Source organism: Paenibacillus sp. 7523-1 (assembly GCF_002276415.1).
Classification (GTDB): Bacteria; Bacillota; Bacilli; order Paenibacillales; family Paenibacillaceae; genus Paenibacillus; species Paenibacillus illinoisensis_A.
Window position 1 is genome coordinate 57,672 of record NZ_NPBR01000019.1, and the last position, 57,671, is coordinate 115,342.

Here is a 57,671-nt window from a genome sequence, read left to right on the forward strand (position 1 = left end):
GAAGGCGAGCCCGGATCGCGTGTCCGCGCCCTGCCCGATCTACGATCAGTGCGGCGGGTGCCAGATCCAGCATATGAGCTATGCCGGACAGCTTGCGTGGAAGCGCCAGCTGGTAGTGGATAATTTGCAGCGGATCGGGAAGTTGAACGTGATGGTGGAGGATGCAGACGCTCAGGGTGATAAAGAGAACCAGAATAGACTGGCTGAAGAGAATGTGGATCAGGCAGCTGAACCAGCTATTTCCGAAGAACAAGGGAACGGCAGCAATCGTATTCGTCTTCGGCTGGAAGGTGTCATGAACGAAGAAGCTGCTGCGCAAGGTATTCGTGTGCTGCCTACCATGGGTATGGACGAGCCGTGGCGTTATCGGAACAAGGCACAGGTGCCAATCGGCGTGACCGAAGGCGGCTTGGTGGGTGGATTTTATGCCAAAGGAAGCCATCGGATCATTGATATGGAGACCTGCCTTATTCAGCATGAGCACAACGACGAAGTGGTAGCCAAGGTGAAGGAGATCGGCAGTCATCTGGGAATCAGCGCATACAACGAAGAGACAGGCCGCGGCTTGCTGCGTCATGTGGTCGTGAAGAAGGCGTTCCGCACAGGTGAGATGATGCTCGTCCTGGTCACCAATGGCCGGGATATTCCGCATAAGGATGAATGGATTGGCAGTATTCGTGAAGCGATCCCGCATGTGGCGAGCATCTGTCAGAACGTGAACAAGAAACAGACCAACGTCATCTTCGGAGATGAAACCCGCGTCCTGTGGGGCCGTGATGTGATCTACGATTATATCGGAGATGTGCAGTTTGCCATATCTCCGCGTTCATTCTATCAGGTGAATCCGGTGCAGACGGAAGTGCTGTACGGGAAGACGGTGGAGTACGCTGGGCTGAGCGGCAAAGAGACGGTCATTGATGCCTACTGCGGCATCGGTACGATCTCTCTCTTCCTCGCGCAGCATGCGGATCAGGTGTACGGGGTGGAGATCGTGCCTGAAGCCATCGAAGACGCTCGCAGCAATGCGATGCTGAACGAGATGAAGAACGTGAAGTTCGAAGTTGGTGCCTCCGAAGACGTCATCCCGCGCTGGAAAGAGCAAGGCATCGAAGCAGACGTCATCGTTGTCGATCCGCCGCGCAAGGGCTGCGACCCACGTTTGCTGGATACGATTCTGGAGATGAAGCCGGAGCGCGTGGTGTACGTGAGCTGTAACCCAAGCACTTTAGCACGCGACCTGCGTGTACTGGAGGATGGCGGTTATAGGACGGTTGAGGTAACGCCTGTGGACATGTTCCCGCATACGGTGCATGTGGAGTCGGTGGCGATGTTGGTTAAAGGCTAAACATAAAAAGAAGGGGTTCGAGAATTCATATATGATTCTCGAACCCCTTCTTGTCTTTGTTTTAATACCATTCATTAATTTGTGAGTAATTCTGGAGTGAGGCGGTAATTAATATACGTGCACACCCGTACCAAGCACAGATTTGTTTTGTACGGAATTACCGGACAGATATACCTTTTGCAGATTAGGCAGCTGGCTTAGGGTCTCGATATTGGAAATGGCATTGTTCTCGAGATGAAGCTCTTCTATGGCCTGCCAGTTACTCATAAATTCGAGAGAAGCCAAATTGCTGTCTTGCAGAGTGAAGGAACGCAGAGCGGACAGTTTGGCAAAGTAAGGCATCATGCGGTCAATTTCATTAACAGAGGTGTTGTTTATGCTGAAATACGGCTGCTCTAAGGTCAAATGTTCAAGCACGCTGTTCTCTGGGGCGGCCGTTTGTTCAAAGTTCAGCCTACACTCGGAGCACATCAGAGATTTGACCTGCTTCAAACGAAATAAAGCATCGCTCTCCTTATATAGTGACGAGTCGTAAATGCTTAGGGCCTCTAAGCTGGACAAGCCGTCCAGTGCGCCAAGTCCGGTTACTTCACTGACCTCCGAGAGAGAGAGTTGCTTAAGTTTCGGAAATTTCCCCAGCGCCGCCAAATTCAACTCTCCACTTCCGCCACGGAGCGTCAGGCTGGTTGCGTCAGGCGCCTTCAGCCCGGGGAGAAAGGAGCTCGGAATTTCCACTCGCTCTACTTTAGGCAGTGTCAGGACTTCTGCATTCTCGTAGTAGCCGGACAACGTTAATTCCCGCAAAGAGGATAGGCTATTGATGGGCTTTACTGAACTAAGTTGACTTAGAGAAGCCAGACGTAATTTCGTGATGGAAGCCTTGCCGGTCAGATGCTCCAGACTGGAGAAGTTTACATTTTCAATATCTAACGTTTGTAGAGCAGGCATATTTTGCACAAAGTCGATGGATTTTACGTTGGTTAAATAAGAAAGCCGGAGCTCCTGAAGCTGAGTTAAGGCGTACAGCGGCTGCAGGTCTGTGGCTTCACTGTAATTAATGGACAGGGAAGTCAGCCCGGTCATGGACGACAACCATCCCAGTTCATTGATATAGGTGAGCGACAGGGACTTGAGCGGCAGTTTGTTCAACAAAGAAAGATCCGTTACCGATTCATCCACATAGGTAATGGATAACGAGTTCAGATTAGGGAATTCCAGCAGTAGGGCCAATTCCTGATTGCTGCGAACCTGAGTGGAAAGCTCCGTAACTTTGGACTTGTCACCAAAGAAGTCCGAAAACGTGCTGAAAGATTCGTTAAAAGCACCTCCATAGCTTTTTAATCCGGACATATGAGCAAACGTGGTTTGGTTCGACTGGGAAATTTCGTAGGTATTCGTCAGGTCCAATGCCGTTAGTCCCTTAAAAGCTTCAAAATCTCGCTGATCAATCTGCTGGCTATTCAGTTTCTTGTCCTGCGTAACATAAGTAATCTTCTCAGCCTGTTCATCGCTGAAGGGGTCGGAGAGGCTATATGTAAACTTCCACTGATCATTCTCCGAATGCTCTACGGTTAAATAGCGAATGCGAGCCAATTCCTCCTCTGTCGGCAGGGCAGACCCTTTATCGAAGATATCCCGCAAAAAGGAGAGCAGAACCTCGCTTTCAGGCATCTTCCGCACAGGCAGATTGGCTTCTGCTTGGGGATGAGTGGAGCTGACGCTGTAATAAAAATAAGTGCCGATGGCCCCGGTCAGGAGCAGCATCAATATCAGCAGCAGCCTTACAGAGACGTTCAGCGTCGGTGCTGTTTTTGGGGGCGTTCCGTGGTAATGATTAATGGTCTGGTCTACGTGATAGACAGGATTTTGCTTCAATAAAAGCTCTGTTTCACAATAGGGACACTTTAAAATCTCACCCTCTTTGTATTCAATTCTTCCGTTGCAATTGGGACAGTTTAACGGGATAAAAGCCACGAATGTCCCCTCCTTCATTATGATGGTCATAAGATCATGCTGAACGGGCAGCTAATTGCATTATACCTTGTGAATTTACGTTTGATGAGAGAAAGAAGTTTCGCATAGCGAAGGAGCAGGGAAACCCTGCTCCTCTTTGATCTTTTTAAAATGCGCCTGGTTATGGGCATGATTACATAAGTCATTAAGCGATTGAAGTAATCGGATGTTTAACTTGCACAGGGTAGAGAAGATCACCAGGGGTTCTTACAAATAAGCCATCATTGGTGAGGGTACTTTTCAGAACGAGATGTTCTGTTGCACCTGGTGTGAAATGGAATGTTATTGTCTCCGTATCCTCATCTGCAATCTGATGTAAAATATCGATCATATGGAATTCGTTTAAACCAATAACATCGAAGAGGTCAATATGATTGTCTTCCTTCTGATAAACCACGATGACATTTTTATTTTCCAAGTAATAAATATCGTTACTGAACACATTCAGGCAATAAAACATGAGTATGCCTTGAGTCTGGGCGGTTCCGAAATGTTGCGAAACAGGTAGCCTTTCGGATGCAAGTTTAAGAATAAGGCGTAAATCCTCCGCGTTAGTAACATCGAGTTTCCGAAGGTTCGCAGGCTCGGGTGACTTTTTTGCCTTATAATCCATTGAAAAAAGATGTTCTTCCACCGGTTTAAACCCAAACTTGGGGTAAAAATCAAGCACTGATTCATTGGCAAAAAGGTACATGAGATCGTACTTGTTGTTGTATTCCTCTAAAATCTTGTTCATTAAACGAGTGGAAAGTCCTCTCCCTCGATAATCGGGATGTGTCATCACCGTGCCGATTTGAATTGCTTTTTTCTTCTCCCCGTGAATGATGAGTTCAAGGATGTTAACAGAAGCGTTGGCAATAACCTGGTCTCCATCTACAAATGAAAAAGGTATGTATCCTTCTCCCCAAAACCCTTGTTGGTACCAATTTTCAAATTTTATATCAAAAGTGTTAGCAGCAAGTTCGAAGAAACTCTTTCGAAGGACTTCATTGTTTTTATAATCCTTCTTAAATATAAATTCTTGCATTCTATGTTCCCCCCCTAATGCTCAAAAGTGACTGTCTGTATATTATTGGTATTATCTAGTAAATAACTTGATATATCAAGCATCGAATTCACGGAAACGATTGACTGTGGATTTTATGTATTTGATAGAGAATTATCCATGATATTGAACATAAACAATTTCGTGACGAGTAATGAATCACCGTTTCAGCTTTTATAGCTTCTCGAGTCTATCTGCGTGGCCTGATCAGCGGAAAAAAGAGCATGACCATACCCTTATCAGACTTGATATAGTCCTGAAATAATCTAGGATTCACCTTTAATTTGGAGTAAGAATTCTCTTCCATGAAGTGGTATTATCTGGTGAGAAAGGAGGCTGGTTACAATAAATTATGTAAGCGCTTTACATGGTTTATAAAAAAATTTGGTATGGGGGGAAGGCTTCGAATGAGGAAATCATTTAAGCAGGTCGTTTCCGGGTTACTCGCAGTGGCTCTGATTCTTCCGGGCGGCTTGACGGCTCAGGCAGTAAGTGCAGCAGATCCAGCAGCATCGAATTCACAGATTGTCTATCAGGAGACATTCCAGAATGGTAAGGGCAAAGCAACTCAATCCGGCGGTGCCCAGCTGGAAGCTGTCACAGGCAAGTCGTTTGAGGGCAATGATGATGGAGCAGCGCTAAAAGTCAGTAACCGATCCAATAACTATGATGGCGTGGATATTGCATTCACCGATCTTGGTTTGACCGATGGCCAAGAGTATTCTGTAACCGCTTCCGTTTATGTCGATACTGATGCTAACCCACCTGCAGACGGGAAAGCCGTTCTGGAAATTGTAAGCAATAAGGGCGTTGATGGATCTGAGGCATACACTGGAATTAGCTCTGCTGACTTTATAGCCGGCCAAGGCATTACGCTAAGCGCTGATCTCTCCGTTAACAGTGTGGACAAGACAGCTCTGCGAATCAAGTCTGATGAAGCAGGTAAGGGTGTCTCATTCTATATTGGAGATATCACGATTACCCAGGCAGCAGCACCTGTCGAACCCACGGTAGTCCTTAACCAAAGTTTTGAGGACGGCAGTACTGGTGGTTGGGGCAAGCTGGGTTGGGGGTCGAACGGTGATACTGCGGTCGTTGACGACGTAGCTTCCGAAGGTATGAAGTCTCTGAAGTTCTTCAATCGGGCCGATGAGAAAGCCGTTCCTGCCCTCGTACTTACAGGCAAGATGAAATCCGACCGTAAGTACGATATCTCCCTCAAGGTTAGACTCGGTTCTGGTGAAGGCCAGTTCCATCTGGCTTCCAAGATCGATTCTGAAATCCTAGCGGATGATCAGAAGTATCCTTGGATTATAGGGAATAAAATTGTAACCGCTTCCGATTGGACTTTATTTGAAACTAAAGGCTACGAAGTGCCATCTAAAACGAATGAGGTCATCATCTATGTTGAACCATCAAACAATACGTTAAAATCCGATATTTACATTGATGAAGTCATCATCACCGATGTGACCCCTGGTGAAACCGCACCAGAGATTGTGGATAAAACAGGAATCACTGCAGACTTTGAGAGCGGTCTGGATGGATTCAAAGCACGCAACGGCCGTGAAACAGTAGACCTCTCCCAAGACGATAATCATACACCTAACGGCAAGCAAAGCTTGCGTGTAACGACTACGGCACAATATGATGCAGCGTTGGTTGATGCTACAGGCAAAATGGCGAAGAATCACGAATATGAGCTGTCTGCTTGGGTGAAAATGGCACCAGGCGAAGCGTCTACAACACTTCGTATTAGTGTTCAATACGCGGAGAGTGGCTATGCGAACGTTTCACAAAATGCAACCGTTACAGATCAAGAGTGGGTACACCTAACAGGGAAGTATACACTCACGACGACTCCAAGCGTACTCAATGCGTATATTGAAACGGCAAATGACGATGGTGGGAACCGTACCTTCTTTCTGGATGATTTTGCTCTGAAATATGTGGGTCCTGTAACTGCAGCACCTCCGATTCAAGAAAACCTTCCTGATCTGAAGGAGGTTTACAAGGATCATTTCCTGATCGGTAACATTGTTAATCCGGCGACCTTTGACGAGACCCGGCTCAAGCTGCTGACGAAGCATCACAATGTCGTCACGTTTGAGAATGATATGAAGCCGGATTATGCATACAACACGGACCGACAATTTGATTTCACGGCAGAAGATGCCCTTGTCCAAAGAGTACAGGATGCAGGCCTTGATCTGCACGGTCACGTGCTTGTATGGCATGCACAGTCTCCTACATGGCTGCATACGGCAGAAAACGGCGAACCTTTGAGCCGTGAAGAAGCTCTGACGAACCTGAGAACACATGTTAAAACGGTCGTTGAACATTTTGGTGACCAGGTCATTTCCTGGGACGTTGTCAACGAAGCCATGAACGATAACCCGGCTAATCCGCAAGACTGGAAGAATGCTTTGCGTAATTCCGGCTGGTTACAGGCTATCGGCCCTGACTATCTTGAGCAGGCATTCCTTGCAGCCAAAGAAGTCATTGACGAGAATGGCTGGGATATCAAGCTTTACTACAATGATTACAACGATGACAACCAGAATAAATCTACAGCGATCTACAGCATGGTGAAAGAGATCAATGAGAATTACGCCGCAGATCACCCTGGTGAGAAACTGATTGATGGCATCGGCATGCAAGCCCACTATAATTTGGGCACGAGATTGGACAATGTGAAGATGTCACTCGAACGTTTTATTTCCTTGGGTGTAGAAGTTAGTGTCACCGAATTGGACATTATGGCAGGTACCAACTCTGCAATCACTGAAAAAGAAGCGATGCAGCAGGCTTATTTGTATGCCTCATTGATGGATCTCTATAAGAAGAACAGCGAGCATATTCCGCGTGTGACTTTCTGGGGATTGAATGACAGCACGAGCTGGAGAGCCGAGCAGAATCCAACCTTGTTCGACAAGGATTTTCAAGCCAAAGAGGCGTTCTACGGGGTCGTTGATCCGGAGAAGTACCTGGCAGAACATCCACCCGAAGAGCTTGATTACAAGAAATCAACTGCCCTCTATGGGACACCATCCATTGATGGTTCTGTAGACAGCATATGGAGCAAAGCTCCTGAATTGAAACTGGATACGAAGCAAATGGCGTGGTCCGGCGCGACAGGAACGTCAAGAGTACTGTGGGATGACGACAATCTCTATGTGCTCGTTCAAGTCAGAGACGATCAACTGAACAAGACCAATCCAAATGTATGGGAGCAGGATTCCGTCGAGGTATTTGTCGATGAAAATAACGGCAAAACGTCCAGCTTCCAGGATGATGATGGACAGTACAGAGTGAACTTCGAGAACCTTGCTACCTTTAATCCTGCGGAAATCGCAGCAGGTTTCGAATCCAAAGTCTCTGTTTCCGGTACCAACTACACGGTCGAGATGAAAATTCCATTCAAAAAGGTGAAGCCTGCGAATAATGCCAAGATCGGCTTCGATGCGCAGATTAATGATGCCAAAGACGGAAACAGAATCAGCGTAAACGCATGGAATGATGCATCCGGTCAAGGTTACCAGGATACGTCTGTATTCGGTGAGTTGACGCTCACGGGCAAACCTTCTTCAGGAGGAAACGACGGTGGCGGAAACAACGGTGGAGGCAACAACAGCGGGGGGAACAATGGTGGAAGCAGTGGTGGATCAAATTCCGGGACTACTCCGCAGCCGCAACCACAGCTTCCAGGCAGCGACTCGGCAATTGTGCCAGTAGTTAAAGTCGAAAATGGAACAGCCACAGCAACCATTTCAAGCGACAGCCTGAATAAAGCGATTGAACAGGCTTCCCCAGGTGCAAATGGCAAGAAACAGGTTACCATCGAAGTACCGAAACAGGCGAATGCCCAATCCTATGTGGTGCAGCTGCCAACTTCAAATCTGCAGAGCAATAATAATGTTGAGTTTGTACTTAAGACAGACCATGTAGCACTTCAAATTCCGTCCAACATGCTGTCTAATATTACGGAACAAGCGGACCAAGTCTCTATTCAGATTAGCAAAGTCTTGGCAGATCGCTTGAACGCAGAAGTCCGCGCCAAAGTGGGCAGCCGTCCGTTGATCGACCTTAGCATCAAAGCTGGGGACCGCGTGCTGGCCTGGAATAATCCAGCGGCGCCTGTAACGGTATCTGTACCGTACACACCTGCTGGCCAAGAACTTGCCAATGAACATCAACTGGTGATCCTGAATATTGACAGTCAAGGAAAGGCAGCAGTTGTACCGAACGGACGATACGATGCTAAAACCGGATCGGTTGTGTTCAAGACAACGGAATTCAGCACGTATGCCGTAGCCTACGTAACCAAGTCTTTTGCCGATGTACAGCATGTCCTGTGGGCAAAAGAAGCCATTGAAGCAATGGCAGCACGCGATATTATTAAAGGCATTTCGGATGAGAGCTTCGCTCCTGCAGCTTCCATCACGAGAGCTGACTTTATCACCCTACTGGTGAGAGCCCTTGAATTGAAGGGACCAAGCACGAATACGGCAGCCTTCAGCGATGTACAGCCTACTGCTTATTATGCACAGGCCGTGGCCATTGCCAAGGAGCTGGGGATCGCCTCTGGATTTGAAGACAACACGTTCAAACCAGGCAGCAGCATTTCCCGTCAAGACATGATGGTTCTTACAGTGAAAGCTCTAAAAGCAGCTGGTAAGGCATCTGCCGGCAGCGGGAATCTGGCTCCTTATTCCGATACTGCAAGCATTTCCGCTTACGCGGTGGATAGTGTAACTTCCCTCGTAGAAAGCGGAATCGTTAACGGAAAAGGTGGCAAAATCGCACCAACTGAATCATTGACACGCGCTGAAGCAGCGGTGATTCTGTCCCGGATCTGGAACATGTAAGTGATTGAAAAGGACATTTTGATATAACGAGGCCACTCATAGAAGCTGCTGTCTGTACTTTACAGACGGCAGCTTTTTTCAAATCCCATGGCCCTCTCGATCATGATTGTAATATAGATCGTTAACCAACCGTTTCCATGTGCAGCTCAGAAAAAATCATTCGTTTAGGCGATTGTATGATAGGAGGGAGCCGCTACTCTATGCTGAATATTGTCGATCCAGCACATAGACATCATAAATTTTACTTTTTTCCACTTTGCAATAAAGATGGAATCTGATAGGATAAGTTTATAAATACGATGGTTTTAGTGAGGATTAAAAGGAGGCCGCCTTGCCATGCAAGAACTAACACATCTGGATCAACTTGAGGCTGAAGCGATATACATTATCAGAGAAGTAGCAGCGGAGTGCGAGAAACCGGTCATGTTATATTCCATCGGCAAGGACAGCTCGGTCATGCTGCACTTGGCCCTAAAGGCTTTCTACCCGGAGAAGCCGCCGTTCCCATTCATGCATATCGATACAACCTGGAAGTTTAAGGAAATGATCGAGTTCCGCGACCGAAAGGCGAAGGAATTTGGTATCGAGATGATCGTTCACTCTAATGAAGAGGCTATTCAACAAGGAATTAACCCCTTCGACCATGGTTCCGCATATACCGACATTATGAAAACCACAGCCCTGAAACAGGGATTGGACAAATACGGATTCACGGTTGCGTTCGGTGGCGGAAGACGTGATGAGGAGAAGTCGCGTGCGAAGGAGCGGATTTTCTCGTTCCGGAACAAGAACCACTCGTGGGACCCGAAGAACCAACGTCCGGAGATGTGGAAGCTATTCAACACGCGAATCAACAAGGGAGAGAGCATTCGAGTCTTTCCGCTGTCCAACTGGACTGAGAAGGATATCTGGCAATACATTCGTCGGGAGAACATCGATATCGTTCCGCTGTACTCCGCGGACGTAAGACCGATCGTTAATCGTGACGGGCATATCATCATGGTGGATGACGAGCGGATGAAGCTTGAGCCTGGCGAGAAGATAGAAATGAAGAAGATTCGCTTCCGCACGTTGGGTTGTTACCCGCTAACGGGCGGAGTCGAGTCCGATGCCGTTACGCTGGATGAGATCATTGAGGAGACATTGGGTGCGTTATCCTCCGAACGGACCAGTCGGGTTATCGATCAAGAAGCAGCGGGAAGCATGGAACGACGCAAACGGGAGGGCTATTTCTAACATGAAGAGTCTACTAAAATTCATTACCTGCGGAAGTGTGGATGATGGCAAGTCCACGCTGATCGGACATATGCTCTATGAAGCCAAGCTGCTGTTCGCCGATCAAGAACGCGCGCTTGAGCTCGATAGTCGATTGGGAAGCCGAGGCGGCAAGATCGACTACTCGTTGCTCCTCGATGGTTTGCTGGCCGAACGCGAACAAGGGATTACCATTGATGTGGCATATCGTTATTTTACGACGTCTCATCGTTCCTTCATCGTGGCGGACACACCGGGACACGAAGAGTATACGCGCAACATGGCTGTAGGTGCTTCTTTTGCCGATCTAGCCATCATTCTGGTGGACGCTACCAAAGGCATCATTACCCAGACCAAACGCCATGCCCGGATCTGCGCCCTGATGGGGATCAAACATCTCGTATTGGCTGTGAACAAGATGGATCTGGTTGGCTTCGATCAAGGGACATTCGAGGCGATTAAGGAAGAGTTCATCCAAACGACGGCCGAATTCCAAATCAAGAGCATTCAGGTCATTCCCGTGTCCGCTACGGAAGGGGACAACATCACAACCCAGTCGCCGAATGCTCCTTGGTACGAAGGGTTAGCTTTATTGCCGTATTTGGAAAATATAGATGTTCATACTACCGATGATACGAAGCCTTTCATGATGCCGGTTCAGCGTGTAAGCAGACCGGACCATACGTTCCGTGGGTTCCAGGGCCAGATCGAGGCTGGGAAGATTTCGGTCGGAGACGAACTCATGACTCTGCCAAGTCGGGAGAAAGCAAAGGTTAAGCGGATTTTGGTGACGGACCAAGTTCAGGATTCGGCTTATGCTGGCCAACCGGTTACGATACAACTGGACCGTGAAGTTGATGTCTCGCGGGGCTGCGTGCTCACGACGGACAATCAAGTCCAAGAAGCTGACAGCTTCTCTTCTACGATCCTGTGGATGGACGATTCCGTCCTGACTCCGGGCAAGCATTATTGGGTTAAGGTCGGAACGAAGACTCTTCCAGGCACTGTAACGGCGATTACCCATAAAATTGACATTAACACGGGACATACTGTTCCGGCGGATCAAATTGTTAAGAACGAATTGGCCAAGTGTGAATTCACGCTGTCGGATCAGATCGTTTTCGATTCCTTTGAACACAATAAGAGCATCGGAGGTTTCATCCTCATTGATCGTGTCACCAACATGACGTCCGCTTGCGGAGTCATCGATCAGGCGCTGAAGGGAGACAGCCGATTTGCCACGCTGGATACGGGGATCACGAGAGAGGTGCGCGCCCAGCAGAAAGGACAATCTCCGCTCACGGTCTGGTTTGCTGGCTCGGATACGGTAGCTCTCGCCAAGGAAGTGGAGAAGCGACTAGTGTCATCCGGTTACCATACGATGCTGCTTGAGAGCGTCAGTGGAGAAACGCTCCGCGGTACGGCGGAGATGGCAAAGGTGTTGAACGACGCCGGTCTGATCTCACTGGTATCCCATGAGTCTATCAGTGCGGGCGAACTTGAGACAGCCAGAGAGATCATTGGGGGCAAAGGATTCATCGAAGTTAACGCGGATGAGATCGGCGGAATTTCCACCCAGGATGCCGCGAAATCTGTGGTTAAACGAGTCGTGCAATCCATTATCGATCACAGTCCTTCGAATAACTACGACATTTAATAAGCATGTCAGATACAGCGGTTGCCGATCAGGCAGCCGCTTGTTTGCTTAAGATTAATGAGCAGTTAAAAATCTTGGGAATTCTTATGTAAGAGTCGGTGTAAAAAATATAAAGCACAAGTTTGAAAAAAGTATGATCATGAAACAAAGCAAAAACCGGATTGAGCATAGATCAATCCGGTTTTTGCTGTTTCCATCAAATTACCTATACTCCATCAAACAACGGCAAAATGCACAACGGCACTATATAACATCTTGTTGCGAAGCGGGTCGAACGTCACTTGATGCTGAACCTGCTTCACTCGCAGCATAAGCGCTTTGTTGATTCCGATTCGGTCTTCAATCGTACGTTCCAGTTCTTTGAAGTCATAAGCCTGCAGGCATTCGACTTTGTCTTTGATCATATCCAATGAAATTTCCATGTTTGATTCAGGCCACCTTCATGTCACGATTTGCAGGTACAAAAGCCTGCCGAGCTTTAATTGTAGAGGAGCTCGTTCGGTTCGGCAAGAGCGGATAGCGAGAATCATTAGAACGAAGGTGCCGGTTTGATTTCTATGCTGGGAAGACAAAGTGGGCAGGTGATTTAGGCTTCAAAGACATGACGAATAATCTCGTGCTGTAAATCAGCTTGAGACGTGATAAAATTAGAGAAAGGACAAGTGGAGAAGGGGAAACCAGATCCAAGTTACATTGGGTAAATAGCCAAGAGGGGCATCGCCCCTCTTTTTTATGCGAATCCATGAAAAACATTGCGTCTGTTCAGGTTAAAAGTTATTCGTTTGGACGCGGCATTAACAGATAATGCTGTTTGAACTACGTTGCGGTAACATGGTATAAGTGAAGATGGTGTAATTGAAGAAGAAGCAGTAACATTCGTACTAAATGGATGAACTAGGGAATGATCAGATATTTACATTCTCGGGGCCATGTTGGTCCCGGTATATATAGAGGAGTTTTTAAGATGAAAGACAATTTTTGGCGTGAATTGCCACGACCATTTTTTATATTGGCACCGATGGAAGATGTAACAGATGTTGTGTTTCGCCATGTTGTGAGTGCAGCGGCCAGACCGGATGTGTTTTTTACGGAGTTTGCGAATACGGAGAGTTACTGTCACCCGGAGGGGAATAAAAGTGTACGTGGGCGTTTGACGTTTACAGAGGATGAACAGCCCATGGTAGCTCATATCTGGGGAGATAAGCCGGAATTCTTCCGGGAAATGAGTATCGGTATGGCAAAAGAAGGCTTTAAAGGCATCGACATCAACATGGGTTGTCCTGTAGCCAATGTGGCGGAGAATGGGAAGGGCAGCGGGCTGATCTGTCGTCCCGAAACGGCTGCAGAAATTATCCAGGCTGCAAAAGCCGGGGGACTGCCGGTAAGTGTAAAAACAAGACTTGGTTTCACTGAAGTAGATGAGTGGCGCGACTGGTTGACCCATATTTTGAAACAAGACATTGTGAATCTCTCGATTCATCTGCGCACAAGAGAAGAAATGAGCAAGGTAGATGCTCACTGGGAACTGATTCCGGAAATTAAAAAGCTTCGTGATGAGGTAGCACCCAATACGCTGCTGACCATTAATGGAGATATTCCTGATCGTCAGACCGGGTTGAAGCTCGCTGAGCAATATGGCGTGGATGGCATTATGATTGGGCGTGGTATCTTCCAGAACCCGTTCGCTTTTGAGAAAGAGCCGAAGGAACACACTAGTGAAGAATTGCTTGGTCTGCTGCGACTTCATCTGGATCTCTATGATCAATATTCCGCACAGGTGCCGCGTTCGTTCAGCCCACTTGCACGCTTCTTCAAAATCTATGTACGTGGATTCCGCGGGGCAAGTGAACTCAGAAACAGCTTGATGAACGCCAAATCCACAAAGGAAGTGCGCACGCTGCTAGATGAGTTTGGAAGCAAGAATCATGATGAGGTTGAGGTACAAGGAAATTAAGATGCAGTAGGTTGGCGTAACAACAGACTTACCTTCGGGAAAACATGGCCGGCTTGGCTGTGTTTTTTCTTTTGAAGACCACATCATAGAGGTTAAGCACAGGTTATTGTATGATGGATTGTAGAGAAGCCACCTAAAAGTTGGTTATGAATATTGAACAAGGGAGAAATCAATGTCCTGGAGTAAATTGAAGCAAAATCTAGAGAGTTTCCTCTGTCCAGCGTTAGTAGGAAGAGTAGAATACCGGTCAACCAGCTATCGCTATTCATCTGATCGACCAGGAAACTGTTACCTTGCCGTAGATAAGAAGAACATACTCAATATGAGTGACACAACAACCCCGATTCGGTGGTACCAAACGGAGCAGGAGATCAAGAACGATCCGAATATTGATATTCCTGTAAATAACGAAGAGATTGAAGCGATTCGAAAAGAGAGCAAGGGAATTCCGGAGGATCGCCTGCACGTCATTGCAAGAAGCAGAAAAATCTCTGTTCTGGCCAAAGAGCTTATGTCAGCACAGTCATCACTAAGCAAATCCAATTTTACGGTTGCAGCGACTACGTTTTTATCAAGACCGATAGAGGAAAGTCTGGAGAGTCAGGATATTTTGCTGAACATTCTGGCTTTGGTAGACAGACGCGTTGGCAAAAAGCGGATTTTGAACATGTCCGAGAAGATCAAGTTAAAGCACCCAGCCGTGCAGTATTTTTATGAAATTCGGCGTAGGACGTTGTGAATTAGTTGAGATTTAAATGGTTATCGTTTTTATTCTACGCTTGTTAAGCCTTGAATTGAATTCCTCATTTGTCATGTTATAATAAGGGCATGAACAGCTTATAATGCAAAGAGAGCCGTGCGACAACACGACTCTCGGAGCAATAGCCGCTTTTAAGGGCGGTGGGCTTAACAAGAGGATATACGTCAAGTAGACCGCAACCTTTGCTCGGGGGCGGTCTACTTGTGTTTATTGGACAGCAGCGCTACAATCAGCGAACCGAAGGTAAGCATCAGCATAATCGCTTCAAACACTGTCACAAGGCATCACCTCCCTTCCGGGAGATTAGCCGACCGCCCATATCAGCCTTTCTATTACTATCCGATTATACCATAATCTTCATTTCTCTCGATAGGCAATCAAAGTAAACAAGTAGCAAAAGATAATTGGTTTTGCTATAGCTTTTAACTATAACTAGTTATCTTCTTTTGGTTATTCTTCTAACTCCTTTCCGCGTGCTATGATAGCCCTATACAACGAGGGGGTTATTTACATGACTGATAAGTTCCAGATCGTAGGAAGTTTGTTGCGGCCCGAAGAGCTGCTGACATATAAAACGCAAATTGAGCATCGTGATGATATCCAATATCCATTCTATGAAAATTTTGAGGGATATGCCGAGTGTGAGACTGCAGCCGTGAAAGAGGTTGTGCAAAAGGAAATCGAGCATAACCTGTCGGTTGTTACAGATGGCGAGTTTTCCAAGTCGATGTGGCATCTGGACTTTGTCTGGGGCTTTGACGGAGTTGAACGTTATATCGCGGACCACGGTTACTTTTTCCGGGATGTGGATGGAACATCCAAATATGAAACTCGCAAAGATATCGGATTGCGCATTAAGGGTGAACTGAGCGGGAAGAACCACCACTTCATTCAACTGTTCAAACAGCTGCAGGATACGGCAGGCGATCAGCAAACAAAACTTTGCGTACCGTCACCTTCCCATATCTTCGGTGAGCTGTCCTGGTCGGATAACATCGGCGGTACGGATGCTGTATATCAGAACAAACAGGAGCTCAAAGCGGGTCTTGAGAAGGCATATAAAGAATTCGTAGCGGAATTCGCTGCGGCTGGCGGCAAAATTCTGCAATTCGATGACTGCCTCTGGGAGCTGTTTGCAGACGACAACCCGAACTCTCCGTTTACCGGCGAGCACATTGATCAAGAGGAAGTAAAGGGTCTCGCTGCTGAATTTATTGATATTAACAATAACGTAATTGACTTCGGTCATAGCCTGGGCTTGAAAATGTGGACACATAACTGCCGCGGTAACTACGATTCCCGCAACATGGGTGGTGGATCTTATGCGAAGATCGCCAACCTGTTCCTGAAACAGTTGAAATATGACCGTTTCTTCCTGGAGTGGGATGATGATCGTGCAGGTTCAATCGAAGCGCTGGAAGTGTTCAAGGACAGACCGGAAACGGAAATTGTTCTCGGACTGCTGTCTTCCAAAACAAGTACACTCGATGATGAAGCACGCGTCATCCGTCTGCTTGACGAAGCATCCAAAATCATTGATAAGGATCGTCTGCTGCTCTCCCATCAATGCGGCTTTGCTTCCTGCGATGGTGGTAACGAGCTGAGCGAAGCTCAGCAATGGGCGAAGATCGACCAAGGTCAACGCATTGCGAAGCAGTACTGGAATAACTAAGAACCACGGGGGAATTAACGATACTTCATCGTAGTCTCTAAAATTCAAATACGCATCATCTGAGCTTGAAGAGATGACTCAAGGGGCCAAAATTGCCTCGTGAGTCATCTCTTTTTTGTGTGCATCATTTTTCCTGATCAAACGCAGAAGCCCCGAAAAAGGACCTGAATATGGCTTGTATCTAGCTTAGCTTTTATCAATCATTGATCATTCCGAGACAGACAATTGCTGTGCATTAACTTCATCTGAAATGTGGGATTAAAAAGGAGAAGTCCATGCGGATCAAGAAGTTATATTATTCCAGGAATACCCTGTGAAGTATGGTTGTGGAGATGGTTTGATCGCTTATAAGTGTTCATTAGCGTTTATTAGAAGCATGAGGGGAGAGAAAATGATGACAGATAACCATGATCTGATAAATAGAGAACAATTGCTTACAGCGCTGGACTCGCTGGGGTATTCGGACAGAATGAAGCGGATGGCACTTCTAGGACGCGATCATATAGGAGATGCGAATTATTCCGCACTGCTTGTATCCTTGCTCGAAAGTGGCACCGCCTATGAGGCACATCTGGCCTTGACGGGTGCGGGTGTAGTGAATGATGCTCGTGCGGTTATACTGGCACTGCAGCATCACAAGGCAGGAGTTAGGGGCCGGGCGGCTGGACTATTGCCAGAAGTGGTGACTGCCCCGGACTTTTCGATCGAAACTGAAATTGCTCTAATGTCATACCACTGCCGCCGTCAATTGCTGAGGAGCATCTTGAATACACATCGTCAGGATTGGGCAGAGCGGCTGCTGCCGATCGTGCTTAACCGCTGGGGAGCACAAGAAGCGGCCTTGCTACTGGCTGTGTGCAGCGAAGAGACGGTACGCAGTAGGCTGCCAGAGCTGGGATATGCATTACAGAATTGGCGGCTCTTAACGAAGTACCACCCTGATCTGGTCGCAGCGTATTTTAAGAATGCTTTGCAGCATGCAACGCACCGGGAGAAGACCCATGTATGGTGGACGCTCTCCTCCGCGATTGAAATATTGAGTTTTTCAAGACCGGCGATCGTGCTGGAATGTGCGCTTACGCTTGGGCCGACCGATACGATTCATCCTGTACTCAAGCAGCAGCTGGGAATTCTGATTCAGGCCAGCGCAGAGGATGTATTCGAACTGCTGACACGTGAGGAGACAAGGGAATATCTTCTGAATCATGGCGTACCGGCAGGTGTTTTGAAAAAAAGAAAATGGTTCACCACAGCCCAGTGGACCACACTGGGTTCATTACTCGCAGATCAGCCTGTGCATCTGGCCAGGGTACTGGATACCCTTGCGCCGTCACATCGCGAAGCGCTCTTTGATGAAGTTTATCCAGAAGATGAACGGAAGACGCGCATTTTCCCTACGCTGCTGCTGGATGTACTGCCACACCAGCTGCGTGACAAGGAAGCTGCCCGTATGCTGGAACTGCGTGACATTCGTGATGATCGGGACGCCATGCTCGAAACGACGGCACGCCGTGTCATTGATCATGCACGGGAGAAGCTGGAACAAGCCGTTCAGGTGTCTAATAGCGATGAGCGTGCAGCAGCCTATGCCCACCTCGTTCGAAGCACAGCACTTTCCCGGCGTGGTATGGATGAGACGCTTCGTTTCCTGACCCGAATCAAGAACGATCAGGATCCGGTACGCTTTATGGTCATGGCTCAGCTCTCCAACTGTCCGGCTCCCATGTTCAAGGAAGAGCATATTGACGATCTGACGGTACTGGTTGATAGCGTGATTGAAGCCAGAGACACGTCTTATGGGACAAGGTCCGCAGTGGAGAGACTGGCTTTTGCCATACTGCGTGAACATGCACTAGAGCCGAAAGGCGACCTGTTCAAGTTTGCTCTGAGAACGTTCGGAAGATTGACGATGCGTGACGGACAGTTTGCATTGTACTCGATGGAGTGGGATAGCATACCGAGTTCTGCACTGGAAGCGTTATTCGATGAGGTCTATGCATTTGCTGTAGAAGCGAACAAGCGCGAAAACACGAGCGTGATTCTGCGCATGGCAGACTTGTTCGGAAAAGCCGTAGAGCGGTTGCCGAAGCTCCAGCTTCTGCTGGAAGAACTGCTGCAGGCCAAAACGGTGTCTCCACAGGCAGTCCATTACTGGCTGGCACCCTATAAAACCCGGGATGCAAGGGTTAGAGAATTGCTGGACAGAGACCCATCCTTCATCTCATTCCATGACGTATTCCTGCATCTGCATCTGAAGCGTCAGGAGTGGCTGGACCCGTTTATCTCGGGGGAAATCATCAAAGGCAAGCATTTATCGGGAAAAACAATTTATGTTGTGCCTGCGCATAACGGGTTTCATCGGTGGCTGCCGCGCCAGCAAAAGGCATTTGCTTCCCTGCTGGAACGGGTGGCGCTCGATGCCAAACGAAGCTTCCATGAACGTGCATCCGCGATGCGCAGCTTGGCCAGCTTGCCCGATTATTGCTCTGATCAACTTGAAGTTTTACTGCATGACGAGGAAGTGCATGTTGTGGAGGCGGCTCTGTATGCGTACTCGTTATGGGAAGAGCCCGAGAAGGCACTGCCTGTATTGCTAAATAATTTGGATGGAGACCGGGCCCGGGTTGCCATGTACTCGATTCCAAGATGCATGCGCAGGGTCAGTCCGGTGACGTTGGCGTCCACGCTGTCCGAACTGCTCCATCGGGAGAAATTAAAGATCACGGTCAGAAAAGAGGCCATCCGGCTGCTTGGAGCTTATAAAAGCGAGGAGAGCATGGGGCTTCTCATCCGTGAATACGAGAAACCGAATGTGCACAAGGACGTGATGATCGCCATAGGCCATGCGGCCAGACAATGGTTGGATGACGAACGCAGCTGGGCCATGCTGAGTGCCATGGCTGCTTCCCCGCAGCGTGACATCGCAAGAAGCCTGCTTAACCAGTATGCTGGCGGCATTCCCGTAGAAGCCCGGCCAAGGTATTTGCAATTGATTATCGAGATCGCCGGACATGCCGATCCCGTTGTGGCGAGAGAGGCTTTCCGGGCGATGAACCTGTGGGTGGATGGAAGTGAAGAGAAGGTGGCAGCTTCGGCGAGCAAAACGATTCTGGATCTGGAGGACAATGCCAGGTGGAAGGCAGCGATGGATACGCTCATTGCGGCTTGTCGTGAAGGAAAGGTGAATGATCAGGTCATTGGCGTAAGCACACAATTGGCGGGCACGGAGACAAGAGCCGAATGGAATGCTGCTTCGGAGAGAGACCTCCCGGAACGGCAGCGACTGGTCGCGTTGATAGACAAGCTAATCTCATTGCCCCCACAAGCGAAGCGGGGACTCGTTCCTTTATATACAGGCATGATTGCTGCTCTTCAATCCCAAGAAACCCTGAAACCAGCCGTGATCAAGTTACATTTGGCATTTGTGGAATGGAACGAGGTGAATCAGGCCGCCCTGCAATTGGATCCTGTGATTCAAATGGTGGACAAGCATTCGTATCTATTGGATGTGGCCTACAGGCAGATTAATCGTGCAGCTAATGCCAGTGAGGCGTATTGGAAACCGGAGGCGATTCTGGATCTGGTGGACCAACTGAGAGGCCAGCAGCGAATTGCTGCCCAGTATCTTGGGCTTTCTCTGTTGAAGATTGCGGGAACCGCATTACGGTGGAATCAGGCTTGTGCCGAACGTTTGAGAGCATACCGGAATCATGAGCATGAGGCCATTCGTATGACAGCATTGGATATCTGGACGGTGCTTGAATAGAAAAGTGGTCCGGGACGGATGGTTATATGGATAGATTATTAATAATGAATATCATAAATTAAAATAAATTGAGGCTAATCATTTTCCAGGAGGGGAGCGAGACAGTGCTGCATATAAGTAACTTCAAACTCTCTTCTGCCATTTCCAGCAACCCGAATATCTACCCGGATCATGTGTTTAGGCACATGGCGGGGGAGGTGCTGCTGTTTGACCGAATCACGGTACTCTACGGTAGTAATGGCTCCGGCAAATCTACCTTGCTGAATCTGATCGCGAACAAATTGGGAATGGCGGGCGCTGAGCGAATGTCCACTTATGGACACAGCATCTATGTTCAGCGGTTTATCGAGGGAAGCAGCTATCAACTCGGGCAGGATGAACAGGAGCGTCCCGTATATAAGCTGCCCGAGGGGAGCCGGTACATCAAGTCAGAGGATCTGCTATATGAAATCAAGAAAATCCAGCAGGAAAGCGTGCTTCGCGAAGGACTGCTTCATGAGCAATTCGTACAGGGAAAGAGCAAGGCAGAGGTAGAAGAGCTGGAACAGTCGTATGCATTTGAGAAAAAGATGGATATCATTCGCTTCTCGCAGGAGAAGTATTCGAATGGGGAAAGCTCGATGCAGTTTTTTGAGGAGCATTTGCTTCCTAGGCAGCTGTATTTATTGGATGAACCGGAAACGTCGCTGTCTCCCGCGAATCAAATCAAGCTGGCTGAACAGATGAACGATCTGGCGCGTTACTTCGATAGTCAATTCATTATTGCCACGCATTCTCCCTTTGTTCTGGGCACGCTTCATGCGAAGATCTACAATCTTGATGCCAGCATGCTGCAGACGGCAGAGTGGTATGAACTGGACAATGTACGATTCTTTTACGAATTTTTTCATAAGCATCAACGGCTGTTTGAATGAAGTGGGTTTAAAATTCTAATAAGAGGTATTCCTGAGTCAGGGTACCTCTTTTTGCTGTACATTTTATCAGGTTAGATCCATATGGAACTCTTATGCATTCTTCTGCAATCTACTAATTCATTCCAGCCCAAATCTGTGAGGATATTGTCCCACTTGAATTTTGGCCGTATAACATTGAAATAAAAAGCTGACATAGCAATTAATTGCATTGATTTTTATGCAGATAATTGTATAATCTACTTAATTAACGTTAATTAGAATGGAGAAAAGGGGATGACCATGACCACCAGAACGAAGCTGAAGGAAGCCGCGCTGAGATTATTTGGGCAGAAGGGCTACGATGGGACGGCATTATCAGAAATTGCGAAGGAGGTCGGAGTCAAAACACCGGCAATCTACGCCTTTTTTGAGAGCAAGGAAGATCTGTTCATGACGGTCTTTGAAGAATCGATGAGCGCCTACAACGAATATATCCAAGCGATGGCGGAAACCAGCAAAGGGATGAATACGGAGAAAAAACTGCATGCGCTGCTGCTTCGCCAATACGATTTTCACCGAAACAAAACAGAGCTTGCCGTGTTTGCCTTCCGGTATTTGATTTTCCCGCCGGATTTCCTATTGGAAAGAATGCAGGAGGCATTCGGGCGTTTCGATACATTGCTGAGCAGCATTATTGGCGAGATCATGCAGGAAGGTCTGGATCGCGGCGATTTGGCTGCCGTTCCGATGGAGACGCTGGTGGATTCGTTCCTCACCTTGATGGACGGGCTGGGCATGCAATATTACTACTATAAATCGCCGGAGCTGTTCGAACGGAAACTGAAACATGCCTTTGAGATGTTCTGGAGATCCGTCGCAGCTTAGGCAATCAACAAGATTGTACAGAAAGCAGAGGGTGGAACATGAGCAACGATACGAAAATAGAAGATTACGAACGGGAACCCGTTCCTCAGCATTTACGAAAATCATGGCTTTCGATGGCATTTGTCTGGATTGCGATCGGAATTGATCTATCTGCCATGTTTCTGGGAGCGCAGCTCGGCGCAGGCATGAGCATTGGTGATTCACTTACTGCAGTCATCGTTGGTTCGGTCATTTTGGGTATTATTGGGGCGTTGTGCGCCTATGTTGGGGCCAAAACAGGCTTGTCCACGGCCATGATTAGCCGGTTTCTGTTCGGGAACAAAGGAGCACTCATTGTCTCCGTCATTCTCGGAATTTCATCGCTGGGCTGGTTCGGCGTACAGGTCGGCTTCTTCGCTTCCAACTTCCAGACGGCGTTAAGCGAGTTGTGGGGTTGGCACTGGTCACTCTGGGTACTGTCGATGATTGGCGGACTGCTCATGATGTCTACGGCGATCTGGGGCTATCGGGCCATTGAGAAATTAAGTGTTTGGTCGGTACCGCTGCTCGTCGTTTTTATTATTTTCGCGCTGGTCTTGGCGCTGAACGGCGAAGGCGGAAGCACGGTCTGGTCACCGTTCGAGGGTGAGGCAGTGCCGATGGGAACGGCGATCTCGCTGGTCATCGGAATCTTTATCCTTGGGACAGCACTGTCCCCTGACATTGCTCGTTGGGCCAAGACACCCAAGCATGCGATTACGGCAGCCTTTGTCGGTTTCTTTGTCGGCAACAGCTTCATGACGATCATTGCCATCTTCTTGTCACGGTCGATGGATTCCGACGATCTGACGGGTATTTTCCTGACGCTCGGACTCGGTATTCCGGCCATTATCGTGCTGACACTGGCACAGTGGACAACCAACACGAACAATTTGTATTCCGCAGGATTGGGTTTCTCCGTCGTATTCAAACGAGTGCCCAAATCCGTCATTACGATCATTGCAGGTTTGATTGCGACAGCACTCGCTTGCTTCGGCATTTATGACCGTTTCATGACGTTCCTCACATATATCACGATGCTTGTTGCACCGCTGGGCGGTATATATACGGCAGAGTATTTGCTGGTGAACAAAAACAGATTCTCGTTTGAAGGGCTGGACAGTAACCGGAGCTGGATTCCTCGCTCCATCGTGGTATGGGTCCTTGCCACATTCTTCGGATTCATGACAACGATGGCTCCGGACGGGCTTGGTTGGTTCCAGGTGACGCAGGTTCCGGCGCTGGACAGCTTCTTGATGGCATTTATCGTACAAGCCATCATAGGCAAATGGGTAGCAAAGAAGGGATGAAAGCATGAACAAGGCAGCAAGATTAACTACACTTGATGAACAGGCTATTGAATATATTGCAATCGGTGCAGCGGTGCTGGGCACAGGCGGTGGGGGCGACCCTCATGTCGGTAAACTAATTGCCATGGAGGCCATTCGCAAGCATGGTCCGGTCCAAATCGTACAGCTTGAAGAACTGGATGATGAAGGACTTGTCGTACCGGTATCGATGATTGGTGCACCAACAGTGATGCTGGAGAAAATCCCTTCGGCAGAACAGCTGACCAAGCCGCTGGATCTGATGGAAAGAGAGCTTGGCCGCAAAGTGGATGCTGTCATGCCGATCGAGGTCGGTGGCGGCAACTCACTCGTTCCGGTCATTGCGGCGGCGCAGCGCGGAATTCCGATTGTGGATGCCGATGCAATGGGGCGTGCGTTTCCCGAATCGCAGATGGTTACGTTCCATCTGGAAGGCATCCCGTGCAGTCCGGTAGCGATGGCGGACGAGCGCGGCAATAGCGCGTTGATGCATACGATTGATGGCGTATGGGAAGAGCGCATGGCGCGTGCGCTGACAGTAGAGATGGGTGGTTCTGCTTCCATCTGCGATTATCCGGTATCTGGAGCGCAGGCGAAGCAGAGCGCCATTGGGGGTACGCTAACGCTCGCTTACGAGATCGGGCGGACGCTGTTCGAAGCGAAGCAGGAGAAGCTGAATCCTGTGCATGAACTGCTCACGAAGCTGAATGGACATGCCCTGTTTCATGGCAAGGCCGTGGATATCCGCCGCCGTATGGATGGCGGTTTTACACGCGGCGAAGCGGTATTTGAAGGAACCGGGGAGAACAAGGGAAAGACGATGCGGCTGTTTTTCCAAAATGAGTTCCTGCTCGCTACCGTTGATGAGCAACCACTCGCCATTACGCCTGACCTGATCACGCTTTTAGATCAAGATACAGGTATGCCGGTAACGACAGAAAATCTGAAGTATGGTGCCCGGGTTACGGTAGCAGGCTTGCCATGCGATGACAAATGGCGCACACCAAAAGGCATCGAGACGGCGGGGCCGCGATACTTCGGATATGATTTCGACTATGTGCCGATTGAGACGTTGGTTTTGAAAGGAGGTGCGGCGCAATGACCAAGGGTACGATGACTGAACCAAACACAAACCAGGTTTACCGTATCGGTATTGATGTGGGTGGAACGAATACGGACGCTGCCCTGCTCGATTCCAACTTACACTGCGTGCACAAGGTCAAGGTCCATACGACTGTTGACGTGAACGAAGGCATTGTAGAGGCTGTTCGCCGTCTGCTGCAGGAGAGCGGTGTGAATGGCGCGGACATTCGCTACGCGATGCTTGGCACCACGCACTGCACGAATGCCATCGTGGAACGCAAGCATCTCGGCCGGGTTGGCCTGATTCGTATTGGTGCTCCGGCAACGACAGCCGTTCCCCCGCTTGCTGGCTGGGACGAATCGCTGCGCGCGGCGGTTGGGCCGCATAGCTATATTGCCTCTGGCGGTTATGAGTATGATGGCCGCAAGATCGCAAGTCTGGATGAAGCTGAGATTGCTGAACTGGCCAACCGGATGAAGGGTGAGGTTGACGCTGTAGCAGTGTGTGGGGTCTTTGCCCCGGTGAACCGCGACCAAGAAAAGCGGGTTGGCGAGATCATCCGCGAGGTGCTGGGTGCTGACATGCCAGTTACCTATTCCAGTGAGATTGGCAGCATCGGACTCCTTGAGCGGGAGAATGCATCTGTGCTAAACGCGGCGCTGCTGCAAGTCATTGCTGGTGTCGTGCGCGGCTTTGAAGAAGCGCTGAACGGCTTCGGCATCCATGCGCAGCTGTACATTTGCCAGAATGACGGCACGTTGATGAAGAGCGAATATGCACTCCGTTATCCGATTCTGACGATTGCCTGCGGACCGACGAATTCCATTCGGGGTGCTGCTCACTTGTCCGGGTTGACGGATGCGCTGGTCGTTGACATTGGCGGTACAACAACGGATATTGGTGTGCTTGTGCAAGGTTTCCCGCGCCAGTCCTCGGCTGCAGTGGATATCGGAGGTATTCGTACGAATTTCCGGATGCCAGACATTTTATCCATTGGTCTCGGCGGCGGTACCATTGTCCGGTTGGATGACGCTGGCGGCGTAACGGTTGGCCCCGACAGCGTTGGCTATGAGCTGACGAAACGGGCCCGCATCTTCGGCGGTGATACGCTGACAACGACGGACGTAGCGGTGAAGCTGGGCCGGGCCGTATGGCCGGGCACCAACGCGGATGCGGTGGACGAAGCCGTATGCCTTAAAGTGGATGCAGTCATGCAGCAGAGCCTGGAGGACGCCATTGACCGGATGAAAACGAGTGCGGATCCAGTCGATGTCATTCTGGTTGGCGGCGGCAGCCTGCTGGTGCCGGAGACACTCGCTGGGGCGAGCCGAATCATCCGGCCAGACAACTATGATGCGGCGAACGCGATCGGGGCTGCGCTGGGAGAGGTTAGCGGCGAGTCGGAGCGCATTTACTCACTGGACGACTGGAAATATGACGACGTCATGCAGGATGCCAAGGAGAGCGCCGTAAACGAGGCAACGGCAGCTGGAGCGAACCCGGAGACGGTTCAGATTGTGTCCGTCGAGGACATTCCGATTGCCTATTTGCCAGGCAACGCACTGCTAGTGAAAGTGAAAGCGGCGGGTAAGCTGTAATACCATAAACGATTTGCCTTCTATGCTCGAAAGCATTATCTGCTGCATGAGAAGCGTGCCAGAAAGAACCAGAAGGCATTCATCTAACGCTTCCTGGCGCGGAATGATGCATAACAGAATAATATGAATATGAACTGGTGGTACGGATCAAACTCCGTATCACCTTTTTATTTGAAAGGATAGTTTTCCTGGTGAGATAGGATTAAGAGATGTAGGCAAACTGCCATATCCATATTCAAGTCGATAGCCTTCTTTTTTTGATATCACCGTAATGCTGCAGGTTCGGGAAAAGGAAAATAAGCACAATGAAGTAAGATGTTTAATTCAAGGAAATGCCCTCGACTCGGGTATCTAAATATGCCACAATAGAGGATCAGGTGCACGGGAGAATGGACCCGCAGGCACAGTAATGCAAGCAGCAAATCGCTAACAAAATAACGCTCAATAATTTATACTAAATAAGCCAGAATATATCGAAGGAGCTGCCGAGTCCGCTATGAACAAAAAAGAAGTTGCCAACATCCGCAAGCAATTCAAGATGGATCACGATCTACTGAATATTTACGATATCCTCAATGTCTATATTACGAAGGAAACGAATGAAGTCTACCACTGGGAGCGCCATCCCTTTGAACTGGTGGACCGGGAGAAGCAGGAGTTATACATGGGGAATTTCAAAAAACTGCTGACCGGCGAACTGGATCAAAAATTGTTCGAATTGAAGTTTCAGGAAGAAGCAGAAGAGCCTGCGCAGGTACTGCTTCATCAAGCACTCGTAACGGGTGATCCGGAAGAATGGCAGGACATGATGCTGCTGCTCGTGGACCGAATGCTGGCGGATGCCAAGTATGAGCGGGACATGGTGGTCACATTTGTTCGGGGACAGTATTATTTGCCGACCAAGGCGAGAAACGATGATGCGGAAGAGAGTGAGAAGAACGAGGTGTTTGCCCATCCGTTTATCTTATGCAGTGTGAACTCCACGGAGAAACAGCGGAAAACTCTCTTGTTCGATTATGTGGAGCGGGAGTTCAAGTACAATATCATTGTCGATCCGATTATCAAGTTAAGCACGCCGGAGCAAGGATTCCTGTACCCTAGCGTGACAGACAATTATTCCGATGTGAATCGGATTTTGTACTGTACAGGAAAATCGAATTTCCCGGATCCGCATTTTGTCGAACAGGTATTGAATGGAGAAAGATCCGTGACGGCACTGGAAGAGCGAGCGATCTTCGAAGATATCGTCAAGGAAGTGGCTGGGGAAGAGCTCGATTCAGCTACCATTGCTCAGGTGTACGAAGAGATTAACCGGGTGATTGAAATCAACGAAGAGACGAAGGAGGAAGAGCCTCCGAAGCTGGATTACAAAGATCTGGAGCGTGTACTGAACGCGAGCGGCGTGGAGGATGTGACCACCGAGAAGGTGGAACGAGCATTCGAAACGATCGTGGACAATAAAAACTATGAGATGAAAGCAACCAGCGTTATGCCGAAGTTCACTTCCAAGTCCATCAAGATCGAAACCAAGGTCGCTACAATTTCGGTTAGCCCGCAGGATTTGAGATACGTCAAGCAGGTGAATTTCCAAGGGAAACGCTGCATCATGATTGAAGTGGATGAAGATGTCGCGATTGAAGGCTTTATGCTGGCGTCAGAGACCCTTATCCAATAAAAAAAGTACTAACGCAGGCAGGAGATGACTAACGATGAACAGACTGCTTATGATCCTGATTGCGGCCGCAACGATGTTGACGGCTTGCCAATCGAACCAGACGGATGCCGGAAACCCCTCGGGCAGCAACGAACCATCCGCACAGGCCGAAACGGCGCAGCCAAATAACGAACCAACCGAAGAAAGTACAAGCCAGAGCGAGTGGTCTTCGCTTCCCGAATATGACACGATTATTCGAGAAGTTGATTCCCAGGATTATACCTTTCGAACGGTAACCGATAATGAAAATGAACGGATTCTCATACTCACGAACCAAGGTGGTGAGGAGAAATATAAGACCATTTTTATCAAAAACACAAGTCGTCTTAAAATCATTGATGTTGATGGAGGCGGACAGCTCTTCAACGATGTTTTGGAAGATAGTTAGAAAATGGAACAGACCGCTATCCCATAATAGGATGGCGGTCCATTGGTTTATTGGTTTCGAGGAAACGTTCTCTGAATCAGGAATTGTAAGCACAGAAGTAGAGAACATATAAGTAAGAGCCCTTTCGTATTTTCGGAAGGGTTATTTTGCTTGAACCTCGTGTTTCCTCAGGCATGAATGGGATTTTACTTAGCAAGTAGCGGAGCGAAATCCTTCTTGAGGCTGATGCTGGAATACATCGCTTGTCGGGTGTTTCCTGTACGGTAAGGTGTAACATGGAGAATAGCGCATCAAGGCCAATAGAAAATTCTTTGCGAGGAGATGTAAGCGTGAAAACGTTCATTGAGTTCAGGAAGGTAACGAAAGAATATCAGATTGGGGAAGTTCCGATCAGAGCTTTGGACGACGCGGAATTTTCCATATCGGAAGGAGAGTTCGTCGTTATTTTGGGTGCAAGCGGTGCCGGTAAAAGTACGATTCTGAATATACTTGGCGGTATGGATACGGCGACTTCCGGACAAGTGACCGTTGGGGATCAGGACATTGCCACATGGGATGAAAAAAAGTTGACGACCTATCGTGGAGAAAAAGTTGGCTTTGTATTTCAGTTTTATAACCTGATCCCGAACTTGAACGCATTGGAAAATGTTGAGTTTGCCACAGAAGTAGGTAAGAATCAGCTGAATGCCGCAGATATTTTACATCAAGTCGGATTGAAGCATCGCATGAAAAACTTTCCTTCCCAGCTCTCTGGAGGTGAACAACAACGAGTTGCGATCGCCAGAGCTGTTGCGAAAAATCCTCTACTCCTGCTCTGCGACGAGCCAACTGGCGCATTGGATTATGTTACAGGCAAATCCGTCCTCAAGCTTCTTCAAGATGTGAACAGGCAAATGAAAAAATGCGTTGTTCTGGTCACTCATAATACGGCGATTGCTCCTATGGCCGACAAAATAATCAGAGTCAAAAGTGGGAAAGTCGATAGTGTAATGATAAATGATAATAAACAAAACGTTGAAAGCATTGAATGGTGATGGTGATGACGAAATTAGCAGTGAAGCTGCTCAGGGACGTTAAACAATCTTTTGTTCAATTTACAGCCTTGGCATTGGTAATCGCAGTAGGGGCTTTTTTCTATGCAGGACTGAATAGTTATAGCAAGGAGCAGCGTGCTTATGTACAAACTTATTATACAGAGCACAATTTAAGTGACTTGAATGTTTATTACGATCATATTTCCAGTGCAGATGCTGCTCGTTTAAGTGAAGTGGAAGGCATTAATAGAATCGAAGCACGGTACACGACGGATGCAACGCAACATGTTCAAGGTGGCACAACCTCACTGAAAATCCATTCCATTCCCGCAGACAACCACATCAATACATCTACGATTATCGAGGGACACATGCCGTCCAATAAAAATGAGATCATCATGGATTCCCATTACGCCCAAGAGCATCATTATCAGGTCGGTGATACGATCCGTATGATTGCGAATGAAAGAGAGCTTGCGTTTAAGATCAGCGGTTTGGTCGAAAATGTTGAATATGTGAAAAAGAATGCGACACAAGACCATAAAACCTACGGATTTGCTTATGTTGCCGAAGAGGCGATCACCGAAGTATCGAGGACAGGCAGCGTGGTCTATAATGAACTACTCATTGATGCCACCGAAGGCTATGATGTGGATCAGCTGGGCCTAGTCATCGAAAGGCAATCCAAGGGTCTTTCTTATTTAGATCAACGAAGCAAAGAGCGGTCATTTGGTTACACTCAAATTCATCAAACCATTTATAACAACAGCATGATGAGCAGGGTGATTCCCTTGGTGCTCTTTTTGATCTCTGCCACCATCCTGTTTCTTACGATGTCCAGGACGATTGATTCGCATCGACATCAAATTGGGATTATGAAAGCTCTGGGGATCAAGGACAGAAACATCATGCTTCATTACATGGGATACCCTGTGCTAATAAGTATTGTTGGGTCGATCATGGGATGTATCATTGCAGCTTACGTATTTATTCCTTTGGTGACTGCGTCCAGTTCAACGTCATATTCATTGCCTGGCATCTCTTTTTCGCTTTCATTATTTTCGGTCATACCACCTATTATTTTTTCCTGTTTTTTTGGACTCCTGTCCGTTTACTTTAGCGGGAGAAGCGTACTGAAGGAACGTGCAGCCGACGCAATGCGTCCCAAACCACCTCAAAAGATGAAGAAGCTGTTTATCGAACGATTTCCGGGGATCTGGAACCGGACTTCCTACAACCATAAGCTCATTTTGAGAAACCTGTTTTTAAATAAAAGAAAAGCGCTGGCAAGCTCCATAGGCATCATTGCAAGCACCGTATTGTTGATTACTGCATTGGGGACGCAATCTGCCTTGCAAAAAATAGCCGATCAAGTCGAAGAGGTATACACCTATGACTTTAAAGTGGATTATAAGACAGATTCATCGTTGGGAGCATTACAGCTGCCTTCCGGCATCAAACAACGTTTTTTGTTGTCTGCCTTTCCCGTTGAATTCATAAAAGGGAAGGATAAAGAAAACGCAACGTTGATTGTAACAGAAAAAGAAAACCATCTCATTCGTTTCCATGATGAGAACGGGAATGAACTATCGTTGCAGCACAATGGCGTGCTTGTGCCCCAATCTTATGCCGAACATTACAACATTGCAGAGGGAGATACCATTCAAATCAAGTTCACCAAACCAGGGCTTCACAATCAATCCGTTGATATGAAGGTTATACAAATTTCCTCTCAGTTCAACAATCCTTCCTTTTATATCACGCCAGCCTATTTGAAAAGCTTTAACATTGACTATAGTCCGACCTCGCTTTTAATTGAAGCGAATAACGATGCCGATCTTTCCGACATTCGCAGCTTTTTTGAACAGGATAAGCGTGTGGATTCCATTACAGACAAGACGAATCTGAAGGAATCGGCCCAGTATATTTTGAAACAAAACCGCTTTATGTTCATCATGTTTGTCATTAGTGCTGTTGTGCTCTCTTTTGGAGCTGTATACACGATATCGTCCATAAATATATACGAACGTAAACGTGAACTTGCGACGCTTAAGGTATTGGGCTATCCCAAAAACAAAATAAACAGACTCATCTTTGTTGAGAACGTTATACTAACTGCCTTTGCGGTCGTTGTAGCTCTGCCTATGGGAGTTCATTTTTATACCTTAGTCGTACAGGCATTGTCGAGTACCCACCAACAGATTCCAGGTCAGTTAAATCTTATCGTCATGTTGATTGCGGTTCTTCTAGCGTTTGTGCTGACCATTCTGTGCAACTTGCTGCTACGATTAAAAGTTACCAAGATCAATATGATTGAATCGTTAAAAAGTGTAGAATAAAATGGTGAAAAGAAGAGAATACAAGTTCTGATTTACAAGCAGTTGCATGCTCAGAAACGGAATGTGACTGCTTTGTTTATTTTTAAGATCAATATGAAGGAGCGCTGCGTAATGAATTTGGAAGAAGTGATGCAGGAGCTTGAGGCACTTGGCAAGGAGCGCACGAAAAAGATATATATGTCGAATGGTGCACATGAGCCGCTCTTCGGCGTGGCTACAGGAGCGATGAAGCCGATCGCTCGCAAAATCAAAAAGGATCAGGCGTTGGCCGAGCAGCTGTACGCAACCGGGAATTACGATGCGATGTATTTTGCGGGCGTTATTGCTGATCCAAAAGCAATGACGGAAGCGGATTTCGACCGTTGGATTGAGGACGCATATTTTTACATGATCTCCGATTTCATCGTTGCCGTTACACTATCCGAGACAGATATTGCACAGCAAGTCGCAGATCGGTGGATTGCTAGCGGCGAAGAACTGAAGATGTCGGCAGGCTGGAGCTGTTATTGCTGGCTGCTGGGCAATCGTCCGGACGCTGAGTTCTCCGAGGATAAGGTGAGCGGGATGCTGGAGAACGTGCAGGCCAAGATCCATCAATCTCCCGAGCGCACCCAATATTCGATGAGCAACTTCGTATATACCGTGGCCGTATCCTACGTTCCGCTGCATGATAAGGCTGTCGAAACGGCGAAGGCGATCGGTCCCGTTGAGGTTCAGAAGGACAAGCCCAAGAGCAAATTCCTGAATGCTTCCGATAATATTCAAAATGCCGTAGATAAAAATCGGATTGGTTTCAAACGCAAATATGTAAGGTGTTAAAGGAAAACAATGCACGTATTTTCATCTGGATTTCACATGACGAATATACATTATTTTCAAGTAGTTGTTGACAATCCAACAGGTCTAAAATATAGTAAACACATCAGATTAATGTAAATTGTGAATGTTCACATTTTAATCATTGAATGGAAGCTGACTGGTTTATCCAGAGGCTCAGAGGGCAGCGCTAGTCGTTGTCAGCTGAGCCTTTTTTGCTTAGATACCCCAAAATAAATTAGAGAGGTGAAGTCAATGGCTGCTGCTGAAAAAATCAGATTTGAAAGTGTCACCAAAACGTTCACGGTCCGCGATCCCAAGCAAAAGGAAGCGACTCAGGCCTTTACAGCTGTAAAAGATCTGGACTTTTCGGTAAGAAAAGGCGAGTTTATCACCATCGTGGGTCCGAGTGGCTGCGGAAAATCAACCTTGCTTGATATGATCAGTGGACTATCGTCACCGACACAGGGCCGCATTTTAATTGATGGCCAACCCATTACTGGCCCAGGGCTTGACCGGGGTATAGTCTTTCAGCAATACGCTTTGTTTCCGTGGAAGACGGCACGTGGCAATATTGAATTTGGATTGGAAGCCAAGGGTATTCCGAAGCAGGAGCGTAAGGAGCAGGTGGAGCATTTTCTGTCGCTGGTGGGGCTTACTCACTTCGGAGACCGTTATCCGCATGAGCTATCCGGGGGAATGAAGCAGCGTATAGCGATTGCCAGAAGCCTTGCCTTTAATCCGGATGTCTTATTGATGGATGAGCCCTTTGCTGCATTGGATGCCCAGACGCGTGAATCCCTGCAAAGTGAACTTTTGCGTATTTGGCAGAAGACCCAGAAGACCATCATTTTTATTACGCATGGTATCGATGAGGCGGTTTATCTTGGAGAACGAGTAGTGGTATTGACGCCAGGACCCGGTATGGTGAGACAAATTGTGGATATTCCGCTTCAATCACGATTGGAAGATGCGGATATTCGCTCCCATCCCGACTTCGTGAAAGCTCGCCATGAAGTATGGAGTCTGCTGCATGAACCTGAATACCGCGGTGCTTATATCTAATTGATCAAAGGAGTGTATTCCCATCGAATCTGTAAAGACTGCTCATTCAACCCTACGGCTTGGTAAACGAAGTCCTGCTGCCTTTTCTGGTGTGCTGAAGTTGTTCAAACAGTCGATTGTGTTAATTGCCTTGGTCTTACTGTGGGAGGTCGCACCAAGGACAGGCTTGGTAGATGCAGCATTTTTCCCTGCCTTTTCCGAGGTCATCCGGGCATTATGGAGTTTGATCATCTCAGGTGAGCTTTTCACTCACTTTCTGGCAAGCATCATTCGTTCATTCAGTGGATTCGCCTTAGCCTTACTTATTGCAATCCCGTTAGGATTACTGATTGGCTGGTATCCATTAGCCAGACAGCTGTTGAATCCCATGCTGGAATTGTTTCGAAATACGGCTGCATTAGCGCTGCTTCCGGTATTCATGCTGCTGCTGGGTATCGGTGAAACCTCCAAGATTGCGATTGTGCTCTTTGCCTGCACATGGCCCATTCTTCTGAATACGATTGCTGCTGTCGGCAGCGTTGATCCCTTGCTGATCAAGGCAGCAAGATCGATGAATATTAAGTCCTTCAGATTATTCCTCAAGGTTATACTGCCGGCATCGGTTCCCACGATTTTTACCGGTATTCGTATGGCAGGGACAGGGGCGATCCTGGTACTTATAGCTGCCGAAATGGTAGGGGCCAAAGAAGGCTTGGGTTATCTGATTACGTATTCCCAATATAACTTCCAGATTCCTCAGATGTATGCCGGAATATTAACCATCGCCTTACTGGGGTTGTTAATTAATCAAGGCCTCAGCATGCTTGAACGTAGGTTTTCCAAATGGAAACAGCAAGTGAATGAATAGTTCTGTTCTGGTATTCCTTCAATATTTTTTTATCATTAATCCTCACTAAATCAATTGAATTAATGAGTTATAAGTAATGAACAAGACATCGTTTGGAGGAGGAGAAGCGAGATGAAACGAACATTAGGCATTCTTGTACTTGCAGGCTTGGTCAGTGGTGTCCTATCAGGCTGCTCAGATCCCAAGACCTCCGCGAAGAGCGGAGAAGAAGATCAAGTTCTGCAATATCAGTCTTCACCTGGAAGTGTTTCTTTTCCGGAGCTGGCTGCAGATTTGGGCTACTTGGGGGACTTGAAACTGGAATCCATAGGTGACAGCGTTGGGGGACCAGAAAGCATCCAATTAACGGCGACGAAACAAATCGACTTTGGATCAGCTTTTAACGGAGCCATTATCAAATCCTATTCCCAAAACGTAAAAATAAAATCGGTCGTCGGTTCATACGGCAGTGATGAACATACGTACATCGGCGCCTACACCCTTGAGGGGACGCCAATCCAATCGGCCAAAGATTTTATCGGGAAAAAGGTAGGTGTCAATATTCTCGGAGCCCATTTGGAATTTGTCCTCAAAGACTATTTACGACAAGGCAACCTGACGGAAAAAGAAATCGAACAGGTCACATTGGTGACCGTCCCAAGTTCAAGTGCGGAACAGGTGCTGCGGAATCAACAGATCGACGTGGTGATGTTAAGCGGAATCGGTCGGGACAGGGCTCTGGCAACAGGAGGAATTACCGAAATTTTCAGGGATATCGATGTGTTTGGTAAAGAGTTTACGGCAGGCGACTATTTCTTCAGTGAGGATTACATCCGGGAGAATCCGAATACGGTGAAGCAATTTGTAGACGGGGTTGCCAAAGCCATTGACTGGGCTCAGACCACACCTAGGGAGGAAGTCATCTCGCGGTTCGAGGATATTGTTAATCAGCGGGAACGCAAGGAAACGACGGAAAACCTTAAATACTGGAAGAGTACAGGCATATCGGAAAAGGGAGGCGTCATTACTCCATCGGAATACGGAACTTGGATCGACTGGCTTGTAGCGAATGGTGAGCTAAAAGAAGGTCAGGTGAAACCGGAAGATTTATATACCAACGAATATAATCCATTTGCTCAATAATGTTTAAACAAAATCAGATAAGGGAGTGGTTCGTATGACTAGAAAACAAATGAAACTGGGAGCTTTCATTAATCTGCCGGGACATCATGTAGCAAGCTGGCGTCATCCTTCTTCAGGTGCAGGCCGTGCATTCGATCTGGATTATTTAACGGAGATCGCACAGACTGCTGAGCGAGGTAAGTTCGATATGATATTTTTTGCGGATGTCCTGGGTCAGCGGCTTTCCGGTAATGCACACTCCTCATTGAAGCTGGACCCGGTTATCATCATTTCGGCCCTCGCGGCTGTAACGAAAAATATAGGGTTAACGGCCACGCTGACCACGACCTATAACGATCCATACCATGTCGCGCGCAAATTCGCAGCGATTGATCATCTGTCCAAGGGACGGGCTGCCTGGAATGTCGTCACATCCGCCAACGAGGGAGAAGCTCTTCTGTTCGGTAAAGAAAAGCATCTGCAGCATGCACTCCGTTATGAACGTGCTGAGGAATTCGTGGACGTTGTCAAGCAGCTATGGTTGTCCATCGAGGATGAGGCGCTTATCATCGACAAGGAAAATGGCCGATATCTGGATGTAGAGAAGGTACATCCGGTTAACCATGAGGGGGCATGGTTTAAGGTGCAGGGTGCTCTTGATTCCCCAACAACACCGCAAGGGCATCCTGTGATTGTTCAGGCCGGGTCTTCGGAATCTGGCAAAGAGCTGGCAGCGAAGACGGCTGAAGTCATTTTTACAGCTTGGCAAACGCTTGAAGAGGCACAGGTCTTTTATCGGGATGTCAAAGGCCGACTGGCTAAATACGGACGCAAGCCGGATGATCTGAAGATCATGCCTGGCGTGTTCATTACGGTGGCCAAAACAGAAGCAGAAGCCCTGCTGAAGCAGCAGCAGTTAAATAGCTATATCCTGCCTGAAGTGGGATTAGCATATCTGTCTGCTTTTACGAATATTGATCTGTCCGGGTATGATGTCGATGAACCACTTCCGGAGGCAAGCTCCATCGAAGATGAGACCAATCCGCGAATTCGCTATAACATCATTCGCGAAATTGCGAAACGGGAGAATCTACAATCGATCCGTGCTATCTATGAACGAATCGCAGGAGCACGTGGTCATCGGGAGATTGTCGGGACTCCGGAACAAATTGCGGATCAATTGGAAGAGTGGTTCCTGAACGATGGTGCAGATGGCTTTAATATTATGCCGCCTCATTTCCCGGAGGGCTTCAACGATATTATCGAACTGGTGGTTCCTGAATTGCAGCGGAGGGGATTATTCCGTACCGAATATGAGAGCACTACCCTTCGAGGGAATCTGGGGCTGTCTGTACCTGCCGTAAAAACGCCTGAAAAGGCATTAACCGGTGCGAGCACAGGTGAAATTGTGTAAGGCATTGGCATTAACATAACGCAACCATTCATGGTTGCGTTTTTTGTTGCGCTAATGGAGTGACCTCCATAGGGAGGAGGAAGGAAGCTTATTTTCTAGCCTTTCAAGCCTAGACCTAGACCCAGCCCGTAAACTCCAGTATGGATGCTTTGGCAGACTGCACTTCGGTTTGTGCACCTTTGCGCCACGCTTTGGGGGACTGCCCCATCAGTTTGGAGAAGCAGCGATTGAAGCTGGAAATGGAATGGAAACCGACTTGCTCGGAGATTGACAGAATGGAATGGTCGGTGCTTTTTAACTGCTTGCAGGCCTCTTCGATTCGTGTGCTGTTGATGAATTCGAGAGGGGTCGTTCTCATAATCTCATAAAATTTCCTGCGGAAATGCGTTGTGCTCAAGTGGCACAGATCGGCCAAAAAGTCGATGGTCATGGGGGTCATGTAGTTCTTGGTGATGTGCTCGAGCACGGGGGAGATAACGAGATCCCCTTTCAAGCCATGATCTGTACCCTGCTCAGACAGGGGGCGATTCCGGGAATGAATTCGAAGGAGCTCGATATACAGGGACAGCATCAAGCCGTAGGCACTTTCCTGATAATAGGGATTCTGCTGTCTTAACTCCTCTACGATCGATGTGGCAAGCGTGTACACCTTGGGATGCTGCTCCTTGCTTAGCACACAGTTCATTCCCTGTACTGCCCACAGATTCGGCTCGAAGTCACGGTATGTACCTTTTAATGAATGCTGAAACAGGTCCTCCGGCGAAAAGAAAATATAAGCCCACAAACTGGCTGTGCCAGGCGTGCTGTACGTTGTATGAGGAAGATATCGCGGAATGAAGGTCACATCGCCGGCCTGAAAGGGGACGGATTCTCCCTTGATCTCCATAATGCCGCTATCGGAGTAGCAGATGCCAATCTCCAGATGGTTATGGAAATGAAGATGCTCGCTCTTGATATCGGATATTTTCCAGCGTTCACCGCTTAATAGCAGGACGGGAAAATGGATGGGCAGGCTGTAATGACGATATTCAATAACAGGCTTCCTGGTTTTGACCATATGCGATACCCCCATTCATAAATGGTTGAAATTGCGCAGTTTTGTTACGAATATGCTTAGATTGACACCATTTTACTGCGTAGAATGGAATAAGTAAAGCGTTTACAATACGAACGGACACCTCTCAGGGTGCACTTGGGGGCATGTGTCCAGGAGAGGGGAATACCGATGCTTCAAGTGAAATATGACAGGGAAGAGATTTTAAAGGTCATCGATAACGTCACCCAAAAAACATTATCCATGGATCTGACATGGGACTGGCCTTGCGGTGTAGCCTATTACGGTGTAACCAGAGCCTACCAGACGACAGCCAACAAGGAGATTCTGGACAGGCTGGTTCAGTGGGCGGATGAATATATTGAGCTGGGCCTGCCGAGCTGGACGGTAAACACCTGTGCCATGGGCCATATGCTGATTACGTTGTATGAAGAGACAGGGGACCAGAAATATTGGGATATCGCGCTGAGCAAAGTGGATTATCTCCAGAATCATGCGCTCCGCTTCGGAGACAACGTGCTGCAGCATACCGTATCCGTTGCCAATGACTTTCCGGAACAAGCATGGGCGGATACCTTGTTTATGGCTGCATTTTTCCTACTGCGCGTAGGCAGCAAGCTGAAGGATGAAGCCATGATTCAGGATGCCCTGAATCAGTATTACTGGCATATCAAATACCTTCAGGACCCAAGCACGGGCTTCTGGTATCACGGATATAACAACGTCAATAAGGACCATATGTCCGGATTCTACTGGGGAAGAGCGAATGCCTGGGGTGCCTACACAATGTCACAGGTGAAACCTCAATTGAAGGACTGGTATTTGTATCCGCAATGCATGGACGTTGAGTGCTCGCTTCGGGACCAACTGGCAGCATTGAAGCTGGTTCAGACGGACAATGGCTTGTGGAGAACTGTGCTGGACGATGAGGAGTCCTATGAAGAAGTATCAGCGTCTTGCGGTATAGCGGCGGCCATGATCAATAACGGCAATCCGCTGCATACCAAGTATGTGCAGAAGGCATTGGACGGTGTACTGAAAAATATCACTGAAGATGGGCGTGTACTGGGCGTATCTGGCGGGACGGCTGTCATGAAGGATCGGGAAGGGTACCGCAAGATCCCCAAAGATTGGATTCAGGGCTGGGGTCAGGGCCTGGCACTCGCTTTTCTGTCCGACATGTTGAGATAGGAGGAGATCCAATTGTCCAAAAAAACAACGGGAGCCTTCACCCTGCCCGGAGAATCGGGTTATGAGGCACTGACACTGGACCTCGCTGAACGGTGGGGTGCTGATGTCATTCGTGACAGTGACGGGACGAAATTGTCGGATGAGATTATCAACGCAGGATACGGCATTTATTCGACGATCTGTATCATCCGGGATCATAATGAGTGGGCATCCCGCAATACGGATAAGCTGCAGCAATGTTTTCTCATAACGAACCCTAAGGTGGCCGTGCAGGATTACCTGTCCATCTATCTGATGGAGGATTTCTTCGCTGAACAATTTAAGGTGAACGATTCCCGGGAAGCGTTCAAGTATTGGCAGGTCTATGACCGGTCGACGGGGGAAGAGGTACCGAGAGAACAGTGGAATTATGAACGGGAATCCGGGAATGTGGTCATTAGCGGCATTGTTCCGTGGCATAAATACACTGTCAGCTTCATGGTTTACCGAATATGGGAAGAGATTTCGATGTACAACCACACGACGAATGACTGGGACAAAGAGCATCTGATGCAGATCGATCCGATCTATCCGGAGACACAAGCATACCTTCTGAATTGGATGGAAAATTGGTGTCAGGAGCACAAGGAAACGACCGTTGTTCGGTTTACTTCCCTGTTCTATAATTTCGCCTGGATCTGGGGTAGCAGTGAGCGAAATCGTCATCTGTTCTCGGACTGGGGTTCATATGATTTTACGGTAAGCTCAAGAGCGCTTGATCTGTTTGCCAAAAAGGCTGGCTATTCCCTTACGGCTGAGGATTTTGTGAATGGCGGTAAATACCGGGTCAGTCATATCCCTGCGAATCAGCGCAAGCTGGATTGGATGACATTCATTCATGATTTTGTGATTGAATTCGGCAAAAAGCTGATTGATATTGTACACAAACATGGCAAGCTGGCCTATGTTTTCTACGATGATAGCTGGGTGGGCATGGAGCCTTACAATGACCGCTTCGAAGAATTTGGATTCGACGGCATGATCAAATGTGTATTCTCCGGTTATGAGGCAAGAATGTGTTCGGGTATCAACGTGGATACGCATGAAATCCGGCTGCATCCATACCTCTTCCCGGTTGGTTTAGGCGGGCTTCCTACCTTCAAGGAGGGCGGCGACCCTACGCTGGATGCCAAGAAGTATTGGATTAATATCCGGCGTGCTCTGCTCAGAGAACCGATTGATCGAATCGGACTGGGCGGGTATCTTCATCTGGTGGAGCCTTATCCGGATTTTGTGGAATACATCGAGAAGATTGCCAATGAATTCAGGGAAATGAAGGAGCTGCATCAGGCTGGCAAGCCTTATCAGATCAAGACCAAGGTAGCCGTGCTTCATAGCTGGGGCAAACTGAGATCCTGGACGCTGTCCGGGCATTTCCATGAAACGTACATGCATGATCTCATTCACGTCAATGAAGCATTGTCGGGATTACCGGTTGAGGTGCGGTTCATCGATTTTGAAGACATCCGGCAGGGCGTACTGCATGACTGCGATGTCGTGATCAATGCTGGCTCTGCGGGTTCCGCATGGAGCGGCGGAGAGCACTGGAATGACCATACGTGTGTGGACCTACTGACGAAGTGGGTGTACGAAGGTGGTACGTTTATCGGCATTAATCAACCTTCGGCGATCGAGGGATACGACAGCTTTTTCCGAATGGCACATATTCTTGGCGTGGATGAAGATACAGGGGCAAGAGTCGTTCACGGGAAATGGTCGTATGAGGTACGAGATGAGCATGGTTTGGTACCGGATGAAGCTAGCATAACGCCGAAGAAAGGCATTTATCTTACGGATGGCACAGCTGAGGTGCTGCATGAAACGGATGGTCACATTACGTTGTCTACGCATGCTTTCGGCAAAGGGAAAGGGATCTATCTCCCCGCATTCGAATTCAACTGGGAGAATACCAGATTGCTGCTGAATCTGATTCGTTATGCAGGCGAAGAGTACGAGGAAACGAAGTATATCCCGGATAACCTGTATACCGAGTGTGCGTATTATCCTGAAAGTAACATAATGGTTGTGATCAACAATAGTGACCAGATTCAGAAAACAACGATTGATACAGAGTTTGGAAAACAAACGCTGGAATTGGCCCCGTATGATACGGTCATCACAAAAATTGGTGCAACCAATTCGGTATCCTCATAGGATATTTTCTTCATAAAATATTGTCTCATAGACCGTTTCCCTGGCGAGGGAGCGGTCTATTTGGGCAAAAAAGGAATTCTGCAGATGAATATTTTATAATGTAAATTATACAAGCAAGTAAACCGGATATTTTGTTCCAGAATTAAGATCGTGGGGGTGCAATCAATGATTCGTATGGCTGTCGGCGCGGTCATTCAAAAGGATGATAAACTGCTGTTAGTTCATAAGGTAAAGGGAGCACAGGGGAAAATCAAAGGAATGTGGGATTTCCCAAAAGGCGGGATGGAACCGCAGGACAAGAGCATGGAGGCGGCACTGCTCAGGGAATTAGAAGAAGAAACGGGATCAACAAAATTTACAATTACCAAACCGTTCAAGGACCGAATTGCTTTTCGTTTTGACGCTGTAACGCAGGAGAAATTGGGATTTGAGGGGCAGGAAACGACGATGTTTCTGGTCGAATACGCTGGAGATGGGACGGACCTGAAACCCCAGGATGATGAGATTGATGATATTCGGTGGTTCTCCATAGACGATGTCGCTCAACTGTTATTTCCGGAGGCCCGTGTATTCTTTGAAAGCTACGTTCTGGTGAGAGGAGAAGATTGAGTTGATTGCAGATTTTAGAGTGTTGGCCGAGTTCCTCCAAGGTCATGATGAGGCAGGGGGTTCCATTTCAGAGGAAGACATTCAGGAGCAGGAGCGCCGTCTTGGCAGGCCTTTTCCTGCCGTTCTGCGTGAATACTATAAGAGGTTTGGGCGGTCACAATATATTACGCAGCAGTGCAATAATCAGTATGAGCCGATGCTTCTGGAGGATATCTTTGTACCGAATTCGGATTTCTTTACAACGGACAAGGCGTTTTTGGTCTTTTATCAATGCGAAGAATCAGTGATCTATTGCGGCATCCGTTTCAGTGATCTGACGAAGGAAGACCCGCCGGTGTATCTATGTGCCTGGAACCATCCGGATTGGGCGCTGGAGAATGAATCGCTCACCAATTTCCTGGTAAGTAAGGCATTCATTCAGATGGGGGTGGAGGACAGGCTGCCTTATTGGGTTATTTTTGATGAGAACATGTGGGGGTTATCGGACTATCGATCCTATTGGGGATTAAGCGACGGAGCATATGAAATTTCAGAAATGTCATCTCTTCAGGCTTGGCGGATATTTTGTAGGGATCATGTCATTCTTCTATTCGAACTGGCTGTTGGTGAAAACGAGGATGATGTATTAGCCGTATATCTGGCTTCTTTTGACCGGGAGCGTATAGCGAACCTGTTGAGTCGTATAACGCAGGACAGGCAGCTGCCCGACTACCGAACGAATCTTGGATCGTCGCGGTAATCACTGGTTTGGTCAGTAAGCATCTTGTCGGGCTTCATGATGGAGGAGTTTGCTAAGATACACTTTTTCTTCACTTTACTTCCATAGTTTACCTGCAACCTATATATTAATTGTTAGGAGTAACAGAAATTATTAAATCAAAGGAGCATTAATATGCTTAATTTTAATCAACCAATGGCATTGCGCTCTATTCTAAGCCCGAAATATTTGGAATTTGCTCTAAGAGATCAATATGATATGGGTCAATGGGAAGAATGCTTGTTTTGGCTGCGAGGATTGAATGATACATACCGTGTAAAAACGTCCACTGGCTTGCACATCCTTCGGGTATACCGTGCCGAGATCGGGGAGGAAGAAGTCATCACGGAGTTATCCGTGCTATCTCAATTGAAAGCAATATTGAATTCTTCCGTGCATGCAGATGTTGGTGATTACATGAAGAGGAAGGATAATCGTGGTTACACCGTTCTGGATGCGCCGGAAGGCAAACGGGTCGCCGTGATGTTCCGCTATATTGAGGGGACCGAGAACAACCTGGAGGATGAGGAGTCCTGTTATGCTTTTGGTCAGTCTGCAGCTGAGCTGCATAAGGCAATGGATCAGGTGGTACTGGAGCAGCCCAGATATGAGCTGAATACACGATTTCTGATTGATCAGCCGCTCGCGCGCATTCTGGCATATATCGGAGAGTCGCATGAAGCAGGACCGTTTTTGGTTGCGTTTACTGAGGAGCTGAAGAAGCGTATTGCAGCATCTGCCCCTACTCTGGAGTGGGGACTGTGTCATGGCGATATGCATGGCAACAATAATGCCTTTCAGCAGGGAGGCTCGTTTACGCATTATGACCTGGAGTGGACAGCCAAAGGCTGGCGTGCCTACGATCTGGCTCAGGTAAAGGCTAGAAAGAGGCAATCCGGTGAGCAAAAAGCAGCATTATGGAATGCGCTCATGGCAGGTTATCGTTCGATACGAAGCTTCTCTCCAGAGGACGAGCAGGCTGTAGACCTGTTCATTATTGCTCGCAGATTCTGGGTCATGGGTCTGGATGTTGCTTTTATCGAAAATGATATGGGAGCACTCGATTATGGTGACGATTGGCTGAACAGTTTCATCGAGGAATTTCGAGAAACGGGAATCATATAGTTTCGGAAGATGATGAATTGTTCTACACCTATTTTGAATCATCTTAAGCCCCCTCTGAATCAATCAGAGGGGGCATTTTTCATAATAAGAAGCCCTGGCGAACGTTAGCTTGAAGATGATGAGGCGGCAGCAGCAGCTGAAGCCGCGGCAGCGGAGGCCATGGCAGCCTGCTGCGCGATTATAATGTTGGTGATGCTGGTAGAGAGCGCCGTGGTCAGCACACCGCTTCGCAGATTCTCAACATGCTGAACAGCCACTAAGGCAGATGAGAATAGAAGCAGCTCCTGTTTGGTGATTGACCATGCCCCGAAGCCCTTTTGATCACGCAGCCAGTCGAACGTTTCTTGCACCTGATCCACCAGTGTGTCTTGGTGGACAGGCAGCAGGGAGAGCACTCCGAGGGAGGATAGGGTATACGTTTTATCCAAGCGGATGCTGCGTTTACGGAACGCCTCCTGTAATGCCAATACACGTGCGCTTGATTCAGGGTTGTCGTCTCCAAGGACCAGTACCTGGGTCAATGCCTGCACGCTGTTGCCAGGGGAGAATTCTGGCTTCAGTTCACGATAGAGCTGCTCCATACGGGCTACACCGAATTCCACATCCAGATCGGAGAGAGCCAGCATGGCTGCGAAAATATAGTCATCCTGCCCGGTCAGGAAGCGGTGTTTTGCTTTCATCTGATCGTAAAAAGCTTTGGCACGCTCCACCGTGTACTGAAACTGGTCAGGCGCTGCCTGGGCAGCAATCTGATAGGCGGCCACGGCCAGGAAATCGGAAGAACGAAACTTGATCTGTTTCATCAGATCGTAGACATGTAGGGTATCCGCCAGCTTCGACTCCTGATCCGTGGTAAGGGAGAGCATGGCGGCAATGCTGATAGCCGAATTGCCCCTGAATACGGAAAAGAGGTTTGTATTTTGCTTCATCAGATCATGACTTTGGCGAATGGCCTCGCCATCTGCAGTTTTATTTTCGCCTGCATAGAGAAGTGCCGCCAGGCGATGCATCATCGGATTTTGCCATTTGAACGACTTCTTGATGATCTGTGCGTTGGAAACGAATAATTCGACTCGTGCTGCGTGCTGCTGTTCCATATGCAGACCTCCCGAAATGAGTAGTTGTTACCCCTAGTTTATTAGGAAAATCAAATGGATTAAAGCAAAAATTCCCATGGGGTAGATGAATGACCTTGAGAACGAATTTTTAAATTGATTGCGAGGGTGCTTCTCAAACCAGAAATGCAATATCGTATGTATGATGAAAAAGATGTCCAGTACCCAGAATGTAATCGTCTGATATGAACTGAAGAGCAGGGAGAGGATGACAGTGTATAAGGGCAGGTGCACCCATGTGAAATATTTATAAGCTTTCTCGTCTTCCATCTCTTTCAACACGATAAATAACCTCCACTCGGACCGCCTGATCGCATCCATTTCGTGCAGAAGAAATAGAGACAGGTTGAACAAAAATAAAACCAGTAACAAGTCAGGCATGTCGTGCCTCCTCTATAAGCATTTATTGAAGATACGGATGGGTAGCGAGATTGTTCCAGTATCCTGTCTGTTAGGCCATGTTCGATGCGGCTATACTTAAAATCCAAAAATGATAAACATTCTTAATAAAAACGCTTCCTTACATTCCTTGTTGTATTTCTGCGGCACATCTCGTACAATTTGGTGAAGCAATTCTGCATTGCGTTAATGTGAACATGGAAATGTAATTCTGACAACACGAAGCTGCACACAAGAAAAGGGGAGAATCGTTTGGAATCGAAGCAACTATCTAGAGGGCTTAAGCCCCGTCACGTTGAGCTGATTGCACTCGGGGGTACAATCGGCGTTGGATTGTTCATGGGATCGGCGAGTACGATCAAATGGGCAGGTCCTTCGGTGCTGCTGGCCTATCTGCTGGCCGGGATCATTATCTTTTTTGTCATGCGTATTATGGGAGAAATGTTGATTCAGGAGCCTGTCACCGGATCCTTTGCCACATTTGCTCATAAATATATCAGTCCGCTTGCCGGGTTCCTGACCGCCTGGAGTTACTGGTTCCTCTGGGTAACGGTGGGGATGGCGGAAGTTACGGCAATCGGTATCTATGTCGGATACTGGTTTCCGGATATTCCACAATGGCTGCCGGCACTGGCTGGTGTGCTCATTATTGCGGCGGCAAATCTGGCTGCGGTGAAATATTACGGGGAGTTTGAATTCTGGTTCGCCATGATTAAGGTAACAGCCATTGTGTTTATGATCGTGATCGGAACCGGCTTAATCTTCTTCGGTCTGGGGAACGGCGGACAGCCGATCGGATTATCGAATTTGGTGAGTCATGGTGGCTTCTTCCCGGGAGGAATAAAAGGATTCCTGTTTGCTCTATGTATCGTAACGGCTGCCTATCAAGGCGTGGAAATGGTCGGTATTACAGCCGGAGAAGCGGAGAATCCGAAGCAAACGCTGCGTAAAGCGATCAAAAATATCGTGTGGCGTATCCTTATCTTTTATGCAGGGGCTATCTTTGTCATCGTGACACTGTACCCGTGGAATGAAGTGGGGCAGACGGGCAGCCCGTTTGTACTCACATTTGCCAAGGTCGGTATCGTGGCTGCTGCGGGCATTATCAACTTCGTGGTGCTCACGGCGGCGATGTCGGGGTGTAACAGCGGAATTTACAGTGCGGGACGTATGTTATATACGCTTGCGGAGAATGGACAGGCACCTGCCTTCTTCAAAAAGTTGTCCAAAGGCGGGGTTCCACGCAACAGCATTATTATAACGATCTCCCTGTTGTTGATCGGTGTAATCTTGAACTACCTGATGCCGGATTCCAAGTTGTTCCTGTATATCTACAGTGCAAGTGTTCTTCCGGGGATGGTGCCATGGTTTGCACTGGCCTTCAGCCAGTTCCGATTCAGAAAGCGTTGGGGTAATGAGATGGGGGAACACAACTTCAAGTCCAAGTGGTTCCCCATCAGCAACTACATTATTATTGTGTATCTGATCCTCGTTATCATCGGGATGGCGTTTAACCCGGATACACGCTTGCCCCTAATTGTAGGTGCGACCTTTATGGCCATCGTAGTAATCGGATATTTCATATTCGGTATTGGGAAAAAGCAGCGTGTAGAGGGTGGGGAAGATCATTAATTTGAATGTGGTAACATTGTAATATCATCGTATCGTATATGCATTCCTTGAACACATCGGAGAACCTTCGGGTAATCCAATGCCATTCAGGGAGTGCATTTTTTGTGTCTTCTAAATTTCTCTCTTGAATCTCCTGTTACTGGAGGTTTTAGGATATGAGATAGAAGAGCTGCTGCGCGATACATATCAATTCATTGCGGCGAACAAGGGGGCATAAGCAAGATGAGGACAATCGAATGGATTTATCTTATTTTCAACGTAATGATGCTGGTGTGGTTGATCGGTGCGCGGAATAAACCGCGGAAATGGGTATGGGGAGGGTTGGTCATATCGGCAGCCCTACTGGTGATCCATGGTCTCGTCGAGGGAATGCGCTGGCCGATGATTCCGGCATACCTGCTGACACTGGTTCCTGCCGTTGTTGTAATCACAGAAGCAAGACGGCATCGGCGTGTAGGTGTGATCTCGAAAAAAGATGAACGTGCTGTCGATTCAACTGCGTCAGCAGCGCAAAAGTCTGGTCGTGTGCGAGCCATTGCAGTATCGTTGATGGTGTTGGTGTATGCAGCGGTTACGGTAGGTCTGCCGCTTCTATTTCCGGTATTTTCGTTTGAGAAACCAACAGGTCCTTATGGTATCGGCACAGTCTCCTATGATTGGACGGACAATAGCCGGGAGGAATTGCTGACGAGTACCGCTGGAGACCAAAGGGAGCTGATGGTACAGATCTGGTATCCAACAGATCCCGATGCCAAGGGGAAAACAGCTCCGTATGTAAACGATCCAGCGGTTTATGCAACAGCCTTCAATGAAGTGCTGCAGCTGCCGAAGCTGTTATTCTCAAGTTTGGGCCAGGTCCAAACTCATGCAATACAGGAAGCATCGTTATCGGATGCGGAGGCCAGGTATCCGGTGATCCTTTTCTCTCATGGTCTGCATGGCTATGAAAATCAAAATACGTTCCAGGTGGAGCAGCTTGTTAGTCAGGGTTACATTGTCGTTGGCATTAATCACACCTACAGCAGTTTGGTATCCGTATTTCCGGATGGACGTGTGGCTCAGTTTGAATCGGAGGGCAAAGAGGGCTTCGAACAGCTGCAATTCAGTTATATGGACAAGCTTAATGAGACCTGGGTGAAGGATGCGCAATTCGTACTGGATGAGGTGGAGAAATTGGCTGCGAATGATCCGAGCGGACGTTTTACCGGTCACATGGATCTGGACAACATGGGCATGTTCGGGCATTCATTTGGCGGGGCAACGACGGTACAGATGTTGATGGATGATCCGCGCCTCAAGGCAGGCATGAATATGGATGGGGTACTTTTTGGCGAGAAACCCATTCCTGCTGAAGGAGTTGGCAAACCGTTCCTGATGATGAGTGCAGACACAACGGTTGCAGGAACAAGCGTCATGAGTGACGAAGAGATCGCTGCCATGGGCACGACCCGTCCGGAAGCCGAGAAATACTATGAGGAAGTATACGCACGCTATGAGCCGGTAACGGCAGGAGGAAACTACTGGATGGAGCTGAATAACACCAAACATCTGAGTTTCTCTGACCTCTATTTGATATCTCCTATTCTGGAATGGTCCCAGGGTGTAGATGCGCATGAGGCACAACAGTTGATAAATGATACAACCATCGACTTTTTTAATCACTACCTGAAAGGACAACCGCTGCAGATGGATAGTAACGTGGGAGAACATGAATCCTATTCGTTGAAAAAGGGATAAACGGATAAATGGAAGGAGACTGGACTTCAGTCTTCTTCCATTTGTTGTAACCGCAGCCGCATGCCTTCCTGAAGCAGGTTAATCCCGTCGACGATCTCGCTCCACTCGGGATTCACCACCATACACAGCCTATTAAAACGAAGGATGCGCTCCGTAACAGAGTCCAGCATGTACTGAGCCTGAGTTCGGAAAAAAGCCTCCGGGTCTCCGGTATGCTCAATACTCGCGTACAACATGACAAAATCCTGCACGATCCCCTGAACCGCAGGACTGTCTGGCGGCCATTGCTTGGACAATGCATCGGTGGCCCGGACGCGGATTTCCTCCATTTTCTTCACCCAGACTTCCGCCTCAACTTGTGGATGGTTCGCCATCGTGAAGAAGGGGAGTTCGAGTCGGGCCAGATCGGCAAAATAGCCGGGATCATTAATGATTTCCTGGATTTCATTCCAGGCCATCGTTTGCTCGGCAGACATTTTGGTATCTTTCATCAAGTATTTATCAAAGAAATGCAAGAATGAAACTCTCCATTCCTGCGGGAGTCCATCCAGAAGATGGGATTCTTCCATTTTGGCAGAGATGAACTGTTTGCGTTTCTTGGCATGGGCGGTAAGCGAATCCACCAGGCTGGACACATAGCTGAGAGATTGATCTGCATGCAATGGAGTTTCGGCTTCATGCTGCTTGGCTTGCTGCAAAATGGAGAGCATGGAATTCAGAGTACCGATCTGGGTCTCAAGCGCTTCAATCTGCAGGTCCAGCGCCTGCGAGACACCCAGTTCACCAGACATGAGCTTGCGAATATCTGGTATGCCGAAATTCAGATAGCGAAGCGTTGTGATTAGCTCCAGCCGCCACAGGTCTTGGGGGTATAGAGACGGTGGCCGCCTTCCGTGTGCAGAGAGGGATGAACCAGTCCGATCTCGTCGTAATAACGGATGGTTTTAACGGTGGAACCAATCATTTTGGCGGCTTCACCGATCGAATATTTATGTGGATTAGAACCCTGATTTGAATCCAATAAGATCACCTCATGATCCATTATACAACCTCCAGTGACTGGAGATTCAATTGTACGCAGCTGCGATAAGGAAATGGCCAAGCCCAGTTTAAATTCCACCCATCTCGGTTACAAAGAAAAGAGTGCAACTTTTATGAAACCCAACTATAAATAAATTGAAATTTACACATTCTATATTAATTGAACTTCACATCTACACATTAACGTAGAGGGCAGAGAAAACCTGAAGAAATGAAATGTTCGCCTTTATCACCTAATTTTCTCCTTCTAAAGGAATAGAAAAAAATTGGGGGATAACAGCGATCGGAAGGTTGCTCTGACCGCGCAGTGACCCGTGTAGAATCCATTGGTTCTATTTTTATAAAGTGTAAATTTCCCCAAGGAGGAATTGAACATGGCTAATCAAGACCAGCATACTGTACAAGATCCGACGACACAATATCCGAAGGCAACATCAGAATGGAAACAGCAGCAGGAAGAGCCTGGACTTCAGCGTGAGATGACACCTGTGCCTGATGCAGGCGAAAAGAGCTACAAAGGCAGCGGACGACTGACTGGACGCAAAGCCGTAGTGACCGGGGCAGACAGCGGGATTGGCCGCGCGGCTGCAATTGCTTTTGCCCGTGAAGGCGCGGATGTTGTGCTGTCTTATCTTCCTGAAGAAGAAGCCGATGCCAAAGAAGTGGTACAGCTGATTGAAGAAGCAGGCCGTAAGGCTGTTGCGATTCCCGGCGACCTGAAGGATGAGAACTATTGTGAGCAGCTCATTGAGTCTGCCGTTAAGGAGCTTGGCGGGATCGATATTCTTGCCAACGTGGCAGGTAAACAGCAGTTTGTGGAACAGATTGCGGATCTGACTACAGAGCAATTCGATGCGACATTCAAAACGAATGTATACTCCATGTTCTGGCTCTGCAAAGCGGCTGTAAAACATATGAAACCAGGCAGCTCCATCATCAATACGTCGTCCATTCAGGCGTACAGTCCTTCACCAATCCTGCTGGATTATGCAACGACGAAGGCGGCCATCAACACGTTCAGCAAAGCACTGGCCCAGCAGGTCGGCAGCAAAGGTATCCGCGTGAATGTTGTAGCGCCAGGTCCGGTATGGACACCGCTTCAGGTGGTTGGCGGACAGCCCGTCGAGAAGCTTGCTAGTTTCGGTTCCAATACGCCACTTGGCCGGGCAGGACAACCTGCCGAGATGGCACCTGCCTTTGTATTCCTGGCGAGCCAGGAATCCAGTTACGTGAGCGGTGAGACCCTGAATGCTAACGGTGGTACCGTTAGTCCTTAACAGGAGACCGTAAATTGGTCCCCAATGGATTAGCTTGTTAAGCAAAGAACTCCATTCCCGATATGGGTGATGGAGTTCTTTGTGTTTTGGTTATTATTTTTGTTCCGGATTGGTTTCCAGAATCGTGTAACTGCCCAGCGTTACCAATTGTGCCGTGTTCAGCAGGGCTTCATCCACCGCAGCAAGTGCTTCGCCTGCCGCTGTCATTAATTCATCGGAGTCAACAGGGGAGGCCAATCTCAGAATAACCCGTTTCTCCCCATTTTTCAGTTCACTCTCCGTTTTCGTTTTATATTCATTGACCGAAGCGACTTCGAGTTCATTTTGCACATAATAGTCATTCGCATCACTTTCACCATGAAACAGTTCGAGTTCGGAATCGATCCAGTAATCTTTATCTGCTATCGTTTCCTGACTTGCAGCCGTCTCATCGTTTGCATTGTATAGGAAGTAGGGAATACCGGAGTTGGACAGGTTGTTCGTGGCATCTACGTGGAACCATTCATTTCCGATTTTGACCTTGTTCCATGCATGAGGGACACCACTGGATGCTCCCGTTACGACAATGCTGTCCAATCCGGACAGATCGGAGAGCAGCTTGTAGACCGAAGCATAGCTGGCGCATACACCAACCCCTTTGACCAGAATACCGTAGGTGGTGAATGAGTCGTTAAACTGAGCATCCACATTTTTAAAGTTGTTTTGCTCCGCACTTTCCAGTGCCGCATCGTCATACTTCGCATTATCGTTCAGATAATCATAGATGGCTTTTCGTTTCTCATCATCCTTCATGCCATCCTTGATGATGGAAGCAACAACTTCGTTTGCTTTGGCAATAATCTCGCCTTGTTTCTTCTGGATGACATCTGCAGATTCATTGTAATGAATGGAGAGCGTCAATGTACCATAGTTGTATTCGAAACCTTCGACGCCGAGAATCAATGGATTCTGATACATTACTTTCAGGACAACATCCGAGAGTGTCGTGAAATTTTGGGCTTCGGGAAAAGCTTTCAATGAGATTTGATCTTCAGCTGCAATCATGTTTTTGGCCAGCACTTCTTCCAGTGCAGAATCCGCATTGATGAGTTTATCACCTGCAGCTGGTTCAGGAACGGTTTCCTGGTTGCCTTCTTCAACATTCTGCTGTGTGTTCGATTTCTGTTCGTCCACCAGATTTGCTTCTGCCGTTTCAGGGTTAGAGGCAGGTGCTTGTTCAGAACCTTCTTCAGTGGTCGCATCCACTTCAACTTCAGGTGCTGGAACAGCAGTCGTTGCAGACTCTTCAGGCGTAGATTCTGTTGCAGTCTCCGATGCAGGCGCATCATTATTGTTAATGATGGTTGGCACATCAGGTGCAGGCACGTAAGGAGTGTCATTTTTTGGTTCAACCAGTCCGTTACTGGACTCAGCGACCGTTTGTTGATCCAATTTGGCCAAGTCTTCTTTGGTTACAGATTCTACCCGTACGTAGCTCTTAAGAGCGGTTCCTTTGATATGAAAAGGAATGTTCGTTTCGTTGAAATCCGAGATTTCTACATTCGCAGTATCGTAGACAATTGATCCTTGGGAGAAGGAACCGTCGATGTGTTCAATACTTGTTGTTTTAGGCAGTTCGTTTGTGTTCTTCAATTTCTTCATATAGAGCTGTTCTTTTAGAGCCATGGGCAACTGGTTAGAGAGAGGAGCAGTAGCCACACCGTTACTAAAATTCGATTCCTTGTCCCCACTGACAGCAGTGACGTAGTATTCACCCTTCATACCATGGTTCTGATAGGATGTCGTTAGTTCATTCATGATACCAAGGCCGCCTTTGCCATCCTCATTGAAATCATTGAAGGATGTTTCGGTTGTCGTTGCTACGACCAGCGGATTGCTTCCATTGTAGGCTTTCTCTGCCCCTTGCAGGGGAACATTGTTTGTTTCAAAAATAACCGTTCGATCGGCACGATTATAGATTTTATACTCTGCTGCGCCCTCTACCTTGTCCCAGGTAAGCGTGAACCGTTTATCCTTGTCGATCTCATACTTAAGATTTGGAACAGGCAGCTCGGATTTTACTGTAAAAGGAATAATCATGGGTTGATCAAGTAGTGTCAGTTTCTCAGCATCTGGATTATAGTTCAGACGAATGTAATAGATGGGGGCACCACCCCATGTACTTTGTTCTTGTGCTTTCAGCTTCTCTGAGCTTAATACACCCCATCCGAGAGGTTTGATCGAAATGCTATTATCATTGATTTCCGGTATGGCATAGACTTTACTTGCTTCCAGGGCTTTAATATCCGTATGTACACTAATCATGTCACTTGCTTGTAGACGACTGGTTTTTAGGTCAGCCTTAAATGTAAACTGGAATTCTTCGTCTTGAGCTACGTTATACATGGGCATAATCGATGGGCTTGATTCGGAGCCGTATTTTTGCTTCAAACTCAATATGGTAGAGCCTTCTAAAGTTTCTGTGGGATTATTTTCGCTCGGACTGCTCTCTTTGTCATTGCTTTGGCATCCGGCCAGCAGTAGAGTGAGGGCAAACAACATTACGAATAGACGTTTCATGATACACCACTTTCTGGTTTTTCTAGTTCATACACCTGACATTATCATTTATGGTAAAAATCAATCTGAATCCTCTTATCAGCAAAACCTCCTATTAATTACCTAAAGTCTTTTGCTAGTTTATGGTTATATAGTCTCATTGTCAAGGTATGTTAATAGGGATAATAGTCCCGTAGAACAGTAGAACAGATTGAACTCCCACCATGGAATGGATGTTAGAATAAGGGAAGATATAGAAGGTTGCGTTTTAGATGTGACAGAAAATCCAATGTAAATGGAGTGGCTTGCAATGACCCCAGAACAGATTGTCAGAGCCTTTTTCGAGGAGGTTCGGTCAGGTCGTAACCTTGATTATGCTGATACATTGATGGCAGAGCAGGTACTGGCACATCAGGTGGTATCCGAAGAGGAAGTGACCGTAAACAGGACACCTTCCGAATATGCGGATCATGTACGAGAGATGATTCAGGCGTACGGTGAAATCTCACTTGAGATACAGGAACTGATCGCACAGGGCGATAAGGTGTATGTGCGCTGGAGACAAGAGGGTATACATATTGGTGAAGTGGACGGATATGCACCAACCCATCGGCCGGTTATTGAAATTGCCAGTGCCGTATATCGCGTGGAAAATGAGCGGATTGCAGAATATTGGATTCAGATTGACAGGCTGGGTATTGAAAAACAATTGGAGCGCAATAAGAGCTGAGAATTCAGCTCTTTTTTTGTTATATCGATCCTTCTTACAGAAGTTATATTTTTAATAGAATGTTTTCGAGGTTTATGCGTTGAGCAGGTTAATTTACATGAAGTTTTAAACATTTATCCGTGACTGTAAGCGTTCCCGTGTTATAATGAATGAAGTTGTATACAAGTTACTAAAACGTTTTCTGTCATTCCAATTTCATAACCGAAAGAGAGGTTCAGTGATGATCAGAGTAACGAACGACAATGAATATTACGAGCTGACCAGTCCGACAAGTATGCCTAAGGCATCCGGATTCCTATGGAACGAAAAGATGATGATCCATATGAATTGCCGCGGATATGCTGTGGCGCAATTCATGCAGCCGGAGCCTGCCAAGTACTCGCATGCACCCAATTTGGAAGCGAAAACCTTTATGCAGCCGGAGCAGCCGTATTATGCGCATCATCCGGGGAGATTTGTCTACATCAAGGATGAAGTAGGCGGAAACATTTTCTCGGCTCCATATGAGCCGGTGCGAAAACAGGCGGACAGCTATACGTTCGCCGTGGGTAAACACGATATTCGCTGGAATGTTGTAAGCGATGACATTTCCATTGAGATGAGCCTGCGTCTGCCCAAAGCGGATGCCATGGAGCTGTGGCAAGTGAAGGTGAAGAACCTTTCCTCTCATAAACGCAAGCTAAGCATGTATCCGTATTTCACGGTTGGTTATATGTCATGGATGAATCAATCCGGTGAATACGTGGATGAGTTGCAGGGAATCGTTTGCTCGTCCATTACGCCGTATCAGAAGTATCAGGATTATGCCAAAGTCAAAAATTACAGCGACAAGACCTACCTGCTTGCGGATCGCAAGCCTGCTTCATGGGAAGTGAATCATGAGCGTTTCGAGGGCGAGGGCGGCCTTCATGCCCCATCGGCATTGCAGCTGGACACCTTAGAGGGCGGGGATGCAAGGTATGAGACACCTGTCGCTGTCCTTCAGTACAGGTTGGAGCTCGAAGCAGGAGCTGAGCGGGAATACCGGTTTATCTTTGGCCCGGCTCATGATGAGGCAGAGATCGAACGCATCCGGCAGCAGTATTTTATCAAACGGGATCATGAAGGATTGGATGGCTTTGCCTTGGCTGAACAGGAATATGCCGCTTACGTTGCAGAAGGACAGGGAAATATCCAGATCCAGACCCCGGATGACGGATTGAATAATTTTGTAAACCACTGGCTGCCACGCCAAATGTATTACCACGGCAAAACGAACCGTCTGACGACTGATCCGCAGACCCGAAACTATCTGCAGGATAACATGGGCATGAGTTACATTCAGCCTGGGATCGCACGAGATGCCTTCCTGACAGCCCTGGCTCAGCAGCATGCAAGCGGCGCGATGCCGGATGGAATCATTTTGCACCCGGATGCTGAGCTCAAATACATCAACCAGGTTCCTCATACGGACCACTGTATCTGGCTTCCGGTCTGTATGCGTACGTATCTGGATGAGACGAATGATTACAGCATTTTGGAGGAGCAGGTTGCATTTGCCGACAGTGAAGAGAAGGCCTCTGTGCTGGAGCATATGAATCTGGCCATGCGCTGGCTGATTCAGGATCGTGACCATCGCGGCCTCAACTTCATTAATCAGGGCGACTGGTGTGATCCGATGAACATGGTGGGTTATAAGGGCAAAGGGGTATCCGGCTGGCTCACCATTGCAACGGCGTATGCGTTCAAGGTATGGGCGGATATTTCGGAGCAGGCCGGGCATACCGAAACAGCGAAGCAATTCCGTGAGGAAGCAGACCGGACCAATGCTGTAGCGAATGAGTATCTCTGGGATGGCGAATGGTATGCACGCGGAATAACGGATGATAATGTCGTTTTTGGCATCAGCAAGGATCAGGAAGGACGCATCTATATTAATCCTCAGGGTTGGGCGCTGATGAGCGGCGCGGCCGATGAGGAGAAGCGGAAGAAGCTGATCCGGGCAGTGGAGGAGCAGTTAGAGACCCCATATGGTGTGGAGAAGTTGGCACCGTCTTTCACCGCCATGCGGGAAGATGTGGGGCGGGTTACGCAAAAACATCCGGGCAGTGCCGAGAATGGGGCGGTCTACAACCATGCGGCTGCGTTCTACATCTATGCACTGTATTTGGTTGAGGAAAAGGAGAACGCCTATCGACTCCTTCGCAAAATGATTCCTGGTCCCGATACCGAAGATGTCCTCCAGCGGGGGCAGTTACCTGTATTCATCCCCAATTATTATCGCGGGGCCTACAGACAATATCCACGTACAGCCGGGCGCTCCAGCCATCTGTTCAATACAGGTACGGTACCTTGGGTGTATCGCTGCCTGATCGATGGACTGTTCGGATTGCAGGGTCACGCCGAAGGGCTGCTCGTTCGTCCGCAATTACCTGCGGATTGGGATAAGGCTTCGGTGACCAGGTTGTTCCGTGGTGCCGAGCTGCAGGTAGAGATGAAACGGGATGCGGCTGTCCGAAAGACCGAAGTGTATGTTAACGGTCAATTGATCGAAGGAGACATGATTAAGGATATCCAGGATGGCAAGTCATACGAGGTACTGGTTAAGCTTCCTATATCATAAGGATAGAAAATATGAAATGCCTTTCTTGTTTTTTAAGAAAGGCATTTTTTAATACGATAAGGTGCATCTAAGGATGTCTGATGAACTGGAGTTCGGGGCAGGGATGTGGATCAAGATTCGTGGAGTGCCTTAACTCTATACCAATACGAGTAGATTTTCGAATAGCCCAGCTTGGCGTAGAGCTTTATAGCGGGAGCGTTACCGGCTACAACCTGCAGATAGCTGGATGTGGCGCCTTGTTTTCTCCCCCAATGCAAGAGATGTAATATCATCTGTTCAGCGAACCCGCGATTCCGGTATGCGGCATCCGTTACGATATCATACAAGCCAATGTAGCCACGTTCAACAACGCCCAGGCCACAGGCAACGACTTGCCCATCAACCGAGAGAGAAATGAAACCTGTGCTTGTACGGATATTGGACAGCATCTGTGTCATTGTTCTCCGCTTCCCTTCATGTACCTGATTCAATCGGCAAAAGTGATCCAGCCACTCTTGGGTCAACTGCTCATCGATTTGTACAAAAGGGTACTCCGGTTCCTTCAGCTCTTCCAGACTGCGCACCTGCATGTTGGTGTGATCCACAAGGGTAAACCCTCTGTCCTGCAGAAGCTGATCCAAGTGATCCGGCTGGCTAAACGGTGTGATTTTGAAAATGGTACTCAGCTGGTTGGATGCGTAGATTCGCTCGCACTCATCGATCTTGGCAAACACATCGTGGGTAGAATCATAGATGGGTTGTATGGAGTTGGCACGCTTCGTGTATCCGTTGGCAAAACGTAAAATCCATCCATCATAGAACAAGGTAGACAAG

The 57,671-nt window shown here is 47.9% G+C and carries 43 protein-coding genes (2 of these 43 cut by a window edge); 32 read left to right on the top strand and 11 right to left on the bottom strand.

The window, feature by feature from the left end:
- A protein-coding gene (gene rlmD, locus CHH60_RS20820; RefSeq protein WP_095360951.1) for a 23S rRNA (uracil(1939)-C(5))-methyltransferase RlmD crosses the window boundary here: on the top strand, window positions 1–1,345 show its 3' portion. Its footprint begins 395 nt before the window's first position; 1,345 of the gene's 1,740 nt are visible here — the last part of the coding sequence; its start codon lies beyond the left edge, outside the window; it ends in the stop codon at window positions 1,343–1,345.
- A gap of 108 nt (window positions 1,346–1,453) precedes the next feature.
- Here rlmD and CHH60_RS20825 read toward each other — a convergent pair whose 3' ends face one another.
- Window positions 1,454–3,319, bottom strand: coding sequence for a leucine-rich repeat domain-containing protein (locus CHH60_RS20825; RefSeq protein ID WP_095360952.1), 1,866 nt, complete (start codon window positions 3,317–3,319; stop codon window positions 1,454–1,456).
- A 184-nt stretch (window positions 3,320–3,503) separates the two neighbouring features.
- Window positions 3,504–4,385 carry a GNAT family N-acetyltransferase gene (locus tag CHH60_RS20830; RefSeq protein ID WP_095360953.1) on the bottom strand — a complete coding sequence of 294 codons (882 nt, stop codon included), beginning with the start codon at window positions 4,383–4,385 and terminating at the stop codon, window positions 3,504–3,506.
- A gap of 425 nt (window positions 4,386–4,810) precedes the next feature.
- Here CHH60_RS20830 and CHH60_RS20835 point away from each other — a divergent pair, with 425 nt between their 5' ends.
- From CHH60_RS20835 to CHH60_RS20845, 3 genes are all read left to right on the top strand, one after another.
- Window positions 4,811–9,271: an endo-1,4-beta-xylanase gene (locus CHH60_RS20835; RefSeq protein WP_095360954.1), complete on the top strand. Its 4,461-nt coding sequence runs from the start codon at window positions 4,811–4,813 to the stop codon at window positions 9,269–9,271.
- 336 nt (window positions 9,272–9,607) lie between these two features.
- Window positions 9,608–10,507 carry a sulfate adenylyltransferase subunit CysD gene (gene cysD, locus CHH60_RS20840; RefSeq protein ID WP_095288547.1) on the top strand — a complete coding sequence of 300 codons (900 nt, stop codon included), beginning with the start codon at window positions 9,608–9,610 and terminating at the stop codon, window positions 10,505–10,507.
- Between the two features lies 1 nt (window position 10,508).
- Entirely contained in the window at window positions 10,509–12,182 is a 1,674-nt protein-coding gene (locus CHH60_RS20845; RefSeq protein ID WP_095360955.1) for a GTP-binding protein, read from the top strand.
- Between the two features lie 215 nt (window positions 12,183–12,397).
- Here the strand turns inward: CHH60_RS20845 and CHH60_RS20850 are convergent, their stop codons facing one another.
- The gene (locus CHH60_RS20850; protein WP_095360956.1) at window positions 12,398–12,604 is read right to left on the bottom strand and encodes a DUF2536 family protein; all 207 of its coding nucleotides are present in this window, start codon (window positions 12,602–12,604) and stop codon (window positions 12,398–12,400) included.
- Between the two features lie 542 nt (window positions 12,605–13,146).
- Here CHH60_RS20850 and CHH60_RS20855 point away from each other — a divergent pair.
- A complete protein-coding gene (locus CHH60_RS20855) occupies window positions 13,147–14,136 on the top strand; it encodes a tRNA dihydrouridine synthase (protein ID WP_095360957.1) in 990 nt (329 codons plus the stop codon).
- 172 nt (window positions 14,137–14,308) lie between these two features.
- On the top strand, window positions 14,309–14,875 hold the full coding sequence (locus CHH60_RS20860) for an SF0329 family protein (RefSeq protein WP_095360958.1): 567 nt from the start codon (window positions 14,309–14,311) through the stop codon (window positions 14,873–14,875).
- A 218-nt stretch (window positions 14,876–15,093) separates the two neighbouring features.
- Here the strand turns inward: CHH60_RS20860 and CHH60_RS30555 are convergent, their stop codons facing one another.
- Window positions 15,094–15,174 (bottom strand): putative holin-like toxin, encoded by an 81-nt coding sequence (locus CHH60_RS30555; protein WP_353057537.1) that lies wholly within the window; start codon window positions 15,172–15,174, stop codon window positions 15,094–15,096.
- Window positions 15,175–15,407: 233 nt separating this feature from the next.
- Here CHH60_RS30555 and CHH60_RS20865 point away from each other — a divergent pair, with 233 nt between their 5' ends.
- From CHH60_RS20865 to CHH60_RS20940, 16 genes are all read left to right on the top strand, one after another.
- The gene (locus CHH60_RS20865; protein WP_095360959.1) at window positions 15,408–16,568 is read left to right on the top strand and encodes a cobalamin-independent methionine synthase II family protein; all 1,161 of its coding nucleotides are present in this window, start codon (window positions 15,408–15,410) and stop codon (window positions 16,566–16,568) included.
- A 394-nt stretch (window positions 16,569–16,962) separates the two neighbouring features.
- Window positions 16,963–20,334: a HEAT repeat domain-containing protein gene (locus CHH60_RS20870; RefSeq protein WP_176476151.1), complete on the top strand. Its 3,372-nt coding sequence runs from the start codon at window positions 16,963–16,965 to the stop codon at window positions 20,332–20,334.
- 104 nt (window positions 20,335–20,438) lie between these two features.
- Window positions 20,439–21,248, top strand: coding sequence for an AAA family ATPase (locus tag CHH60_RS20875; protein WP_095360960.1), 810 nt, complete (start codon window positions 20,439–20,441; stop codon window positions 21,246–21,248).
- Between the two features lie 279 nt (window positions 21,249–21,527).
- A complete protein-coding gene (locus CHH60_RS20880) occupies window positions 21,528–22,112 on the top strand; it encodes a TetR/AcrR family transcriptional regulator (protein WP_303621386.1) in 585 nt (194 codons plus the stop codon).
- A gap of 38 nt (window positions 22,113–22,150) precedes the next feature.
- Entirely contained in the window at window positions 22,151–23,440 is a 1,290-nt protein-coding gene (locus CHH60_RS20885) for a cytosine permease (protein ID WP_095288555.1), read from the top strand.
- A gap of 4 nt (window positions 23,441–23,444) precedes the next feature.
- Window positions 23,445–24,560, top strand: a complete 1,116-nt coding sequence (locus tag CHH60_RS20890; RefSeq protein WP_095360962.1) for a DUF917 domain-containing protein — start codon at window positions 23,445–23,447, stop codon at window positions 24,558–24,560.
- A complete protein-coding gene (locus CHH60_RS20895) occupies window positions 24,557–26,140 on the top strand; it encodes a hydantoinase/oxoprolinase N-terminal domain-containing protein (protein ID WP_095360963.1) in 1,584 nt (527 codons plus the stop codon). The genes CHH60_RS20890 and CHH60_RS20895 overlap by 4 nt, the downstream gene beginning before the upstream one ends.
- A gap of 496 nt (window positions 26,141–26,636) precedes the next feature.
- The gene (locus CHH60_RS20900; RefSeq protein WP_095360964.1) at window positions 26,637–27,815 is read left to right on the top strand and encodes a DUF4317 domain-containing protein; all 1,179 of its coding nucleotides are present in this window, start codon (window positions 26,637–26,639) and stop codon (window positions 27,813–27,815) included.
- A 34-nt stretch (window positions 27,816–27,849) separates the two neighbouring features.
- Entirely contained in the window at window positions 27,850–28,242 is a 393-nt protein-coding gene (locus tag CHH60_RS20905) for a hypothetical protein (protein ID WP_095360965.1), read from the top strand.
- 329 nt (window positions 28,243–28,571) lie between these two features.
- Window positions 28,572–29,276: an ABC transporter ATP-binding protein gene (locus CHH60_RS20910; RefSeq protein WP_095360966.1), complete on the top strand. Its 705-nt coding sequence runs from the start codon at window positions 28,572–28,574 to the stop codon at window positions 29,274–29,276.
- Window positions 29,276–31,615, top strand: coding sequence for an ABC transporter permease (locus CHH60_RS20915; RefSeq protein ID WP_095361020.1), 2,340 nt, complete (start codon window positions 29,276–29,278; stop codon window positions 31,613–31,615). Before CHH60_RS20910 ends, CHH60_RS20915 begins: the two co-directional genes overlap by 1 nt.
- Before the next feature lie 111 nt (window positions 31,616–31,726).
- The gene (locus CHH60_RS20920) at window positions 31,727–32,434 is read left to right on the top strand and encodes a DNA alkylation repair protein (RefSeq protein WP_095360967.1); all 708 of its coding nucleotides are present in this window, start codon (window positions 31,727–31,729) and stop codon (window positions 32,432–32,434) included.
- Between the two features lie 252 nt (window positions 32,435–32,686).
- Window positions 32,687–33,496 (top strand): ABC transporter ATP-binding protein, encoded by an 810-nt coding sequence (locus CHH60_RS20925; RefSeq protein ID WP_095360968.1) that lies wholly within the window; start codon window positions 32,687–32,689, stop codon window positions 33,494–33,496.
- A gap of 91 nt (window positions 33,497–33,587) precedes the next feature.
- Window positions 33,588–34,343, top strand: coding sequence for an ABC transporter permease (locus CHH60_RS20930; protein WP_255248028.1), 756 nt, complete (start codon window positions 33,588–33,590; stop codon window positions 34,341–34,343).
- A gap of 111 nt (window positions 34,344–34,454) precedes the next feature.
- Window positions 34,455–35,465, top strand: a complete 1,011-nt coding sequence (locus CHH60_RS20935; protein WP_095360970.1) for an ABC transporter substrate-binding protein — start codon at window positions 34,455–34,457, stop codon at window positions 35,463–35,465.
- Between the two features lie 34 nt (window positions 35,466–35,499).
- The gene (locus CHH60_RS20940; RefSeq protein ID WP_095360971.1) at window positions 35,500–36,858 is read left to right on the top strand and encodes an LLM class flavin-dependent oxidoreductase; all 1,359 of its coding nucleotides are present in this window, start codon (window positions 35,500–35,502) and stop codon (window positions 36,856–36,858) included.
- A 115-nt stretch (window positions 36,859–36,973) separates the two neighbouring features.
- On the opposite strand, the gene CHH60_RS20945 is transcribed toward CHH60_RS20940, so the two are convergent.
- Window positions 36,974–37,915, bottom strand: a complete 942-nt coding sequence (locus CHH60_RS20945; RefSeq protein ID WP_095360972.1) for an AraC family transcriptional regulator — start codon at window positions 37,913–37,915, stop codon at window positions 36,974–36,976.
- 168 nt (window positions 37,916–38,083) lie between these two features.
- Here CHH60_RS20945 and CHH60_RS20950 point away from each other — a divergent pair, with 168 nt between their 5' ends.
- From CHH60_RS20950 to CHH60_RS20970, 5 genes are all read left to right on the top strand, one after another.
- A complete protein-coding gene (locus CHH60_RS20950; RefSeq protein WP_095360973.1) occupies window positions 38,084–39,103 on the top strand; it encodes a glycoside hydrolase family 88/105 protein in 1,020 nt (339 codons plus the stop codon).
- 12 nt (window positions 39,104–39,115) lie between these two features.
- Complete coding sequence (gene gnpA / locus CHH60_RS20955) at window positions 39,116–41,296, top strand: 1,3-beta-galactosyl-N-acetylhexosamine phosphorylase (RefSeq protein ID WP_095360974.1); 2,181 nt, start codon at window positions 39,116–39,118, stop codon at window positions 41,294–41,296.
- A 165-nt stretch (window positions 41,297–41,461) separates the two neighbouring features.
- Window positions 41,462–41,905, top strand: coding sequence for an NUDIX hydrolase (locus CHH60_RS20960; protein WP_095360975.1), 444 nt, complete (start codon window positions 41,462–41,464; stop codon window positions 41,903–41,905).
- A gap of 1 nt (window position 41,906) precedes the next feature.
- Complete coding sequence (locus CHH60_RS20965) at window positions 41,907–42,644, top strand: SMI1/KNR4 family protein (RefSeq protein ID WP_095360976.1); 738 nt, start codon at window positions 41,907–41,909, stop codon at window positions 42,642–42,644.
- Window positions 42,645–42,797: 153 nt separating this feature from the next.
- Window positions 42,798–43,787: a phosphotransferase gene (locus CHH60_RS20970; RefSeq protein ID WP_095360977.1), complete on the top strand. Its 990-nt coding sequence runs from the start codon at window positions 42,798–42,800 to the stop codon at window positions 43,785–43,787.
- Between the two features lie 104 nt (window positions 43,788–43,891).
- Here the strand turns inward: CHH60_RS20970 and CHH60_RS20975 are convergent, their stop codons facing one another.
- A complete protein-coding gene (locus tag CHH60_RS20975; RefSeq protein ID WP_095360978.1) occupies window positions 43,892–44,884 on the bottom strand; it encodes a DUF4003 family protein in 993 nt (330 codons plus the stop codon).
- Window positions 44,885–44,917: 33 nt separating this feature from the next.
- Window positions 44,918–45,283, bottom strand: a complete 366-nt coding sequence (locus tag CHH60_RS20980; RefSeq protein WP_095360979.1) for a DUF6713 family protein — start codon at window positions 45,281–45,283, stop codon at window positions 44,918–44,920.
- A 270-nt stretch (window positions 45,284–45,553) separates the two neighbouring features.
- On the opposite strand from CHH60_RS20980, the gene CHH60_RS20985 reads away from it, so the two are divergent.
- Window positions 45,554–46,933, top strand: a complete 1,380-nt coding sequence (locus tag CHH60_RS20985; protein ID WP_095360980.1) for an amino acid permease — start codon at window positions 45,554–45,556, stop codon at window positions 46,931–46,933.
- Between the two features lie 222 nt (window positions 46,934–47,155).
- Complete coding sequence (locus CHH60_RS20990; RefSeq protein ID WP_095360981.1) at window positions 47,156–48,670, top strand: alpha/beta hydrolase family protein; 1,515 nt, start codon at window positions 47,156–47,158, stop codon at window positions 48,668–48,670.
- Window positions 48,671–48,696: 26 nt separating this feature from the next.
- On the opposite strand, the gene CHH60_RS20995 is transcribed toward CHH60_RS20990, so the two are convergent.
- Window positions 48,697–49,461, bottom strand: coding sequence for a MerR family transcriptional regulator (locus CHH60_RS20995; protein WP_095360982.1), 765 nt, complete (start codon window positions 49,459–49,461; stop codon window positions 48,697–48,699).
- 50 nt (window positions 49,462–49,511) lie between these two features.
- Window positions 49,512–49,712, bottom strand: a complete 201-nt coding sequence (locus tag CHH60_RS21000; protein ID WP_095360983.1) for a MerR family DNA-binding transcriptional regulator — start codon at window positions 49,710–49,712, stop codon at window positions 49,512–49,514.
- A 373-nt stretch (window positions 49,713–50,085) separates the two neighbouring features.
- Here CHH60_RS21000 and CHH60_RS21005 point away from each other — a divergent pair, with 373 nt between their 5' ends.
- Window positions 50,086–50,988 carry an SDR family oxidoreductase gene (locus CHH60_RS21005; protein WP_095360984.1) on the top strand — a complete coding sequence of 301 codons (903 nt, stop codon included), beginning with the start codon at window positions 50,086–50,088 and terminating at the stop codon, window positions 50,986–50,988.
- A 93-nt stretch (window positions 50,989–51,081) separates the two neighbouring features.
- Here the strand turns inward: CHH60_RS21005 and CHH60_RS21010 are convergent, their stop codons facing one another.
- The gene (locus CHH60_RS21010; protein ID WP_095360985.1) at window positions 51,082–53,547 is read right to left on the bottom strand and encodes a transglutaminase domain-containing protein; all 2,466 of its coding nucleotides are present in this window, start codon (window positions 53,545–53,547) and stop codon (window positions 51,082–51,084) included.
- A gap of 289 nt (window positions 53,548–53,836) precedes the next feature.
- Here CHH60_RS21010 and CHH60_RS21015 point away from each other — a divergent pair, with 289 nt between their 5' ends.
- Together CHH60_RS21015 and CHH60_RS21020 are read left to right on the top strand one after the other, a co-directional pair.
- Window positions 53,837–54,256 (top strand): ester cyclase, encoded by a 420-nt coding sequence (locus CHH60_RS21015; RefSeq protein ID WP_095360986.1) that lies wholly within the window; start codon window positions 53,837–53,839, stop codon window positions 54,254–54,256.
- Window positions 54,257–54,476: 220 nt separating this feature from the next.
- Window positions 54,477–56,858 carry a GH36-type glycosyl hydrolase domain-containing protein gene (locus CHH60_RS21020; protein ID WP_095360987.1) on the top strand — a complete coding sequence of 794 codons (2,382 nt, stop codon included), beginning with the start codon at window positions 54,477–54,479 and terminating at the stop codon, window positions 56,856–56,858.
- A gap of 110 nt (window positions 56,859–56,968) precedes the next feature.
- On the opposite strand, the gene CHH60_RS21025 is transcribed toward CHH60_RS21020, so the two are convergent.
- A protein-coding gene (locus CHH60_RS21025; RefSeq protein WP_095360988.1) for a GNAT family N-acetyltransferase crosses the window boundary here: on the bottom strand, window positions 56,969–57,671 show its 3' portion. It continues 65 nt past the right edge of the window; the window shows 703 of its 768 coding nt (coding positions 66–768); the start codon falls outside the window, past its right edge — the gene reads right to left on this strand; its stop codon occupies window positions 56,969–56,971.

Bases quoted from the DNA above. Each gene is read 5' to 3' on its own strand.
- CHH60_RS20990 (WP_095360981.1), top strand. From the start codon at position 47,156: ATGAGGACAATCGAATGGATTTATCTTATTTTCAACGTAATGATGCTG.
- CHH60_RS20960 (WP_095360975.1), top strand. From the start codon at position 41,462: ATGATTCGTATGGCTGTCGGCGCGGTCATTCAAAAGGATGATAAACTG.
- CHH60_RS20950 (WP_095360973.1), top strand. From the start codon at position 38,084: ATGCTTCAAGTGAAATATGACAGGGAAGAGATTTTAAAGGTCATCGAT.
- cysD (WP_095288547.1), top strand. From the start codon at position 9,608: ATGCAAGAACTAACACATCTGGATCAACTTGAGGCTGAAGCGATATAC.
- CHH60_RS20945 (WP_095360972.1), bottom strand. From the start codon at position 37,915: ATGGTCAAAACCAGGAAGCCTGTTATTGAATATCGTCATTACAGCCTG.
- CHH60_RS20995 (WP_095360982.1), bottom strand. From the start codon at position 49,461: ATGTCTGGTGAACTGGGTGTCTCGCAGGCGCTGGACCTGCAGATTGAA.
- CHH60_RS21000 (WP_095360983.1), bottom strand. From the start codon at position 49,712: ATGGATCATGAGGTGATCTTATTGGATTCAAATCAGGGTTCTAATCCA.
- CHH60_RS20940 (WP_095360971.1), top strand. From the start codon at position 35,500: ATGACTAGAAAACAAATGAAACTGGGAGCTTTCATTAATCTGCCGGGA.
- CHH60_RS20935 (WP_095360970.1), top strand. From the start codon at position 34,455: ATGAAACGAACATTAGGCATTCTTGTACTTGCAGGCTTGGTCAGTGGT.
- CHH60_RS20895 (WP_095360963.1), top strand. From the start codon at position 24,557: ATGACCAAGGGTACGATGACTGAACCAAACACAAACCAGGTTTACCGT.
- CHH60_RS20865 (WP_095360959.1), top strand. From the start codon at position 15,408: ATGACTGATAAGTTCCAGATCGTAGGAAGTTTGTTGCGGCCCGAAGAG.
- CHH60_RS20860 (WP_095360958.1), top strand. From the start codon at position 14,309: ATGTCCTGGAGTAAATTGAAGCAAAATCTAGAGAGTTTCCTCTGTCCA.
- CHH60_RS21020 (WP_095360987.1), top strand. From the start codon at position 54,477: ATGATCAGAGTAACGAACGACAATGAATATTACGAGCTGACCAGTCCG.
- CHH60_RS20915 (WP_095361020.1), top strand. From the start codon at position 29,276: ATGGTGATGACGAAATTAGCAGTGAAGCTGCTCAGGGACGTTAAACAA.
- CHH60_RS20885 (WP_095288555.1), top strand. From the start codon at position 22,151: ATGAGCAACGATACGAAAATAGAAGATTACGAACGGGAACCCGTTCCT.
- CHH60_RS20870 (WP_176476151.1), top strand. From the start codon at position 16,963: ATGACAGATAACCATGATCTGATAAATAGAGAACAATTGCTTACAGCG.
- CHH60_RS20830 (WP_095360953.1), bottom strand. From the start codon at position 4,385: ATGCAAGAATTTATATTTAAGAAGGATTATAAAAACAATGAAGTCCTT.
- CHH60_RS20975 (WP_095360978.1), bottom strand. From the start codon at position 44,884: ATGGAACAGCAGCACGCAGCACGAGTCGAATTATTCGTTTCCAACGCA.
- CHH60_RS20855 (WP_095360957.1), top strand. From the start codon at position 13,147: ATGAAAGACAATTTTTGGCGTGAATTGCCACGACCATTTTTTATATTG.
- CHH60_RS20970 (WP_095360977.1), top strand. From the start codon at position 42,798: ATGCTTAATTTTAATCAACCAATGGCATTGCGCTCTATTCTAAGCCCG.
- CHH60_RS20900 (WP_095360964.1), top strand. From the start codon at position 26,637: ATGAACAAAAAAGAAGTTGCCAACATCCGCAAGCAATTCAAGATGGAT.
- CHH60_RS20920 (WP_095360967.1), top strand. From the start codon at position 31,727: ATGAATTTGGAAGAAGTGATGCAGGAGCTTGAGGCACTTGGCAAGGAG.
- CHH60_RS20905 (WP_095360965.1), top strand. From the start codon at position 27,850: ATGAACAGACTGCTTATGATCCTGATTGCGGCCGCAACGATGTTGACG.
- CHH60_RS21015 (WP_095360986.1), top strand. From the start codon at position 53,837: ATGACCCCAGAACAGATTGTCAGAGCCTTTTTCGAGGAGGTTCGGTCA.
- CHH60_RS21010 (WP_095360985.1), bottom strand. From the start codon at position 53,547: ATGAAACGTCTATTCGTAATGTTGTTTGCCCTCACTCTACTGCTGGCC.
- CHH60_RS21005 (WP_095360984.1), top strand. From the start codon at position 50,086: ATGGCTAATCAAGACCAGCATACTGTACAAGATCCGACGACACAATAT.
- CHH60_RS20880 (WP_303621386.1), top strand. From the start codon at position 21,528: ATGACCACCAGAACGAAGCTGAAGGAAGCCGCGCTGAGATTATTTGGG.
- CHH60_RS20845 (WP_095360955.1), top strand. From the start codon at position 10,509: ATGAAGAGTCTACTAAAATTCATTACCTGCGGAAGTGTGGATGATGGC.
- CHH60_RS20980 (WP_095360979.1), bottom strand. From the start codon at position 45,283: ATGCCTGACTTGTTACTGGTTTTATTTTTGTTCAACCTGTCTCTATTT.
- CHH60_RS20850 (WP_095360956.1), bottom strand. From the start codon at position 12,604: ATGGAAATTTCATTGGATATGATCAAAGACAAAGTCGAATGCCTGCAG.
- CHH60_RS20925 (WP_095360968.1), top strand. From the start codon at position 32,687: ATGGCTGCTGCTGAAAAAATCAGATTTGAAAGTGTCACCAAAACGTTC.
- CHH60_RS20890 (WP_095360962.1), top strand. From the start codon at position 23,445: ATGAACAAGGCAGCAAGATTAACTACACTTGATGAACAGGCTATTGAA.
- CHH60_RS20835 (WP_095360954.1), top strand. From the start codon at position 4,811: ATGAGGAAATCATTTAAGCAGGTCGTTTCCGGGTTACTCGCAGTGGCT.